The following is a 50,051-nucleotide window of genomic DNA, read 5'->3' on the forward strand; positions in this document are numbered from 1 at the left end:
TTTGATTGCTGGAGGGTGAAGGTACGCATGGGCCGGTGCACTGACTGGGTGAATGGATGTCAGGTGCGATTATATCGCCTCAGGCCTTGCGGTTGCAGGTCTGGGGATTAAATTAGACCGTGTGAAGTCACGGATTCAGGTATCTATCAGCACTGTGGCAGTTTTGGTTCAAGACTCCACACTTCAGACAAGCCGAATATCCTGGTTGGTTATGCTCAGTGGCCTGATCGGGAAACGTGGCAGAAAGATCGTCACGTAATCGATGAAAAATATCATAGGGCACGTAAACAAATGCTCGACTGCCTGGTTCAATCGAAAACTGTCTATGAATTGGAAGTCAGTGACGATTACTTGCGTGCCAATCTGTCCCGTAGTCCCAACCAGGACTGACTGACAGCCTTCCCCCGTTCAGCAAGACGCGCAACCTTCTCCATGCCATATCTCACATCAGGCTGCGCGTACGGCTACCCTCGTACCGTTGAACGCCGCATTGCCCGTCAACGCGTCAATGCGCCCGGAATCGGTGACGTCGTTCATGCTCACGCCGGGTTGTCCCTCGGCGATCGACATGGCGGTGTCCGGCCGGTTATGGCCCCAGCCCTGGGGCATGCTGATCACACCCTCGAACATATCGTCGTCGATTTCTACTGGCAGGTTGATGCTTCCGGAAGCCGACGTAACCGTGGCCAGTTGTCCGTCTTCAAGCCCGATTTTGAGGGCATCTGACGCGTTCATCTGCAAAGTGCACGGGTTCTTGCCTTTTACCAGCCGGTGGGAGTTCTGGGTCCAGGTATTGTGGCTGCGGGGCAGGCGGCGGCTGACCAGCGTGAACGGATAGTCGCTGGTCTCATCTGCCTGCAACAGGCCTGAGGCATCCAGGCGTTTCAGATCGTCCAGATACAGCTGCGGAGCCACCCGGATCTTGCCGTCTTCGGTCTGGATGCGCTGCGCCAGGCAGGGCTGCAGCGGTCCCAGATCCACGCCATGGGGGTAGGCTTTCAGGGTCTCGAGGCTCATGCCTTCCTTTCCGTAGGCGCCGTGTTTCAGGCCCAGATCCAGCATGGCCTCCGGCGTTACGCCATCGTCTTCCAGGCCGGTTAACTGCAGGGCCAGATCCCGCAGAATCTCCCAGTCGTGTTTCTGGTTTGGCGCTTTTTCGAACATCGGTTCCGAGAATTTCGCGGTATTGCGAACGGCGAAAGAGTTGAAGAACACATCGAAGTGCGGCACTTCCAGCCCGGTCGTGGCCGGCAGGATGATGTCGGCGTGCCGGGTGGTTTCGTTCAGGTAGATATCCACCGACACCATGAAATCCAGGGTATCGAAAGCGTCTTCCAGTCGGGCTCCGCCGGGCGCCGAAAGCACCGGATTACCGGCGATGGTGATCATCGCGCGAATCTGGCCCTCGCCCGGGGTCAGAATCTCATCGGCCAGGGTGGCCACGGGGAATTCGTTGTTGAAGTAGGGCAGCTTTCGTACCCGGGACTCGTAACGGCCATAGGAACTCGGCTTGCCCTTTTTGTCCCTGACAAGATCAAAGGCCGGCTGGGGGAACATGGCGCCACCGCGGCTATCGAAGTTGCCGGTGAGAATGTTCAATACATTGTTGAGCCACTGGCAGAGGCCGCCGAACGACTGCGTCGAGGCGCCCATGCGGCTGTAGCAAACGGCGCTCTTCGCAGCTGCCATCTCCCGGGCCAGCTCGCGGATGGCCTCCGCGGTCATACCACAGGCTGCCGCCACGTTTTCCGGGCTATAGGGTTTTACGGCCTCGGCCAGTTGCTCCAGCCCGTCGATCCGGTCTTCCAGATGACCAAGGGTAACCAATTGTTCCTCAAACAGGGTGTGAACCATGGCCAGCATGAACAGGGCATCGGTTTCCGGGCGGATAAACAGGTGCTGGTCGGCCTTTCTCGCAGTCTCGGTGCGCCGTGGATCAACCACCACCACCTTGCCGCCACGTTGCTGGATGGCCTTCAGGCGTTTGCCGACGCCGGGGGCGGTCATCAGGCTGCCGTTGGAAACAATCGGGTTGGCACCAATGATCAGCATGAAATCCGTATGGTCGATGTCCGGCACCGGAATCAGCATGCCGGCACCCAGCATGTAATTGGAGGCCACGTGGTGTGGTAACTGGTCCGCCGATGCGGAGCTGTAGCGGTTATTGGTGCCCAGCGCCTTGAAGAACCGCGGCAGCATGATGGCGTTGCCGAAGTTATGGGCGTTTGGATTACCCAGATAAACCCCGACCGCATCCTGCCCGTGTTCCTGCTGGATGCCGCGAAACCGCGAGGCGATTTCCTCGAAGGCAGCTTCCCAGCTGATCTCCTGCCAGCCGTCCGCGGTGCGCTTCATAGGTGCTTTCAGGCGGTCCTTGTCATTGTAGAAATCCTGCAGTGCAACGGCTTTCGGGCAGATATGGCCGTGGCTGAACGGGTCGTTGCTGTCGCCCTTGATGGACAGGATCTCGCTACCCCGATGCTGGATTTCGAGGCCACACATGGCTTCACAGATGTTACAGGTGCGGTAATGGGTCTGGGTGTCGGTCATGGCAAACACTCGGTCCGGATATTGTCGTTATTGGTACTGGCAGTGTGGCACAAGCCGGCGGAAAATCAGACGGTCATAATTCACATAAAACCGGTCAATCCCGCCAAATACTGTTTCTCTCGGTGCCTGAAAGACAGGCCGGAATTTCATCGTACAATAGCCCATGGCTAAAACCTTTTACCGTCGGGGCCCGGACCATCGAGCCGGAGCGCCGGTTACCTTTCTCGACGTCCGCCGTCGTTTCCAGTTCCGTTCCATCGAGCTTGGCCGCTGGGTCACCGAGCCGGAAAAACAGCGCAGTGCGTCGCTGTTCTACGATGCCCTGTGCGACCTGATGACCATTCTTGGCGGCACCGAGTCTCTGGTTTCCCTGCGTGGCACCCTGGCTCTTCAATATGGCATTGGCGGCCGACCGGGTGTGTCGGCCCACTACACGCCGGCCACGCGCAGCTTCTCACTGGCCAAAAATGCCGGGCCCGGCAGCATCGCCCACGAGTGGTTTCACGCCTTTGATCATTACATCGGCGAGAAACTTTTCGGCGAGGCCCACAGAGGCCAGTTTGCTTCGAAGCTCTGGCTTGGCCGTGACGACGCTGTGCGGCATCCGCTGAACGATCGACTGCAGGCCTGCTTCAAGGCGATTCTGCTGGACGAAAAAGGCGCAGAGCCCAGCGAGCTCTTCCGGTGCTCGGTGAGGGCGGACAAAGCGGCAGGGATTCAATATTTCAGCTTGCCTGAAGAGCTTTGCGCCCGGGCGTTTGAAGCGTTTGTGCAGGATGCAAACGTGAAGAACGCCTTTCTGGTGAGCGGAACCCGGGAATCTGAAGAGGCAAAACTGGGTCTGTACCCGGTGGGCGCGGAACGCGAACGCGTCAACAACGCTTTTTACGATTATTATACCGCTCTTGGCCGGGCGCTCCGGTCAGCAGAGGAGTAATGGCTTGTGACAGCACTTGAGCTGAAAATACCACCGGTGGTTCTTGTCGCTATTGTGGCGGTTGGGATGTGGGCTCTGTCCCGCATTGCACCTGACTTGGCAATCGCCATTCCAGCAGCAGGCTGGTTGGCGTCTGGCGTTGCACTGACGGGTATGGCGATCGCGGTTCTTGGTGTCTTGGCGTTCAGAAAGGTGGGCACAACGGTAGATCCCAGGGTTCCCGGGCAGTCGGAAAGTCTCGTGGTTTCTGGTGTCTATCGGTACAGCAGAAACCCGATGTACCTCGGATTCCTGCTGGTTCTCTGCGCCTGGGGGCTGTGGCTTGGCAATCTGCCGGCCCTGCTTTTTCTACCGGCATTTGTCCTCTACATGAACCATTTCCAGATTGTTCCGGAGGAGCGGTTCATGCGGGACAAATTCGGTGCCACCTATACGACCTACTGTGCCAAGGTTCGCCGCTGGATATGAGCAGCAATTCAGCGGCAGTGCGCGTGAGCAAACCAACTAAAGGAGCCGTTCCAGGCTAGAAGCCTTCCTTTCAACCTCCAGCCAGGCCTGTAGCTCGTGGAGCGGCTTCGGCGAGCAGATCCAGTAGCCCTGGAGCATTTCCGCTCCCAACTGGTTGAGAAGGCGGGCCGACTTTTCGGTTTCGACACCCTCGGCCACCACCTGATAGCCCAGGCCCTGGCCCATCCTGATGGCGGTTTCGACAATCATCCGCGCGCCCTCGCTGGATTCGATGTCCTGTAACAGAGCGCGGTCCAGTTTGATTTCGCTGGCCGGTAGTTTCTTGAGATAGGAAAGCGAGGAGTAGCCGGCGCCAAAGTCGTCAATCGACAGCTTCAGCCCGATAGCCGTTAATTCGTTCAGGGCGTTCAGGCCCCTGTGGGGATCGTCCATGGCAGCGGTTTCGGTCAGCTCAATGATGACCTGTTCCGGATTCAGCTGATTGCGCTTTGTCCGGGTTTCGAACAGCCCCACCAGTTCCGGAGAGCTCAGATCCCGGGCAGAGATATTCACAGAAACGGTCAGAGACGGATCGAGGGCATGGAGTTCCTTCAGATCGTTCAGAGCCTGGTCCACCACCCATCGGGTCAGATGTTTGATCACTCCGGTTTTCTCCGCCATCGGAACAAACTCAATCGGCGGCACCCAGCCCCGGTCCGGGTGATGCCAGCGGATCAGGGCTTCCACACCCACCACTTTACCTGTCGCCAGGCTGATTTTAGGCTGATAGTAGAGCTCGGTCTGATTGTGGTGCAGTGCCTCCCGGAGGTCGGACATCAACGTCAGCCGGCTTTCGTCATAGATGTCATCCTTGCGGGAATACAGGCCGGTTTGATACGGGCCATGAGGCGCCATTTCCATGCCGACATGGGCATTGCGGATCAGCAGAGCGGCTTTCTTGCCATGTTCCGGATAGCTGGCGGCACCAAACCGGGGATTGGGCTCTATGGCAATGTTATCCAGCAACACGGGTTCCGCCAGTTGTTTGAGTGCGTTATCCAGCGACTGGAAGTCGTCTGCCGTTTTACTGACGTTCACCAACAAACCAAAACTGTCGCCAGACAGCTGATATACCCGCTCATCGTTCCCACGCGCATCGACGGTGTGATGAACCATGGGCAGGCCTGAGGCCAAACGGGTCATATGCTCTGCCATGGCCTTGAGCAAACGTTCGCTACGGTCGAGGCCCAGGGTCCGGCTGATTTCCTTGAGCTGCGTTATCCGGGTAACGCCCACCATGAAGCGCCCGTTGGGGTTTTCCCGCAATTGCTCATCCACCATCCATTCGAACCGGTTCCGGTTTGGTAGCCCGGTCACCGGATCGTGGGTCAGTGCTTCATTCAACTGGGTCTGGGCTTCGTTGCGGGCCTTCTGTTGTTTGAGGATATCGGCCTGAGCCTGGATTTTCTGTTCCCGTTCCCGGTACAGGCGGTCGGCGAGGGCAAGCGTGAGAATGAAAGCCTCGAGCCCGGAGCCGATCTGCATGGCGTACTCGGTAAAGAAATTCTCTGGCAACAGGCCCAGGGCCCGCCCCGCCGTTGCCGAGACCCCTATCGTAAGAGGTGTCCAGGCGATCGTGAAGAACACCCCGGCCCTGACACCGGCAGCCCAGGCCACAGGGCCGGCCACCAGGAGCAGCGAGAAGAATGCGAACGCGGAAACGGCCGCCACCCGGATACCGGTGTCGTAATCCAGCAGCGGCGCAGACAGGAAAAACAGCATCTCAAACAAGAGCATCGCCTGCAGGGCCCGGTACAGCCTGGGGCTGTTAGAGCGCACCTGGAGGAACTCCATGCAGAACAGTATCGAGAACATCGCCAGGAATGGCATCGACAGCAGAAGCACATGCGTGTGAAGAAACGGTGCGCCCGGGTAGATGTGCTGAAGTGTATAGCCGCGCACAGCGGCGAAGAACAGGAAGTAGCCGGAAATGGCCAGGGCGTAGAACAGGTACAGCTTTTCTCGCAGGGTCAGGAACACGGCCAGGTTGATCAGGATGATCACTGCCAGACTGCCGTAGTAGAAAAAGTGCAGTTTCTGCTCGTTGGCAGCGGCTTCGTAAAAATCATTCTGCTGCCAGATCTGCAGCGGCACCACCATCGTGCCCTGGGTGGCGACCCGGATATAAAGCGTTTTCGAGGCGTCCGGGGCTACATGGAATCGATATAGCATGTTGGGATGGTCGACATCCCTGGGGTAGAAAGAGCGGGTGTCCCCGGTGGCGAATTCTCGGAGCAGGGTGCCGCCGGAGAGCTCGTGAAACACCACGTCATCAAGCTGGGAATAGCCCAGCTCTGCAATCAGAAGCTGGTCGCGGCCGGTCTGGTTTTGCACCTCAACCCGCAGCCAGTAGGCGGAATCGGTAATCCCGAAGGTGGCCTTACCCGATGGATTGGTCTGCCAGGCGCGATCGGGAAGGGCGCGAACATCGGCCAGTTCCGCTTCGGCGCTGGCGTCTTCCCAGTACTGGAAATGGCTTTCAATCGGTTTTTCTGAGGCAAGTGTGACCGGGGCGCTATTCGCATGCGCAAACTGCGACGTGAAAGTCGCCAGACTCAGTAAAAAGATACGCAGAGCAGTGCTGAGGATCACCAACAGTAGACCCCGTTATATCGCCATCAGGCTTTTTTATTTTCCTGATCATCAGCTTAACAGCCTTTCTTCACCGGAAAAGCCGAGAACCAATATTTAATGTAGCGAAATGTCTCATATCTGCAGATTCTCCGCCTTGCCCACCCGTCCTTTTGTGCTCCCCGTAGCCCTCAAGCACCTGTCTCGATAGCGGCCCATCTGCTACGTTGAAAGGAGACATTCATTCCCAAGGAGGCCTCTATGTTCGTCGCTGAAAAAGCAACCGGGCACCTGATCGAAGTTCTGGATACACAGGCGCTGTTTGATCCCCATAGCCAGCAGGTGCGAGGCAGCCTCCATTACGGAGAGGAGGCGCAGGATCCTGAATTGTTTAAAAAAGCCGAACTCGCATTTCCCTCCGGTGAAGCGCTTCCTGTGTGCTGGACAGACCCGGATTACCGTCGCCATAGCTGATATTTGCTTGCCCTTCCTGCCGTCACAACCGCGCCATATCAGAGTGGCGCGAGGCTTCCCTGCTTTCTGATCAGGTTTGAATTCCCCGCCTCGCTTCTGTAAGATTTTTATTAATTGAACGTTCAATTAATAAAAAGCAGGGCTGATTGGTGCTGCTTTTCAACACCGGAAACAAGACGAGTAACCGAAGCCGCCATGCCAAAAGTTGGGGTCAAAGACACACGCAAGCAGCAGCTGATTGAAGCCACCATGCATTCGATTGCCGAGCTGGGCATGCAGAACACCACCATTGTGAGCATCAGCAAACGGGCGGGCATGTCCTCCGGGATTATCAGCCATTATTTCGGCGGCAAGCAGGGTCTGATTGAGGCGGCCCTGCGTTATCTGCTCGATCAACTGGGCAAGGAACTGCGGGAGCGCATGGCCAAGACCGACCGCTCCCCGGAACAGCGGCTCAATTGCATCATCGAGTCGAACTTTTCCGAGTTTCAGCGCTCGGCGCTGGCGGCCAAGACCTGGCTGAGCTTCTGGGCCCGGTCGATGCATGAGCCGGGGCTCAAGCGGCTGCAGAAGATCAACAACGCCCGGCTGTACAGCAACCTGCGATATTCCTTCGCACAGGTGCTTGAACCGGCTGCGGCGACCGAGGCCGCCCGGCAAACCGCGGCAATGATCGATGGGTTCTGGTTGCGCAGTGCCCTGAGCCTGGACCCGGCAGAGAGTTTTGAAGCCGGTGAGCGGCTCTGCAAGAAATTTGTCCACGAGACACTGGCGCAGGCAACCGCCTGAGCCGGGATTGATTCGAACGGCCCACAAGGCCTGAAGACACCGAACTGAGGTTAATTACCGACTATGTCTGCATCTCTTCCTGTTGTTCAGAATTTCGTCCATGGCCGTTTCCTGGCCAACAGCACCGGCGAAACCTTCCCTGTGGTGAACCCGGCCACGGGTCAGGTTATCTACGAAGTGGAAGTGGCGGATGAATCCGTGCAGCAGGCCGCCATTGAAAGTGCCCGCGCCGGTTTTTCCGAGTGGTCTGCCATGACTGCCATCGAGCGCAGCCGGATTCTGCTTCGGGCGGTTGCGCTTCTGAGAGAGCGTAATGATGAATTGGCTGCCGCAGAGGTGCGCGATACTGGCAAGCCCTGGCAGGAAGCAGAAGCCGTGGATGTGGTCACCGGTGCCGATGCGGTTGAGTTCTTTGCCGGCCTGGCACCCTCCATCGAAGGTAACCAACAGGACCTGGGCGGTGATTTTTACTACACCCGCCGGGAGCCCCTGGGCATCTGTGCCGGCATTGGCGCCTGGAACTACCCGATCCAGATCGCCTGCTGGAAATCCGCGCCGGCCCTGGCCTGCGGTAACGCCATGATCTTCAAGCCATCCGAGGAAACCCCCATGGGTGCGGTGAAGCTGGCGGAAATCTTTACCGAAGCGGGCGTGCCGGCGGGCGTGTTCAACGTGGTGCAGGGCGCCGCCGAAGTTGGCCAGTGGCTGACCCACCACCCGGAGATTGCCAAGGTCTCCTTCACGGGAGAAGTGGCCACCGGCAAGAAGGTGATGGCAGCGGCATCCTCCACCCTGAAGGACGTCACCATGGAGCTGGGCGGGAAGTCACCGCTGATCATCTTTGACGATGCGGATCTCGAGAACGCCATTTCCGCCGCCATGGTCGGCAACTTCTACACCCAAGGTGAGATCTGCACCAACGGCACCCGGGTGTTTGTTCATGAAGATCTGTACCCGCGCTTTATCGAACGTCTGCTGGAACGCACCCGCAACAATATCAAGCCTGGCGACCCGATGAATCCGGACACCAATTTCGGCGCGCTCATCTCCGCAAAACACCGGGATCTGGTGCTCGATTACATCGCCAAAGGCCTGTCCGAGGGCGCTACTCTCAGCCACGGCGGTCGGGCCTTCGAGCCGGAGGATTCCAAAGGCGGCTATTTTGTGGAACCCACCATTTTCACCGACTGCACCGATGATATGACCATCGTAAAGGAAGAGATTTTCGGGCCGGTGATGTCGGTTCTCACTTTCCGCGATGAGGACGAGGTAATTGCCCGCGCGAATAACACGGATACGGGGCTGGCCGCTGGCGTATTCACCAACGATATCCGTCGGGCGCACCGGGTCATTCACCAGATTCAGGCCGGCATCTGCTGGATCAACAGCTACGGCGCCTCCCCGGCGGAAATGCCGGTGGGCGGCTACAAACTCTCCGGCATCGGCCGCGAGAACGGGCGCGAAACCATTGCGCACTACACCCAGATCAAATCGGTGTATGTGGGCATGGAAGATTTGGACGCACCCTTTTAGTCGCAGGCCACACAGGAGAACGCGTATGACAGAAAATCGATACGACTACATCATTGTGGGTGCGGGTTCCGCCGGTTGTGTACTGGCCAACCGCCTGACCGAGGACGCGCGCCACCGGGTGCTGCTGCTGGAAACCGGCGGCAGCGACAAGAGCATCTTCATCCAGATGCCCACCGCCCTTTCCATTCCCATGAACACCAAGAAATACGCCTGGCAGTTCGAGACCGAGCCGGAGCCCTTCCTGGACAACCGTCGCATGCACTGCCCACGGGGCAAGGTGCTGGGGGGGCTTCCTCCATCAATGGCATGGTCTATGTCCGTGGCCACGCCCGGGATTTTGACGAATGGGATTCCGAGGGCGCTACTGGCTGGCATTACCGCAACGTCCTGCCGTATTTCAGGAAGGCCGAAACCTGGGCCTTTGGCGGCAACGACTACCGGGGCGATAAGGGCCCGCTCGGTGTGAATAACGGCAATAACATGCAGAATCCGCTCTACAAGGCCTTTATCAGGGCGGGTTCCGATGCCGGTTACTTCGAGACCGATGATTACAACGGTACGCAGCAGGAAGGCTTCGGCGCCATGCACATGACCGTGAAGAACGGTCGTCGCTGGTCCACTGCGAACGCCTATCTGCGCCCGGCCATGGAGCGCGATAACCTGACTGTGGTCACCCATGCGTTGGTGCACAAGGTGTTGCTCGATGGCAAAACCGCCACCGGTGTCCGTTACGAGCAGGGCGGCAAGGTGCACGAGGCGAAAGCCGCCGAGGAAGTCATCCTGTCAGCGGGCTCTATCGGTTCGCCCCACCTGCTTCAGCTGTCCGGAATTGGCAAGCGTGAGGTACTGGAGAAGGCTGGTATCGAGGTAAAGCACGAGCTACCCGGCGTTGGTGAGAACCTGCAGGACCACCTGGAGTTCTACTTTCAGTATCGCTGCAAACAGCCGGTGTCGCTCAACGGCAAGCTAGACTGGTGGAACAAGCTGAAGATCGGTGTTCGCTGGATTCTCCGCAAGGATGGTCTGGGCGCCACCAATCACTTCGAGTCCTGTGGCTTCATCCGGTCCAAGGCCGGCGTCGAGTGGCCCGACCTGCAATATCACTTCTTACCGGCAGCCATGCGCTATGACGGTAAAGAAGCCTTCAACGGAGACGGATTCCAGCTGCACATTGGTCACAACAAGCCGAAAAGTCGGGGCTTTGTGCATGTGCAATCGGCCGACCCGAAACAGGCACCGACCATCCGCTTCAATTATCTGCAGCACGAGGCAGACCGGGAGGGCTTCCGGGACTGTGTGCGCCTGACCCGGGAAATCATCAACCAGCCGGCCATGGACGAGTACCGGGGAGCGGAGATCCAGCCCGGTGCCGAGGTCCAGACCGACGAGGAAATTGATGCGTTTGTCCGCCAGGCGGTGGAGAGCGCCTACCACCCGTCCTTCTCCTGCAAGATGGGCACCGACGAGCTGGCGGTGGTGGACCCGGAGACGCGGGTTCACGGTATCCGGAATCTCAGGGTGGTGGATTCGTCCATCTTCCCGACCATACCCAATGGCAACCTGAATTCGCCCACCATCATGTTGGCCGAGCGGGCAGCCGATCTGATCCGGGGCAGGGAGCCCCTGCAACCTTCTGACGCGCCTGTGGTGATGGACGACCAGTGGCAGACACGTCAGCGACCGGGACAGGCAAAGCGCGCGCTCGCATAGCGCGTCGTCATCCCACCCGGGCGTGCAACGCGCCCGGGGTTTTGCAAGCCCTCAGGATTTCCCTATCAGCGCGACGGTGTTCTGCCGTTTTCGGGCGCCCGATAGGCAAGTCCTGGGTTTGTGTCCGATTCGAACCAAGTAGAGGAGGAACACCCATGCTGTTTATCAAAAAGAAAGAAAGTAACCGGAGGACGTTATGACACTCTGGTTATCCGCAGGTCTGATCTTCACCTTCGCCGCCATTGTGCTGATCCTGTACAAATGGTGGGACATCCAGTGCATCGGCGTAACGCCGGTACGAACCTTCACCTTTATCGCCATTCTGTTCACCTCCGGTCTGGATGTGGGGCTGATCATGTTCCCGCTGACCGAGTTCGGTGGCTATGGCGATCTGTCGGCAAGCCCGGAGTACGGCTTTGCCAATCCGCTGGCTATCGAATTCGGGTTCTGGGCGTTCCTGATCTGGGGCTTCTATTTCCTGACCTGTTTTTACTTCGCGATCATTGAGCCGCGGGTGCAGTTCTTTGAGATTCCGTTGGAGAAGGTCGTAAACAACGTGGTGATCATCGGCACCTGTGCGTTTACCGCCTATCTGCTGCTGGTGAATCTGCCCTGGTACCTGCCCATGCTCGGTGATGGCGAATCGGTGGTACCAGCGTTCTACTTCATTGTATTTGCCTCGATTGCGCTGGCGGTCTATTCCAGCTCCAAGATCAAATATGTGCGCATCCTCAGTCTGGGCTCGAGCCTGTTGTTTATTGCCCTGATCGTGGGCATGTGGTTCCGGGCGTTCGTTATGGGTGCGGGCTCACCGGCAGATTTCTTCGGCACCGCCGGATTGATCGGCGAGTACTTCGCCAACATCCACCAGTTTGCCCTGCCGATCAATGACTACCACGAGTTCTACCTATTTTGGTGGTTTGCCTGAAGCATCATGATCGGCCAGTTCACCGCCCGTTTCGTGAGCGGTATCCGCACCTGGCAGCTGTTGATTGCCATGCTGGTGGTACCGTCCATCGCCATTGGTGTCTGGTTTACCGTGCTTTACCACTACCACGCGGAAGGCCTGCAGATTGCGGCGTTCACCAATATCGCCATGATTTCGGTGGGTGTTTTGATGGTGGTGAACTCGCTGGATTCATTGATCCGGCTCTATACCGACAACCTCAATCTCACTGCCCAGCGCCTCGGGCGGGTGAACTATGTGGTGTTCAATTTCCTGGCGATGGTTGGTCTGACCATGCTGTTCCAGCTGGATTTCTTGCGGATTCAGTGGGTTGGTGCCCTGGTGATTGCGCTGTATTTTGGCTGTTTCGTCTATATCCTGGCGAACAAGCGGGCAGAAGTGGCTGCCATTAAAGTGTCACCGAAAGAGAATATTCTGGACTTTGGAAAGATTGAACTGGCTGGTTAAGACCCCATAAACGGGGTGGCGGAAAAATTCCCTTCAAAAGCCAGAGATAGGTTTTTTCTATCCCTGGCTTGGGAATTATCAATTTTATCCGCATCGCCGATATCCGTACTGTGGGCGCCACAAATTCATTAACCTATGAATCCATCAACAAGGAGTTCTTTAATGGGCATCATTAACAGCGAGATCAAACCGTTCAACGCTACCGCCTTCAAAAACGGCGAGTTCGTTGAGATCAGCGAAGCAGACGTGAAAGGCAAGTGGGCGGTATTTTTCTTCTACCCGGCCGACTTCACTTTCGTGTGCCCGACTGAGCTGGGCGACGTGGCTGACAAGTACGAAGAGCTGCAGAAACTGGGCGTTGAAGTATTCTCCGTGTCTACCGACACGCACTTCACCCACAAGGCATGGCACAGCAGCTCCGAGACCATCGGTAAGATTAACTACTACATGGTTGGCGACCAGAACGGCACCATCACCAACAACTTTGGTGTGATGCGCGAAGGTCAGGGCCTGGCAGACCGCGCTACCTTCCTGATCGATCCGGACGGCGTTATCCAGGCCATGGAAATCACTGCTGAAGGTATCGGCCGTGACGCAGACGACCTGATGCGCAAAGTGAAAGCCGCTCAGTACGTTCGCAAGAACCCTGGCGAAGTATGCCCGGCCAAGTGGAAGGAAGGCGAAGAAACGCTGACTCCGTCACTGGACCTGGTTGGCAAGATCTAAGCTCTCCTGACGGAAAGCTTGGTTACAAAAAACCCCGGAAAATCCGGGGTTTTTTATGTCTGATGAAAAAGTGAGGTTCAAAGAGCCTCTAGGATGGTTTCGGCGCTGGTCTGGTCCAATCCCTGGGCGTCGATATTCAGCAGCTCGACCTTGCCGTCGTTCACGATCATGGCGTAGCGCTGGCTACGAATGCCCATGCCGTTCGCAGTCCGATCCTGGGTCAGATCCAGAGCCTTGGCGAACTCTGCCACGCCATCGGCCAGCATGACGATTTCTTCGGCGTTGTGGGCCTTGCCCCAGGCGTCCATTACAAACGCGTCGTTTACTGACGTGCAAACGATGCTGTCGATGCCCTTGGCCCGCAGTTTGTCGGCATTTACCACAAAACCGGGTAAATGGGCGGCTGAACAGGTGGGGGTAAACGCGCCGGGTACAGCAAACAGAACGGCTTTCTTGCCGGCAAAGAGTTCACTGGTACGGACTTTCTCAGGGCCTTTTTCGCCCATTACCTGAAGTTCGATGTCTGGCAGGGTATCACCCGGCTGAATTGGCATTGCTATGGTCTCCGCTGTTGTCCTTGTTGAAATAGTCGGCACCCCGGGCCTTGAGGCGATAGAACTCTTCAATTACGCCGGCCATCGCCTCGGCACAGTAGGGCCGCAGACCACTTAATACGAGCCGTTTGGTCACTTCGCCCACTGGTTTGTGATCGGCGGTCAGACGGTATTCCAGAAGAACGTTACCCCGTTTACCGGCTGCCTCCAGGGTGGCGTTGTGCAATTCCAGCCCGGGCGAGGGCAGATCCAGATTCTCCAGGGCCAGGCTCATGCTCTCGTACATCACCATGGGGCGATCAGGATTGAACATCACCCCGTTAGACTCCATCAAAGGTTTCAGGGTATGGGGGAAGTTCTTGCCGGAGGCCGCCACATAGGCACGGGTGATGGTCTCGATCAACTCCTCATCCCGGGTTGTCGCGCCGCTGCGGGCCACCTCGATATAGACTTTGCCGGCGTCGTCACAGACGTCAATGGTGTTTTCGGTTTCAACGAACTTGAGCGGCACATTCTCTCCAAGCAGGCTGCGGAACCGGAAGGTCATGTTCTCCGACAGCCCGAACCGGGCGAGCACAATGGCGAAAAGCAGGTCTCCTGGAACGCAGAAACGGCGGGCATCCGGGTCGTGGATGGGATTGAAATCCCCCGCGATTTCCTTGGCGAACTGGCTTGCCTGCAGGGCGGAAATTACGACGTGTCCGTCCTGGACGGAGTGGAAACGGTCTAGAAACATGCGTTGCCTATTCTGGATACCAGAGAATGATGTTGCGACGATATGACAACATCATACTGCGGCAGGCTTTCGGTGGATATGCGCTATTGGTCAAGCCCCGAGCAGCGGTGAATCTGGAGGTATAGCAAAGCCCTATCAAACAGTTTGGGTCAATTAATTTGAGCATTGAGTGGCGGGGCCGTATTGTTGCACCAACTCAACTTAACCACCGTATTTGATTCAAATACTTAGTTCCGAAATTTAAAGGAGAAGTCAGACTATGTTGGATGCCAATATCAAGGAACAGCTCAAGGCCTACATGGACAAGCTGCAGCAGCCGATTGAGCTGGTTGCGGCCTATGACGACAGCAAGAAGTCCCAGGAACTCCGGGAGCTGCTGGAAGAGCTGGAGCCGATGTCTTCCAAGATCAGTCTCCGCACTGAAGAATCCAATGACGTGCGTCGTCCGTCCTTCGCCATCAACCGAGTAGGCACCGATATTGGCGTTCGCTTTGCGGGCATCCCCATGGGCCACGAGTTTACTTCCCTGGTCCTGGCCCTGCTGCAGGTGGGTGGTCATCCCTCCAAGGCGTCCCAGGATGTGATCGAGCAGATCCAGTCTCTGGAAGGCCGGTTCGAGTTTGAAACCTACTTCTCGCTGTCCTGCCAGAACTGCCCGGACGTGGTTCAGGCCCTGAACCTGATGAGCGTGTTGAACCCGAACATCACGAACACCTCTATCGATGGGGCCCTGTTCCAGGATGAAGTGGAGCAGCGCGAAGTCATGGCGGTTCCCAGCGTTTACATGAACGGTGAGCCCTGGGGCCAGGGCCGTATGACCCTGGAAGAAATTGTTGCCAAGCTGGACACCAGCTCCAGCGAGAAAGACGCCGAGAAAATCAATCAGAAAGACGCCTTTGAGGTCCTGATCATTGGTGGCGGCCCGGCTGGCGCTTCTGCTGCTATCTACGCTGCGCGGAAGGGCATTTCCACCGGCATCGCGGCCGAGCGTTTCGGTGGCCAGGTAGCTGACACCATGGGCATTGAGAACCTGATTTCCGTACCCTACACCGAGGGTCCGAAACTGGTGGCGGCCATGGAGCAAAACGTCAAGGAATACGACGTGGAGATCATGAACATGCAGCGCGCGGAGAAGCTGATCCCGGCGTCACGCCCGGGCATGCTCCACCAGGTAAGGTTGGAAAACGGTGCCACACTCAAAGCGCGCAGCCTGGTGCTGTCCACCGGTGCCCGCTGGCGCCAGATGGGCGTTCCGGGAGAGGAAGAGTACCGCAACAAGGGTGTGGCCTACTGCCCGCACTGCGACGGCCCCCTGTTCAAGGGCAAGCGCGTGGCGGTAATCGGTGGAGGTAACTCCGGTGTCGAGGCAGCCATCGATCTGGCCGGTATCGTGGGCCATGTAACCCTGATCGAATTCGGTGCCGAGATGCGTGCTGATGAGGTGTTGCAGAAGAAACTGCGGAGTCTGAAGAACGTGGAGATCATCACGTCAGGACAGACCACCGAGATTACCGGGGAGAATGGCAAGGTCAACGGTCTGAATTACACCGACCGCAACTCCGGTGAGCAGCATCACATCTCCCTGGAAGGTGTGTTTGTACAGATCGGCCTGGTGCCCAACACCGAATGGCTGAAGGGTGACATCGAACTCAGCCAGCACGGCGAGATCATCGTTAACGACCGCAACGAAACCTCCATTCCGGGCGTTTTTGCAGCGGGCGACGCGACGACCGTGCCTTACAAGCAGATCGTGATCTCCATGGGCGAAGGTTCCAAAGCCGCCCTCAGCGCCTTTGACTTCCTGATCCGCAATTCTGTGGACGAGAGCGAAGACGAAGCGGCGTAATCCACTCAACGCCGCCTGATGAGAGAGAAAGGCACCGGAGCGATCCGGTGCCTTTTTTTTCAAATCCCCATATTTAACAAGGTTTTTCTGGCGTATAGAATACGACATTGCCATACTGCGGAACCTGTATGAAAAATAGTCATTTATTTGTCGTCATGGACTGATGCGCGAGTCATGAAACGCTACCTCTCTGGATTTCGGGTACTCCTGTTTGCCGCAGTCATACTGAGTACGCCTGCCGTGGCCGATCCGGTGATCCGGATCGCGGTTCCGGATATCACCAGCCTGCTGACCGAAAACCGGGATGGTGTTTACCAGAGAATCCTGCACAGGGCCCTGGAAGGCCTTGATGTGCCTGTGACCGAGCAGTTCTTTCCCTACAAACGGGCCATGATGGTATTCGAGCAGCATGGCGCAGACTGCATCTATTCCTTCACCGAGGTCCTGGAGCGTCGATTGGGCGACGATGCGGTTATTGCCAGTTTTCCACTCGGCAAATTCACCTATTACCTGTTCACCCCGCAGGACGCAGATCCCATCAGTTCCCTGTCGCAACTGGAGGGGAAAACCGTGGGTGCGGTTATTGGTCATGAGACCTATCTGGACGGAGTGCTGGAGGGCCACGACGTTAATGTGATCTGGTCGAAGAGCGATGCCCAGAACCTGGCCATGCTCGAGCACCAGAGATTCGGCGCCATGATTGCTGCGGTTCCGGATGTCCGGCCTTTCATGGACGAGCTCAGCTACGATCCGAAGACGCCCCTTCTTGAAAGTTACGATCGGCTTACCTGCCACAACACCGAAGCCAACCGGCAGTTCCTGACCAGGCTCTCGGCTCGGATGAAGAGCCTCAAAGAAGCCGGGCTCTACGAACAATTGGCCGGCCAGCTCTACGTTGAGTTTGAAGACCCCGCTCCGGCCGCTGAACATTCCCTTCTGAACTGAGACATTGGTTACGGATCTCCGCTTGTGTGTTACACGACAGGTCGGTAGCTTAGGCCCCTTAAAAGCCAACTCTGCCAGATCGTCCAGAGGGTTGTTCATTACATGAAGTCCTTTCCAGCCCGCTTCCTCATTGGTTTCCTGCTCCTGTTTACAGTTCCTTTGGCAGACGCCGGCACCCGGCCAAGCGTTGTTTTTCTTTCCCCGGACGACTCCCGGTTCTGGCAACTGGTGGCCGGTTTCATGGAGGCAGTAGCGGAGGATCTCGAGGTAGACCTGGAGGTTCAGTACGATCGGGAGAGTCATCGATTCAGCTATCTTCGCATGGCGAAGGACGTATTGGCCCGAGAAGAAAAGCCCGACTACCTGCTGTTCATGTGCAAGGAGCATGTTACCGAATCCATGCTCAGGCTCGCGGATGGGGCCGGTGTAAAGACGTTTACCTTCAATACCGATGTGCCTGACGCCGCTCGAGCCAGCATCGGTATGCCCCGAAGTGTCTTGTCGGGCTGGCTCGGCCATCTTTCGCCGGACAATATTGCCGCCGGCCGTTCTCTGGTAACGCTGCTGGGCAAACAGGCCGAACAATTGGGGCTGGCCTCCGGCCCCAGTATTCCCATGGTCGCCCTCTCGGGAACCCTTGATTCGTCTGCCACCAAGGACAGGAATGGAGGGCTGCTGGCGGCTGCGGTCCAGCAGCGCAGCGAGCTTATGCAACTGGTGTACGCCAACTGGAGCGGCACGCTGGCCCGTGAAAAAACGGAGGTCCTGCTGAAGCGCTATCCGAATACTGTCTCAATCTGGAGCGCGAGTGATGGTATGGCAATGGGTGCCATTGAAGCCGCTCGAAATGCCGGCCGGACGCCGGGCAAAGATCTGTTGGTGGGCGGCGTAGACTGGGAACCTGAGGCCCTGGAAAGTATCCGGCAGGGGGAGTTACTGGTCAGCCTCGGCCGACATTTCATGGGCGGTGGACTTGCCTTGCTCCTGCTGCATGATTATCACCATGGCCAGGATTTCGGAGATATGTCACCGGACTATGTTTTCCGCTACAAGCTGGAACCTGCAACCCGTGAAAATGTTGAGCGGGTGCAGCGCATTATGGACTCGAAGAATTGGAGCGCCATTGATTTTAGGCGCTTCAGCCGCATTGGTGAGACTGAGACCGGGAAAACAGTGCCCGATTCTGATGCCGTGCTGGATGCGATCAGTGGGGCGCTGGCAGGGCAGAGAGCAGACACCGTAGCGAGGAGAGAATAAGGTCTTCCTGGATTCGAGCAGGCTCTAGGGGCTCGATATATCCTGCACCAGACTGCCTTTCGGAGCTTCAGGCTCCTCTTCTTCGGCAAAGAGATGACTGTAGGCCGCCCGGACACCAGAGACGATAAACTCATGGGGCACGTCGTCGAACAGGCCGTGGTCGTTCACATATTCCATGTGCGCGTGGCCATCCTCGGTGTACTCCTGGAACATGGAATCGTGCACCCCATCGAATTCCAGCGGCTCCACCTTCATCAGCTCGCACAGTTGCCGATTGAACGCCGGCGTCGCCTTCACCCATTGGCCATTCAGGAACAGCTCGATATACCCGTGCATACGGAAAATGTCCGACCGCAGCCATTCGATCAGTTTCGGGCTTGAGAGATGGTTGCGTACATCGGCCAGGCCGAGGCGGCTGGGAACGCCAATCGAGCGAGCTGCCGCGCCCAGGAGAACCGCCTTTGGGATGCAGTAGGTTTCGCCGCTTTCCAGAGCGTAGCTGGCACTGAACGTGTTGGCATCGGTCCGGAATACGTAGGGGTTGTAGCTGATGCTGTCACGAACAGCGAGATAGAGCGCCTTGATCTGCTCCACCGGCTCATCAGGAACTCCCTCCAGCTCTGACTCGATCCAGGCCTGCAGCCGGGGATGGTCATAGTCAAAAAAAGCGGTGGGCTGGAGATAGCGTTCCATAGTCATCAGTCCGGTCTCGGGATCAGACTCTGATCGTGCTCAATTGGCAATGCACAGGCAATGGCGGTTTCCGCCAGAACGATTGGGGAAAGTGCTCAGAGCATGGGGTTTGCAGTCTAAAGGTCCCGCATTAATTCGTAGGTGCACATATTCACCGCTGAGGCCAGGTTCAGGGACTCGATCTGCCCCTGGCCTTGAATGCTGTACGACACCGCCTTCAATTGATTGAGGGCCTCCCGCGGCACGCCCCGGGCCTCGTTGCCGAACAGATAACAGTCGTGTTCCCTGAAGCCCCGGGATGCCATCGAACCGCCATTGAGGTCGAGGCAGGCCAGGCTCTGGTATCGGTCGGGAAGGCTTGTCAGAGCAACGTCGGTTTCAAGAGGGACGTGAAAGAGCGCCCCCATGCTGGCTCGCACTACCTTCGGGTTGAAGGGGTCGACACTGCCCGGGCTCAGCAGACACCGGAAACCGCCGAACCAGGCGAGGGTGCGCAGTATCGTACCGAGGTTGCCGGGGTCCTGAACCTCATGCAGGTAAATCGTTTTTTCGCCGGGCACCGGTTCCGCCGGGCGCTCCGGCATGGGCACCACCGCCAGAATCCCCTGGGGTGTTCGGGTGTCGGCGAGCTGTGCCATCTGGCGATCGCTGATGACATGGGTTCTGAACGGGCTCTGCCAGTGCTCATAGGCTCCGGTGACGTAAAGTTCCGAGGCCGTCAGAGCGGGTTGGCGGTCGGCGGCTTTCTGCAGCTCGAGAACCAGGTGTTCGCCCTCAACCAGATAGTGGCCAAACGACTGCCGGTATTTTTTCTGGTGCAGCTTTTTGATGTCGGCCAGATTCACGAGGGGAGTCTCCGGTGAGGTGGGCTTGGTCGGTTCTGAAAAATCACAGAATGCTGGCCGGATTGTACGTGTGGCCAGCGCGGTTGTCAGGGTTTTGCCGCGGCCCGGCGCGGCACGTACAATAAGCGCTTGGCTTTCCCGTTCTGAAGAGACCCCATGGCCCGATCCAAAAGCAGTAACCGCTGGCTCGAAGAGCACGTCAACGACCCCTTCGTGAAGCAGGCGCAGGTGGATGGCTACCGCTCCCGTGCCAGTTACAAGCTACTTGAGATCAACAAGAAGGATCGGCTGATCCACCCCAACATGGTGGTTGTGGATCTGGGCTCCGCCCCCGGTGGCTGGTCCCAGGTGGCGGCCAAACTGGTGGGCCACAAGGGCCGTGTCATCGCCTCCGATATCCTGCCCATGGATGCCATTGCCGGCGTCGATTTTATCCAGGGTGATTTCACCGAGAACGACGTGTTCGAATCGATCATGGCCACCCTGGGCGATGACCCGGTGGACGTGGTGATTTCCGACATGGCTCCGAACATCAGCGGCGTGACCGTGGCCGACCAGGCCGCCTCCATGTACCTGGTGGAACTGGCCCTGGACATGGCAAGCCAGGTACTCAAGCCCAAAGGCAGTTTCCTGGCCAAGGTGTTTCAGGGCGAAGGGTACGATGAGTACCTGAAATCGGTCCGCGCTGTCTTCGACAAGGTTGTGGTGCGAAAGCCGGATTCCTCCCGCTCCCGCTCCCGGGAAGTCTACATTCTCGGCAAGGGCTTCAAGGGCTGATTCAGCCTGCAGCCCTGTCGAATCCCTGCATGACGTTCACCGCATTCACGCCGATGGCGTCGACGTCGTAACCGCCTTCCATGGTAAATACCGTTGGTAGTCCAAGCCGGGCGAGACGTTGGCCCAGGGTCAGATAATCGCCGGAGGTCAGCTTGAAGAACGAAATCGGGTCTTCCTCGAAGGTATCAACACCCAGGGCGACCACCAGGGCGTCCGGCTGGAATGACTGGATCCGCTCGCAGGCGGTTTCCAGCCCCTGACTCCAGACGCTGTAGGGCGTGTTTGGCGGGTAGACGATATTCAGGTTGTAGCCCTCGCCGGCGCCCTCGCCAATCTCGTCTTCAAAGCCCAGAAAATGGGGAAACACCAGGTCCGGATCGCCATGCAGGCTGATGGTGAGCACATCGCTGCGTTCGTAGAAGATCGCCTGGGTGCCGTTGCCGTGGTGGAAGTCCACATCCAGCACCGCGACCTTGCCATAGCCCCGGTCACGAAAGGCCTGAGCCACGATGGCGGCGTTGTTGAAGAAACAGTACCCGCCGAACAGATCGGCATGGGCGTGATGTCCGGGTGGGCGGCACAGGGCAAAGGCCGCGCGCTCGCCTCCGGCCACCAGTTTCTGGGCGGTAAGGGCCACATTGGCGGATGCCCGGGCGGCTTCCCACGTACCATCCGGGATCGACGTCTCCGCCGCGAAGCTGTAATAGCCCAGCCGGCCGTCGATGTCCCTGGGCAGCCGATGGCGCATGCCGCGACCCGCCCAGACCGCCGGGATGGCTTCACCCGGTTTGCCGGCAGCCAGCCAGTCCTGCCAGCAGGTTTCCAGGAACGCCACGTAATCGGCGGTGTGTACCCGTTTGACGGGCTCCAGGCCATATTCTTCCGGTTCCAGAATCTCTCCCAGCGCCTGTTCTTTCACTCGTGCCAGGATGGTTTCGGCACGGGACGGCTTCTCGTGAGGCTCGATCAGCAGTCCGCCATCCAGTTCGGTTTTGACGTGTCGGCGGCTGTGCAATGGAGAGAATACGGTTTTCATGGTCTTGAGTGGTCCTTGCTGAATGACGTGAGCACTTTGGCACAGGGAGCTTGATGGCTCAAAGGCCCTGATTGTGGCAGGCTGAAACCTTTTGCGGGCAGAGGGGATTACCGATATGGCGACGAGCGACAGGCCGGTAAAGGATGATTGATCTGATCGCGGACATGACCCTCGCCGAGGTTCTGGGCCAGGTGTGCGGTCTTGTAGCCCTGGGTTTCTGCATTGCCGGCTTCGCGAACAAGAATGACGACCGGTTGATGGTGCTGCTGATCTCCGCCAACGTTGCGTTTGCCCTGATGTTCGCGTTCTTCGAGAGCTGGACCGCCTCGGCACTGACCGTTCTGGTGATTGTGCGCATTACTTTGGCGCGCAAGTACCAGGGCAACTGGCCTATTATGCTGGGCATGCTCGTGGTGAACCTGGTGGTAGCCTGGGCGACCTGGAAATCCATCACCGATGTATTCCCGCTCGCCGCCGCCGTTTTCGGCACCGTGGGCATGTTCATGCTCAGGGGAATTCCCCTGCGAATCGTGCTCGGGTTTGCTGCCCTGGCCTGGATGCTCAACAACATCGTTATCGGTTCCGTGGGTGGAACCCTGGCAGAAGGCATGGTGCTGGTCACCAACATCATCACCATCATCCGGCTCTATCGGCTGCAGAAGAAATACCCCGATTTCACGCCCGGGAGTTGAACGGCGTTGCGGGTCGGCGGTTTCGCATCTCGAGACTGACTGAAACAACCAGGGGCAGGGACCACTTTGGCCAATTCCCGACCAGCCCAGCCTGAGCTATCTTGATTGCAGGCCATTGATTATAAAAAGCGGACTGGAATCCGAGAGGACAGGCAATGAGTAACCAGCATTTCGATGTACTGATCATCGGCGCCGGCGTTTCCGGCATTGGCATGGCATGCCATCTTAAGCGTGAATGCCCCGGCAAGTCGTTTGCCATCCTCGAACGTCGGCAGTCCCTGGGTGGCACCTGGGATCTGTTCCGTTACCCGGGAATCCGTTCGGATTCGGACATGTTTACCTTCGGCTACAATTTCCGCCCCTGGACAGGCGGCAAAGTGCTGGCCGACGGCGCATCGATCAAGAATTATGTGGCGGAGACCGCCAGGGAGCATGATGTCGAACGCCACATCCGCTTCGGGCTGGCGGTGAAGACAGCGGACTGGTCAGGTGTCGACAAATGCTGGAAGCTCTCGGCCCTGAACGAAGCCACCGGCGAAACAGAACACTACACCGCCAGCTTCATGGTAGGCTGTACCGGCTACTACAATTATGATCAGGGCTACAAGCCGGACTTCCCGGGTGAAAATGATTTCCGCGGCCAGATCATACACCCGCAGCATTGGCCGGAAGATCTCGACTACGCGGGCAAGAAGGTGGTGATTATTGGCAGCGGCGCAACCGCCATTACCCTGGTGCCGACCATGGCAGAGCAGGCCGCTCATGTCACCATGCTTCAGCGCTCACCCACCTATCTGATGCCTCTGCCTTCAACCGACAAGGTGTCTCTTGCCCTGCAGAAAATTCTGCCCGAGAGAACCGCCTATCGGCTGACCCGGGCCCGGAATATTTCCATTTCCCGTTTCCTTTACTTGCGCTCCAGAAGGAGCCCGAAGTTCATGCGCCGGCTGTTCCTGGGCATTATCAAACGCAAGGTTGGGGACACCGCCGACATGCGGCACTTCACGCCGGATTACAATCCCTGGGACCAGCGCCTGTGCGTGGTAAAAGACGGGGACCTTTTCCAGGCCATGAAAGCGGGCAAGGCGTCCATTGCCACCGATCATATTGACCGCTTCACGGAAACCGGCATCCGCCTGAAATCGGGTGAGGAACTGGAAGCAGATATCATCATCCCGGCAACAGGTCTGGATATCCAGATGCTGGGTGGAATCCGGCCGACCGTGGACGGCCAGGAAGTCGTGATGAAAGACAAGATTATCTACAAGAACGTGATGGTGGAGGGCGTGCCCAACGCCGGCATGATCTTCGGTTACACCAACATTTCCTGGACCCTGAAGGTGGACATTGCCGCCGAGTACCTGTGCCGGCTGATGAACCTGATGGACAAGCGTGGCTATCGTACCGTGGTGGCCCGGGACACTGAGAACAGTCGCGGCGACGACACGGTGCTTGGCTCTCTGGATGCCGGCTACATTCGCCGGGCCGCCGATCGCCTGCCCCGCCAGGGCACTCACGGGCCCTGGAAGTCGTCCCAGAATTATCTCGAGGACGTCAAAATCCTGCGATTCGAGCCGATTGAGGATGGCTATCTGGAATTCGATGGAAAGCGGACCCACGCGAGCCACAAGGAATCCGGTGGTTTCCTGCGGCCCCTGCGCTCGGCCCTGTTCGGAACCTGATCACTCAAAAGCCGAACGTATGACATCCCGGTAGTTGCGAATGCGCTGCACGTAATGCACCGGCTCATAGCCTCGGGCGTATCCGTAGCGGGTGCTGGGGTAGTATCGCTTGTCGGCTTTCAGGGGTAGCACCTCGGTCATATCCTGCCAGGAGTCCGGATTCTTGTTCAGGTTCCGCGCCAGTTCCCGGGCATCCAGCAGGTGCCCACGGCCGATGTTGTAGCTTGCCAGCGCCAGGAAGGTGCGGTCCGGCTCAGGAATAGTCTCTGGCAGGCGGCGGTGACGGTCGGCCAGATAGCGGGCGCCACCATCAATAGCTGCATCGGGATCGAGCCGGTTGGTTACACCCAGAGATTCGGCGGTTCGTCGGGTAAGCATCATGATGCCGCGGACACCGGTGGGGGATTTCGCCGCTGGATCCCAGTGGGATTCCTGATAGGCCAGTGCGGCCAGCAGGTCTGCGGGCATGCCGGTTTTGGCCTCCGCTTCCCGGAATTGATCGATGAAATCGGGCAGGCGGTCTTCAATGCGTCGATTCAGGGCCCGCAGATCCACGAAATCAAAGTCGCCAATGTAGGCATAGTAGCGGTTCTCCATCAGCCCTATGGCCTCATCGCCTTCGACGCTATTCATCCACTCGTGGGCATCGGAGGCCAGATCTTCGGAAGCCTTGGGCATGTACCAGCCAAGATTCCGCCCCTGTGTGAGCGTCATCGCCACTTCCAGGTGGGGGAAATGCCGGCGCATGACCTGAACAATGTTGGAATCAGCGACGGTGCAGCCGACATCCCGTTCGGCAACATCCGAGAGAATGACCTCTGTCGTGCGATCTGCATCCTCCTCAAAAGCGATTCCCGGATGCTGTTCATTCAGCTTGTTCAGGGTTTCAACGTAGCTGGAGCCGGCGGTTACGACAATATCAGTGCCGGGAATGTCCTCAGGTTTGCGGGGCATGGGCCGAGCGTCGCGATGGCAGACGAGTTGTTCGGTAATCTCGGTGTGAGCCGGGCCTCTTACAAAGCGCTCATCGCGGGAGGCGAGGTGCGTCAGTCCCGCTGCGGCCAGATGGGTGTTGCCAGATTCCAACGCCGCCAGAACGTCGCTGGTGGAATCAAGCATGGTCCATTCTACCTGCCAGCCCCGACTCTCGGCGTAGGCGCTGATCAGTGCGTGCTCCGGACCGACGGGGTTCTCATGCCGATCCACGTAATAGGTTGTGGAGCCATTGCGGGTAGCCACTTTGAGTACGCCCGTTTCCGACGGTGGCTTGATATCCGTTGTCGTTGGTTGGCTGGTGCTGGTGTTGTCACTGCAGCCGGCAAGCAGGAGTGGCAGGATCACAAGACCCGCGGCGAACTTCCATCGGAACATAGCGAGGAATTTCCTGTCTTTTGAAATGACTTCTACGTATTAACACGTATCTTCTTAAAACCATACTCCTGAATTCGGGAATTGGATTCCCTTTGACCAACCGCATCCATGAGTAAATCACGTATCTAGCTGAGAGAGATTGTGTCAGGCTGGTCGACCGTTTTCTCATTATCACAGGCCACTGTTGAATGGCGTCCGGCAAAAGAAACAGGAAACACTCTCTCTGGCATCCGTCGTACTGGCCGGCCTGGGCTCTGGTCTGCTTGCTCTGGCTTTTGTCCTTTCTTCCGATGGGACTGAAGCAGCGTTTTGGAGGCTGGTTGGGCAAGCGCCTTTCCAGCAAGATGCGATCCCGTGCCAGGGTTGCGGACGCCAACCTGGCGGCCTGCATGCCCGAACTCGACCAAGCGACCCGCAGCCAGTTGGTGGAGGATGCGTTTGTGGCCTCGGCCCGGGGCGTTCTGGAAAGCGTTCATGCCTGGTGGCGGGATATGACCCCCTATTGTGAGAGCGCGTCGGTCCAGGGTACCGAGCACCTTGAAGAAGCGAAACGACGCGGCAAGGGAGTGCTGTTGATCGGCGGGCACTACAGTATTTTCGACTTTGCCCTGCCTCTGATTGCCTGCAAGCTTCAGAAGCCGGGTTACATGTACCGCCCTAACAACAATCCGGTGATTGACCGTATGATCGAACGTGGCCGGCGGCGGCATTTTGGTATTCGCCCCTTCACCAAACGTCAGATCAGACCCATGTTGTCATTCCTGAAAGAAGGGGGGCAGGTCTGGTTCGCCTGTGACCAGGATTTCGGCAAGAAGTCCGAGGTGTTCGTGCCCTTTTTTGGGGTCAGTGCCGGCTGTATTACGTCGCCAAGCTTCGTTGCCAGGGAGTCCGGCGCTGCGGTTATCTGCGTCAGTCACTTGCGAATGCCCGATGGCAGTTACCGGGTGGTGTTTTCTCCGATTCAGGAGTCCTTTGGCGAACATCCGGAACAGGACGCCAAAGTCTGGAACGGTTTTATTGAAGCCACTGTTCGTGAGCAACCCGATCAGTACCTCTGGCTGCACAAGCGATTCAAGAGCAGGCCAGAAGGTGCGGCAACGATATACTGAGGCGCGTTCATGCGTAACGCCTGCCTCTGTTCTATCCTGAAAACTTCAACAAACCCTCTGGAGGATACTATGCGCTGCACTCTCAGACTGGTTCTGGTGGCATCGGCTCTGCTGTTCGCCACGCTCACCCATGCCGCAGATGGACTGGTCGCGATCAAAAGCAGTCACGATGTAAAAGCCACGGCCGACAAACTCGAGTCTGTGCTCAAAGAGAAGGGCATGACGGTCATGGCTCGCGTTAATCATCAGCAGGGCGCGGAAAAAGCCGGTCTGGAATTGCGTCCGACCGAAGTGGTTATTTTCGGCAACCCCAAAGTCGGCACACCGCTGATGCAGTGCGCCCAGAGTGTCGCCATCGACCTGCCCCAAAAAGCCCTGATCTGGGAGGATGCCAACGGAGAGGTGTGGCTGGGTTACAACGACCCGCAATACCTCAAGAGCCGCCATGGCATTGAGGGGTGCGATGAGGTGCTCGGAAAAGTAAGCGGCGCACTGGGAAATTTTGCCAAAGCGGCAACCCGGTAGATAAAAACGCCATGCGGTTAACGGGCACAGCGGGCCTGGTTCACTGGTCGGGTCCGCGGATCTTTTCCAGGCCCCTGGCCAGTGTTGCCCGTGACAGCTCGCCCATGTGGGAATCGATGAGTTCGCCCTGGGCATTGTAGAAAAGCGTTGTTGGCAAGCCATTGCTGCCCACGGCGCGTGCCAGCTGGGCCTGATCGTCCCGGTAAAGGTTGTTCAGGTTCAGGCGGTTTTCCTCAAGAAAGGAACGGATGGTCTCGGGCTGTTCGCGCTGGTTGGCAAACACAAACGCGACATCCGGATAGATGTGTTGGGCTTCCTCCAGCACCGGCATTTCCCGGATGCAGGGTGGACACCAGGTTGCCCAGAGGTTCACCACCAGGGGTTGGCCTGGCGCTAATTGGTCCATGTGGACTGCTTCGCCATTGAGCGAATGCAGCGCAACGTCCGGCATGCCTCGGGCCTGCTGTTCGATCAGTGTGATGGTTCCTGCGGTGGCAGCCCAGAACAGGGCGCCCGTCAGCGCAGCAGTAGCCAGGGGTTTGCGCTGCGCTTCCCTGCGCCAGAGCAGAAAGCCGGTGAAGATGAGGGCGCCGACGACACCCCAGAGCACATCGAAACCGCCGTCCCGGATATCAATGATGCCCAGAAGATCATTCTGGTAATGCTCGAAGTAACTGATAACGAAACCGACCCGGGCACAGAGCATCGCTACCACGAAGATATCGGCCACCGATCCGGCTACGGGCACCCTATATTTGCGGCCCAGCACCCCTCCAACCAGCAGAGCCAGGCCGAAGGCGATGACCAGGAGCAGGTGGTCGATGGACAGGCTCAATGGGCCGATACTGACGCTCATTCTTTCAACTCCATGTTGGCTTCCGGTGATCAAAACACTCTGACTTGAGGATGTCCGCCAGGTTCCTTCGGATGCTTATTATAATCACCTATGGCTAATTGCCCGGGCCTCTGTTAATGTGCCCGCATCCTGCCTCTAGGGATTCCGCAGTTTAAGGCTTTAAGCCCGTGCGACCTTTCCATACGACCTGTCAGAGGACGTCACCCCGATAACGGCGCGTGACCGTAGTCGTCTTTTATTCCATGAATGTTCATGGCATCTGCCCGCATTCACCGAGAACGGTGGTCGTGGAGGCAGAATAATCAAGAGTTGATCCAATATGAGTTTTTCTTCACTCGGTTTGTCCGAGCAGCTGGTCCGTGCCACGTCTGACCAGGGTTATGAAACCCCGTCTCCCATTCAGGCCCAGGCCATTCCCGCCGTGCTTTCTGGCCGGGACGTTATGGCTGCTGCCCAGACCGGTACCGGCAAAACCGCCGGTTTTACCTTGCCCTTGCTGCAGCGTCTGGGTGAAAACCCGCGCACCGGCAAAGGCCCCCGCGCGCTGATCCTGACGCCCACCCGTGAACTGGCGGCACAGGTTCACGACAGCGTGAATCTTTACAGCAAATACGTTCCTACCAAGGCCGCGGTGGTTTTCGGTGGTGTGAAAATCAATCCGCAGATGATGAAGCTGCGCAAAGGCCTGGACGTGCTGGTGGCAACACCGGGCCGCCTGATGGACCTGTATCAGCAGAACGCTGTGCGCTTCAACGAAGTGGAAATCCTGGTGCTGGACGAAGCCGACCGCATGCTGGATATGGGCTTTATTCGCGACATCCGCAAGATTCTTGCGCTGCTGCCAGCCAAGCGCCAGAACCTGTTGTTCTCCGCCACCTTCTCGAACGAGATCCGGACTCTGGCCGAAGGTCTGCTGGATAACCCGGTTCAGGTTGAAGTGGCGGCTCGAAACACCTCTGCCGAAAACATCAAGCAGTCTGTCTACCCGGTGGATCAGAGCCAGAAAACCGCCCTGCTGAGCAAGCTGGTGCGTGACAACAGCTGGGACCAGGTGCTGGTGTTTACCCGCACCAAGCACGGTGCCAACCGCCTGACCCAGAAACTGGAGAAGGACGGTATTACCGCTGCTGCCATTCACGGCAACAAGTCGCAGGGTGCCCGCACCCGCGCGCTGGCGGACTTCAAGGCTGGCGAAGTGCGTGTGCTGGTGGCAACGGATATCGCTGCTCGTGGTCTGGACATCAAGCAGCTGCCCCAGGTGGTGAACTTCGAACTGCCCAACGTGCCGGAAGACTATGTGCATCGTATTGGTCGCACCGGCCGTGCCGGTGAGAGTGGTCATGCGCTGTCACTGGTCAGTGCCGATGAAGGCAAAATGCTGGCGGGCATCGAAAGGCTGATCAAAAAGCAGCTGCCGCGCACGGAAGTGGAAGGCTTTGAGCCGACCAACAACCTGCCGCTGAAGCCGAGAGCCAAGGCCGATCCCAGCCGCGCCCGTACCCGCAGTAGTAACGGTGGTGGTAATGGCCGGCCCGGAGGCAAGCCGAAAAGCTTTGGGGACAAGCCAGGTGGCCGCAGTGGTGGCCGGAGCCAGAATGGCGGTGGTCAGCGAAGCCGCTCAGCCCAGCGCCAGAGTGCCTGAGGCAGGTCAGGAAGGCGGGGCAGATGCTCCGCCTTCCTGTTTCTGGCGGACAAAAAAAGGCGGGGCCGGAGGGCCCCGCACAGGAGAGCGCACCTTTCGTCAGCCAACAGACCGTGGCGACTGACGGAGGCACGGGGATCAAAACTTGTAGGACAGGCCTACCATGTAGACTAGGGGATCAATTTCCACATCCACGGTCTGGTTTACAGCTTCAATTTTCGCCTCGGTGTCGATGTCTATCCACCAGACTGCCGCGTTAACACCGATGTTTTCGGTGATCATGTAATCCAGGCCAACTTCCGCAGCCAGGCCGAAGCTGTCATCGAGCTTGATATCGGTGCCTGCAAGAGCGCCGGCGGTTTGTTCATCAAAAAAGACGGTATAGTTCACACCCGCTCCAACATAGGGTTGCAGCTTGCTGCCGCTCGGCATCGGGAAATACTGAAGTGTGATGGTTGGTGGCAGCTGTTTTGTTTCGGCCAGCTTACCAAGACCAGCGAGGTCACCGTCACCTTTAATATCGTGGCTGAAGGGAGTTGCTGCGAGCACGCCCAAACCCAGTTGATCTGTAAGCATATAGCTCAGGGTCAGGCCTAGTTGGGTGTCGTTGTCTACGTCAACTCTTGCGTCGGAGCTGAGGTTGGTAATAGGGTCACTCGAAGCGTCTGGTGCAACTGTCACCACACCAACGCGGCCAATAAAATCACCAGCTTCGTACGCTTGAACAGCCGGCGCCGCAGCCATAACCGCTGCAGCCAGAACACCAAGTTTAAATGTGCGGGACATATCCATCTCCTTAACCTGAATCGTTGATGGCTTCAGATTAGTGGCAGCGGAGAAAGGAAACTTGATTTAGCGCAAGATTGGCCGGGCAGGGGGGCTGGTTTGATCGCAAGATTGACGTAGCTCAAGAAATCGGGCGGTGCCGCGATTACTGCGGAGAGTCAGGCGGAGGTCTTTTGCCTTCGGGCAGACTCTCGTCCGGTACGAACACATCCCGGATGCTCAGGGGGTTGCCATCGGCATTCTGGACTTCCACCGTGTGAATAGGGCGGCCGGTGGCACGGTCGCGCAGGTCCAGGGGTGTCTGGTCCGGGGCGGGATTCCACTTGTCGCCCCACTGGCGCAGGGCAATCACCACCGGGAACAGATCCCGGCCTTTCTCAGTCAAGCGGTATTCAAAGCGGGAGCCGTGTTCGCCCACATCCACCTTGCGCAACACCTCGTTATCCACCAGCCGGGCCAGACGATCGCAGAGGATATTCTTGGCAATGCCCAGTTCCTGCTGGAAGTCCACGAACCGGCGGGTGCCATACATGGCGTGTAGTACGATCAGCAGGGACCACCAGTCACCCACTTCATTGAGGGCACGGGCGACGGAGCAACTGGAGTCATCAAAACGTTTTCTGGCCATGGTGGGAGTGTACTGAATAGGGTTGCATTTTAAAACCAGATTCAATATGGTTGCTTAACGAAACCAAACTAGTAAGGTTGCACATTACCATGAGCATGAATCTTGGCCCGCTTTTCGAACCGTTTGAACTTCACAACCTCAAGCTGCGTAACCGGGTGGCGATGGCACCGATGACCCGCAACTTCTCGCCTGATGGTGTGCCGGGTGAGGATGTTGTGGCCTATTATCAGCGCCGCGCCGAAGCCGGCGTTGGTCTGATCATTACCGAAGGCACTACAGTAAATCACCCCGCCGCCAGTGGTTATCCCAATGTGCCGGCATTTCATGGTTCCGACGCCCTTCAAGGCTGGAAAAACGTTGTTGATGCCGTGCACGAAGCCGGTGGAGCCATTTTCCCGCAACTCTGGCACGTTGGCGCCGTACGCAAGGAAGGCACACCTCCGGATCCTTCGGTGCCCGGTTACAGCCCATCCGGTCTGTTTGGCCCTGGCAAGCCCAACGGCAAAGCCATGACCAAAGAGGATATTGAGGACGTGGTCACCGCCTTTGCCGATGCCGCCCAGGATGCCAAAGCCCTCGGTTTTGATGGTGTCGAGATCCACGGTGCCCATGGCTACCTGCTGGACCAGTTCCTGTGGGAAGGCACCAACCAGCGGGACGATGAATACGGCGGCTCTATGGAAAACCGCCTGCGCTTTGTGGTCGAAATCGTTGAGGCGGTGCGCCATCGCGTCGGGCCTGATTTCCCGATCATGCTGCGGTTCTCCCAGTGGAAGCAGCAGGATTACGAAGCCAAACTGGTGAACAGCCCTGAGGAACTCGAACGGTTCCTGAAGCCACTGGTGGAAGCCGGTGTGGACATTTTCCACGCCTCTACCCGCCGGTTCTGGGAGCCGGAGTTTGAAGGCTCGGATCTGAACCTCGCAGGCTGGACCCAGAAGCTTTCCGGCAAGCCGACCATGTCCGTGGGCAGTGTCGGGCTGACCGAAGATTTCATCAGCGGCACCTTTGCCAGCAAGCAGGAAGCGGTTGAGAAAGCCGGGATCGATGAGCTGGTGGAGCGGATGAATAACCACGAGTTCGAGCTGATTGCCGTTGGTCGGGCACTTCTGCAGGATCCCGAATGGCTGATCAAGGTGAAAGAAGGCCGGTTGAACGAAGTCGAATCCTTCGCCAAGAAGTCCCTCGCCAAACTGTATTGATTATCCCCTTCGATCGGACGATCGACCTGCCGCAGCGCCTCCCGGCCTGCGGCTTTTTTGTTTCCGGAAACCTGTCGTCTTCGTAATCGCGTCTGCTCAGAGACACGTTATGATGGGTGAAATTCACCCGAATATGAGGGATACGTATGTCGATGATTGGTTCGGTTAAAACGTTGTGCGTGGCTCTGGTGATGGCGGCCATGGTGGGCTGTGCGACTGTCGGCAAAGACTTCGCCACCCACAATGTGGACCAGATCCAGATTGGTGAAACCACGCGGGCCGATATCCAGGAGATGTTCGGCGAGCCGTGGCGCACCGGGATCGAAGACGGCAAACGCACCTGGACCTATGGCAAGTACAAGTGGTCTGCCTTCGGTGAAGCGGAAACCACCGACCTGGTGGTGCGGTTCAACCAGGACGGCACCGTGTCGTCCTACGTGTACAACACCACCGAATAACTCCCGAAGAAAACAGGCGCGGGGCTGCCTTCAGCCCCGCAAGCCTCCTACCAGCTTATCGATGCTTTCCTTGGCATCGCCGAACAGCATACGGGCGTTGTCCTTGAAGAACAGTGGATTCTCCACCCCGGAATAACCGGTGGCCATGCCCCGCTTGAGGATAACCACCTGGTGGGCCTTCCAGACCTCCAGCACCGGCATGCCGGCAATCGGACTGCCCGGGTCTTCGGCGGCGGCCGGGTTCACGGTGTCGTTGGCGCCGATGACCAGCACCACGTCGGTATCCGGGAAGTCATCGTTGATTTCGTCCATTTCCAGCACGATGTCATAAGGGACGTGGGCTTCCGCCAATAGCACGTTCATATGCCCTGGCAGACGGCCGGCCACCGGATGAATGCCGAAACGCACGTTTACGCCCCGTTCCCGAAGGATCTTGGTCATCTCGCTGACGCCGTTCTGGGCCTGGGCGACCGCCATGCCATAACCGGGCACAATGATCACCGACTGGGCGTTGCGCAACTCCTCGCAGACATCATCGGCACTGGATTCGTGCACCGTTTGATCGGCGTCCGCGGCCGCCGAACTGCTGCTGGTCTGGCCGAAGCCACCGAGAATCACGCTGATGAACGAGCGGTTCATGGCCTTGCACATGATGTAGCTGAGGATGGCACCGCTGCTGCCCACCAGGGCACCAACGACAATCAGCAGATCATTGCCCAACATGAAACCGATGGAAGCGGCGGCCCACCCGGAGTAACTGTTTAGCATGGATACCACCACCGGCATGTCGGCGCCGCCAATAGCCATGATCAGGTGAATGCCGAGGACCGAGGCAATGGCGGTCATCAGGATCAGGGCAACGATTCCCAGGGCCATGCTCTCGGTGCCCAGGAACCAGGCCCCGAGCAAGACGCAGACAATGATCGCTGTCAGGTTCATCAGATGCCGTCCGGGCAGGGTCAGCGCCTTGCTGTCGATTCGGCCGTCCAGTTTGCCGCAGGCCACCAGTGAACCAGTGAAGGTAATGGCACCTATAAAAATGCCGACAAACACCTCCACCAGTTTGATGGTGTGCTCGGTACCGGAGGTGGCAATCAACGGCTCGATATAACCGGAAAAACCTACCAATACCGCCGCCAGACCCACGAAACTGTGGAGCAGGGCGACCAGCTGAGGCATCTGGGTCATTTCCACCTTGTTGGCGATGGGAATGCCAATGCCGGCACCGAGCAACACGGCAATGATGATGGCGGTAATGCCTCCGTCTACGCTGGCCAGAGTGGCCCCCACCGCGATGATAATGCCGGCGACGCCGTAGAGATTACCGCGCCGTGCCGATTCCTGGTGGCTGAGGCCACCCAGGCTGAGAATAAACAAGATACTTGCGACCACGTAGGCCACGCTCACCAGTCCTGTGCTCATATCGGGCGCCTCCTACTTGCGGAACATTTTGAGCATGCGATGGGTGACCCGGAAGCCACCGCCCACGTTGATGCTGGCAATCAGCACCGCCACAAACGCCATGATGCCAACGGCAATATTCTCCGCCTGGGCCAGATGCAGAATGGCGCCGATAACGATGATGCCGCTGATGGCGTTGGTAACGCTCATCAGGGGGGTATGCAGGGAAGGGGTTACGTTCCAGATCACCTGCCAGCCAATAAAGCAGGCCAGTACGAACACAGTGAAGTGTTGCAGGAAGCTTTCCGGCGCGTGGGCGCCCACTCCGTAGAGCGCCAGGGCCGTCACCACCAGAAGAACGCCTTTGCCGATCAGGCTGCGACGGTCCGCGTCCTTCTTGGCGGCCGCTTTTGCTTCGGCTGAAGGCTCCTCGGTGCCCGGTGCGGGCTTGGGGCTGACCGGCGATTCCGGTTGTGGCGGCGGCCAGGTTATTTCGTCCTCGTGAACCACCGTCAGGCCACGGATGACTTCGTCTTCCATGTTCACCAGCGGCGTGCCGTCTTTCTCGGGTGTCAGCTCGGTGAGCAGATGCACCAGGTTGGTGGCGTACAGATCACTGGCCACCTTGGCCATCCGGCTGGGCAGGTCGGTGTAGCCGATCAGGGTAACGCCGTGTTGATGGGCGACTTTGCCCGGTTCGGTCAGTTCGCAGTTACCCCCTCGCTCTGAGGCCAGATCCACGATCACGCTGCCGGGCTTCATGGATTTTACCATGTCGGCGGTGATCAGTTTCGGTGCCGGTTTGCCGGGAATCAGGGCGGTGGTGATGATGATATCCACCTCTTCCGCCTGCTCTGCAAACAGCGCCATCTCCGCCTTGATGAACTCGTCACTCATCTGCTTGGCGTAACCACCGCTGCCGCTGCCTTCCTCGTCACCGAAATCCAGTTCCAGGAACTCGGCGCCCATGCTCTCGACCTGTTCCTTTACTTCCAGCCGGGTATCAAAGGCCCGCACGATAGCGCCCATGCTGTTGGCCGCGCCAATGGCTGCCAGGCCAGCCACCCCGGCACCGATGACCATGATTTTCGCGGGTGGCACCTTGCCAGCAGCGGTAACCTGCCCGGTAAAGAAACGCCCGAAGTGGTTCGCCGCCTCGATCACCGCCCGATAGCCGGCGATGTTGGCCATGGCGCTGAGTGCGTCCATCTTCTGGGCGCGGCTGATGCGGGGCAGGCTGTCGATGGCGAAAGACGTGATCTTTCTGGCGGCCAGCTTTTCCAGCAATTCCGGGTTCTGGGCTGGCCAGATGTAGCTGACCAGAAACGCGCCCTCCTTCATCAGATCCGCTTCGTGTTTGCCCAGTGCCGGATTTTCCATGGGCGCGCGGACCTTGAGGATAAAGTCGGCTTCTTTCCACAGTGAGCTGGTATCGGCTGCGATGGCTGCGCCCACTTTTTCATAGGCGGCATCGGAGTAGTTCGCCGCCTCGCCGGCGCCGCCTTCCACGATCACGTCATAACCAAGTCCGATTAACTTGTGAACAGAAGGTGGCGTGGCGGCCACTCGCCGCTCGTCCTCAAAGATTTCCTTGGGGATACCGATTTTCATTATTGGTTTGCCTCCGGATTTCCCGATTGATCACTTGTTCTGGTTATCTACATACTAGTGCAGGTTGCCAGATCTGCCCGGAAAGCGGATTTATCGGAGGTATATCAGCCCTGCCTCAGGGCGAGGCGTTCGACTTCCGTTTGCGACAGGTGATCAAGCATCGCACCCCGGAACTGCCGGTTGATGAAATGTTCGGTTTCGGTCTGGATGGTTTCGCGCTGGGCGGGTTTCTCGATGTAATCCATGGCCCGGAACAGGATGTAGCGGATGGTCATGCGGGAGACTTCATGAATGGTCTCGGACGGCACGGCGCTCACCAGTTGCCGCTCGATAATGTCTTCGGCCATTTCCCGGGCGCTGGCTTCAAGCTGTGATTCAAGGGCCCGTCGCAGTATCGGGGAGGGGCCGTGGAGTTCCCGCACGGCCACCGTAGTTGCCGCCGGATTGGCCAGGAAGTAGTGGTACACAAACGCCACCGTATCCCGCGACGCCTGTTCGGAAGAATCCGCCATCTGCCGCAGATCCCGGACCCCGGCTTTCATCTCCTCGGCAATGTAACCCAGTACCTGCAGGCCGAATTCATCCAGGCTCTTGAAGTGTCGGTAAAAGGTATTCGGATTCAGCCCCGCCTCCCGGGCAAGCTCCCGCAGTCCCAGCGACGTCAGGCTCCGGGTTTCGGTAATCAGCCGAAGCGCAGCCTGGATGAGTTTCAGCTTTCCGCCGGTTAATCCGTTCATCTTTTCCTCTGCTTTGGAGGTTGGCCGCGTTGGCAGGTATTCCGAAAACCGCTGCAAGTACGTCCATGTACGCTTGCTCTCCGCCATCCCTGGCTCCGAGCATTTTCGGAATACCTGCCAACACGGCCCCCGAACAATGGAAGTGGGCTGCCAGACTTGAGGCGACTGTATGAGGGCGGGCCACTGTGAGTCTGACGGTCGTTTGTGGGAAGGGCTTCCAAAACTGTCTCTCGCCATGGATGGCGAGAGCCAAGCGTCACAGGGATGTGCCGCAAGGAGCGCGTTTTGGAAGCCCTTCCCACAAATGACCAGCCCCCCCCAGCCAGAGCCCGCCGCAGAGGCCAATGATCAGTCACCTGAGGCCAATCACCGAACCAGGAGTATACGGTTGTATACCAAGCTGTGTATACATGTGTCTACCGGCCATGATGACCCGCCGGATAACAACAGACAAGGTCTAGTGTCCCGTTTAGCTGGGGCACTGGGGCCAACGCAGGAGTGCAGCAATGACACAGAACACACAGATCGCCATCATCGGCACGGGCTTCTCCGGCCTGGGCATGGCCATCAAACTCAAGGAAGCCGGCTACAACGACTTCGTGATCCTGGAGCAGAGTGACGACATCGGTGGCACCTGGCACCAGAACCACTACCCGGGGTGTGCCTGTGACGTGCAGTCTGCACTCTACTCCTTCTCCTTCGAGCAGAACCCGAACTGGAGCCGGATGTATGCCCAGCAGCACGAGATCAAGGCGTATCTGAAACATTGCGCCGAGAAATACGGGCTGATGAAGCACATCCGGCTGAACACCCACGTGGCGGGAGCGCGATTTGATGAGACCCACCAACGGTGGGTTGTTGAAACCTGTGATAGTCCGACGCTTTGGGCGTACATGCAGGAAAGAGGCGTGAAGCCGGGAGACCGGTTGGATCGAACCGATAAGGGGCTGCCGGAATTCACTACCTTGAGGGCCGATATCCTCGTTTCCGGAATGGGGGGATTGAGCACGCCGGCGTATCCGGAGATCAAGGGGATCGAATCCTTCACGGGCAAGCGTTTCCACTCCCAGGACTGGGATCACGACTACGATTTGCGCGGCAAGCGGGTGGCGGTGATCGGGACCGGTGCCTCGGCCATCCAGTTTGTTCCGGAGGTGGCGAAGCAGGCGGCAAAGGTAGACCTGTACCAGCGCACACCACCGTGGATCATGCCCAAGCCGGACCGTGCCATCCGGCCAGTGGAGAAGCGGCTTTTCCGGATGTTCCCGCAAACACTCAATGCCTTCCGTCAGAGTATTTACTGGTCCCTGGAGGCGCGGGTGCTGGGCTTTGTGGGTAACCCCCGTATTCTGAAGCTTGGTGAACTGCAGGCCCGCCGGCATATTCGCAACCAGATTCCGGACAAGGCGCTTCGCAAAAAAGTTACCCCGGATTTCCATTTTGGCTGCAAGCGGGTACTGATCTCCAACAACTACTATCCGGCGCTGGCGCAGGATCATGTGGACGTGGTGACCGAGGGTATCCGTGAGGTGCAGGGCAACACCGTGATCGACGGCCAGGGTAATGAGCGGCAGGTGGATTGCATCATCTACGGCACCGGCTTCCGGGCCCAGGACCCGATTCCCGCGGGCATGATCTTTGGGCGAAACGGCCAGGACCTGCTGGACGCCTGGAAGGACGGCGCAGAGGCCTACAAAGGCACCACCGTCAGTGGCTTTCCGAACTTTTTCATGCTGATGGGACCGAACACCGGTCTCGGTCACAGCTCCATGGTGTATATGATCGAAAGTCAGATCCAGTACGTGCTGGATGCCCTGCAACAGATGCGCCGGCAGCAGTGGACCAGCATGGAAGTGAAGCCGGACGCCCAGAGCCGCTACAACGCGTCCATTCACGCGAAGCTGGGTGACTCGGTATGGCAGACCGGTTGCAAGAGCTGGTACGTCAACGAAAACGGCAGGAACACGACCCTATGGCCGGGTTTTACCTGGCAGTTCCGGAACCAGACGCGGCGCTTCGACGCAGAGTGGTACCTGTGTAAAGGCGCCAGTGACAGCGTTGCCGGAGTTGATTCTGCCATGGCCATCTAGCATCGGAGCAGCGGGGGCATTTCAGCCGGGTTTTAACGGTGGATAAGTTGCGTTTTGGCCCGGATGGCCAATACTTGAAGCAACGGTCTTGCCGGTATCGGCCAAGGATGTCCCCAAATGAAGCTGTTTCACTGCGGCCGATGCGCCAACCTGCTTTATTTCGAAAACAGCTGCTGTACCAGTTGCGGAGCAAGCCTTGGCTTCGCGCCGGATGTGATGGATCTGGTGGCGATTGATCCGAAGGGTAACGATACCTGGGAAGAGGTCACCGCCAGCGATCAATACCGTCTATGTGGTAACTACCAGAACCAGGGCGCTTGCAACTGGCTGGTGCCTGCCTCTGATTCACACGCTTTCTGCGTTGCCTGCCGTCTTAATCGCACCATTCCCGACCTGAGCACCTTCCGGAACCACGATCTGTGGGTGCGGCTGGAGAAAGAGAAACGTCGCCTGGTCTATTCACTGCTGCGCCTGAAGCTGCCTTGCGAGCCCCGGCAGGAAGACCAATATGGCCTGAACTTCGATTTTCTTGCCGACCAGCCGGCAATGTTTGACGAGCGGTCGAAGGTAAAAACCGGCCACGCCAATGGCGTGATCACCATGAACATTGCCGAGGCCGACCCGGTGGAACGGGAGCGGATGCGCAGCCAGATGGCCGAGCCCTATCGCACTGTTTTGGGGCATTTCCGTCACGAATCCGGTCATTATTTCTGGGACCTCCTGGTGCGGTCCGGGCCATGGCTTGGGTCGGTTCGGGAGATGTTTGGTGACGACACCAGGGACTACAGGCAGGCCATGGACCAGCATTATCAGTACGGCCCGCCCGGTGACTGGCAGAGCTGGTACATCAGCGCCTATGCCAGCAGCCATGCCTGGGAAGACTGGGCCGAGACCTGGGCACATTACCTGCATATGGTGGATACATTAGAGACTGCCTGGCAGTTCGGGATGCGGGTGAATGCCCGCCAGCGCCCGGTAATGAACAGCGAACCAGACCCTGCGTTTGATCCCTACCAGGCCGACGATTTCGATGCACTGATCAAGCACTGGTTACCCCTGACGCTTGCGCTCAACAGCCTTAACCGAAGCATGGGGCATGAGGATGCCTACCCCTTCGTGCTTGCGGCTCCGGTGGTGGAGAAGCTCCGCCTGGTACACCGAATAGCTCACGGTGGTTAACGAAAGGACCCCAAATGAAAAAGAACAAATCGATAGACTGGAAAAACTACGATCCCAACGACTTCTTCGATGAGCTGATTGCCGCCAAGGGCAAGCCCCGGCCGGCGGCCACGGCGATTACCGACTACCTGGGCAACCTTGGTTCCGAGGAAATCCAGGCGCGCCAGCAGGCTGCCGAACTGGCGATACTGGAGATGGGGATCAGCTTTACCATTTACAGTGAGGGTGAGAACATCGACCGGGCCTGGCCCTTCGACATCATTCCGAGGGTGATCTCGCTCCGGGAGTGGGAAACCATCGAGCAGGGCCTGGCGCAGCGCCTGACGGCGCTCAACATGTTCATCAACGACATCTATAACGACCAGAACATCGTCAAGGACAAGGTGATTCCCAAGTACGTGTTCGCCAACTCCAAGAACTTCCGCGAGCAGTGCCGCGGATTCACGCCGCCACTGGGAGTATGGGCGCACATCTGCGGATCGGATCTGGTGCGTGACAAGGACGGCAAGGTGTATGTTCTCGAGGACAACCTGCGGGTGCCCTCGGGTGTTTCCTACATGTTGGAGAACCGTCAGCTGACCAAACGGGTGTTCCCGGAGCTGTTCGACAAAACCAGCATTCTGCCGGTCGATGACTACACCAACCAGCTGTTCGACATGCTGGCGTCGATTTCGCCCCGGCCTCAGGACCACCCGAAAATTGCGGTGCTTACGCCAGGTATTTTCAACTCCGCCTATTTTGAACATTCCTTCCTGGCTCAGCGCATGGGCGCCGAGCTGGTAGAAGGGGCCGACCTGGTGGTTGGCGAAGATGATTGTGTCTACATGCGTACTGTCGAGGGCCTGGAGCGCGTGGATGTGATTTATCGCCGCATTGACGACGATTTCCTGGACCCGGAGGTATTCCGTTCCGATTCCACTCTGGGCGTGCCCGGTCTGATGCGAGCCTGGCGCAATGGCAAGGTTGGCCTCGCCAATGCACCGGGTGCCGGCGTGGCCGACGACAAGGTGATCTACGCCTTCGTGCCGGACATGATCCGTTACTACCTGGATGAGGAGCCGATCATCCCGAACGTGCCCACCTACATGTGTGTGAACAAGCAGGATCAGGAGTATGTCCTTGAGCATCTCGACGAGTTGGTGGTCAAGCCCGCGAACGAGTCCGGGGGCTATGGCATGCTGGTGGGGCCCCATTCCACCAAGAAGCAGCGCACCGAGTTCGCGCGCCTGATCAAGAAGAACCCGCGCAACTACATCGCCCAACCCACATTGAGTCTCTCTGTGGCCCCAACTTTGTGCGACGAGGGCCTGGCGCCCCGACACCTGGATCTTCGGCCTTTTGTGCTGCAGGGCGTGAGAACCTACGTTACGGCTGGCGGGCTTACGCGGGTGGCGATGCGAAAAGGCTCCCTGGTGGTGAATTCGTCCCAGGGCGGTGGAAGCAAGGATACCTGGATCGTGGACGAGGAGAATTGATGTGCTGTCACGTGTAGCGGAACGACTGTACTGGATGGCCAGATACCTTGAGCGGGCCGAGAACAACGCCCGGATGATCATGGCCTTTAATTCCCTGGCGTTGGACATGCCCCGGGAAACCCAGCTTTCCTGGAAGGGACTGGTGGCCGTGACGGGCATGGGGGCGCTGTTTGACCAGCATCATCAGAAGGCCGATGAGCGCAACTGTGTGAAGTTTCTGATGGCGGATGGCTACAACCCGAGCTCCATTGCCTCCTGCATCAAGGCCGCCCGGGAGAACGTGCGCACCACCCGGGACCAGATTCCAACCGACGCCTGGGAGGTGATCAACGAGCTGTACCGGTACATCCTGGAGAACATAGATCAGGGGGTTGGTAAGCGGGCGAGGTACGAATTCCTCAACGAAATCGTGGGTCGCTGCCAGATGCTCAATGGTTTGCTGGCCGGTTGCATGAGTCACGATGAGGGGTATGACTTCATCCGAGTAGGCCGCAACCTGGAGCGGGCGGACATGGCCACCCGGCAGATTGAAGTGGGCGCCCTGCAGTTCCTCGACGGCTGGGATGGCACCGAAACCTATGGCGGGCTGCTGTGGACCAGTGTCCTGCGTTATCAGAGTGCCTTCCAGATGTACCGTCACAATGTGCGGCGGAAGGTCAGCGGGCCACTGGTCATTCGTTTCCTGTTGCAGAATGAGCCGTTCCCGCGATCGGTGCTGCACAGCCTCAGCGAAGTCGCGGGCGCTCTCGACCGTCTGCCAAGGAACGAGATTCCGCTCCGCACCGCGTTGCAGGCGGTACGTCACACCCGGGATGGGGACGTGGATGCACTGATCCGCAAGGAGGACGTGATCCTGTTCCTGGAAAAACTGCAGTTAGAAATCGGTGAGCTTCACGACGATATTGCAGAGACGTGGTTTCCTGTCTACGAGACAGCCTGAAACTCCCAATTTTATTCGCCTGTGAGATAGGTTCCATGTCGATTCACGTTGCCCTGAGCCATACCACCCACTATCGCTATGAGCGCCCGATCAGCCTGGGCCCGCAAATAGTTCGATTGCGTCCGTGTCCGCACGGGCGGACGCGCATCCTCAGCTACTCGCTGAAGGTGGAACCAGAGGGTTATTTCCTGAACTGGCAACAGGACCCCCAGGCCAATTATCTGGCCCGCCTGGTGTTTCCGGAGAAAACCGAAGAACTGAAGATCACTGTGGATCTGGTTGCCGAGATGGCCGTGATCAACCCGTTCGATTTCTTTCTGGAACCCCGGGCAGAGACCATTCCGTTTGAATACGAGGAGTGGCAGACGGCAGAGCTGGCGCCTTATTTACAGAAACTACCGGAAACACCGGAATTCCGTAAGTGGATGGCCACCATAGACCGCAAGGAAACTCCCAGCGTGGATTTCCTGGTGGGTGTGAACCAGAGCCTTGCTGACCGTATTGATTACCTGATCCGGATGGAGCCGGGTGTCCAGACCCCGGAGGAAACCCTGAAAAAGGGCTCCGGCTCCTGTCGGGATTCGACCTGGTTGCTGGTGCAGACGCTCCGGCATCTGGGGCTGGCGGCGCGCTTTGTGTCCGGCTACCTGATTCAGCTCAAGGCAGACCAGAAAGCACTGGATGGCCCTTCGGGCGCTGAGGAAGACTTCACCGATTTGCACGCCTGGTGCGAAGTCTTCCTGCCGGGCGCCGGTTGGGTGGGGCTGGATCCGACGTCCGGCCTGTTTGCCGGAGAAGGGCATATCCCGCTGGCCTGCAGCCCGGATCCGTCCTCGGCGGCGCCAATTACCGGCATGGTTGAGGAGTGCGGGGTCGAGTTCGAGCACCAGATGAGCGTTCAGCGCATCTGGGAAGCACCTCGGGTGACCAAACCCTATACCGAGGCCCAGTGGCAACGCATCGTTGGGCTGGGCCATGACGTGGACCAGCGTCTGACAGAACTGGATGTGCGTCTGACCCAGGGCGGTGAACCCACCTTCGTGGCGAATCACGACCGGGACGAGCCGGAGTGGAACACCGAAGCGATGGGCCCCACCAAGCGCAAGAAGGCCATTGAGCTCTATCACCGGATGCGGGACCGGTATGGTGCTGGCGGGCTGGTGCACTTCGGCCAGGGCAAGTGGTATCCGGGAGAGCCGCTGCCCCGTTGGTCCCTGAACTGTTTCTGGCGCAAGGATGGCGAGCCGATATGGCGCGATGAGCGCTGGCTGGCGGATGAACGCATCGAAGGCAACGCAAGCCCGGAAGATGCTCACAGGTTTTTGTCGGCGTTGGCGAAGGAGCTTGGTGTTGATGGAAAACAGCTGTTCCCAGGGTTCGAGGATGCCTTTTATTACTTGTGGCGGGAACGCCGGCTGCCGGTCAACGTCGATCCTTTCGACGCCAAACTCGAGAATGCCCTGGAGCGGAAGCAGCTCCAGCAGATTTTCAGCCGGGGTCTGGATGAGCCTGTGGGCTACGTGCTCCCCCTGCGTGTCTCCGAAAAGGGACACGAATGGGAAACCGGCCCCTGGTTCCTGCGCAGCCAGCGCTGTTATCTGATTCCGGGCGGCTCACCCATGGGCCATCGCCTGCCTCTGGACAGCCAGCCCTGGGTGGAAGAAGCGGATTACCCCTGGATACACGAGCAGGATCCCTTTGCGCCCCGCGGCCCTTTGCCCGGCAGCGAAGAGATCCGGCAATGGAACAGTGGCCAGGCCGGCCAGTCGTCTCCGGAGCGGGAGCCTCCCGCAAAAGGAAAGTCAGCACCCGAGATTGTCCGAACGGCCCTGTGTGTGGAGCCCCGGGAAGGCATTCTTCGCATCTTCATGCCGCCGTTGGAGGAGCTGGAGCCCTACCTTGCCCTGGTGTCAGCGATCGAGAAAACGGCCGCGGAGCTACAGCAGCCGGTCCTGTTGGAGGGGTACGAGCCGCCTTCGGACCCGCGGTTGAGTCATTTCCGGATCACGCCGGACCCCGGGGTGATCGAAGTGAATGTGCAGCCGGTGCGAACCTGGGATGAGCTGGTTGAACAGACCGAGACTCTGTACGCGGACGCCTACGAGTGCCGGCTGACCTCCGAGAAGTTCATGATGGACGGACGTCACACCGGCACCGGTGGTGGCAACCATTTTGTGCTGGGTTCGCAAAAGGCAGAGGATTCCCCGTTCCTGCGGCGCCCGGATCTGCTGCGCAGCCTGATCAGCTACTGGCATAACCATCCCAGCCTGTCCTATCTGTTTTCCGGCCTGTTTATTGGTCCCAGTTCCCAGGCGCCGCGGATTGATGAGGCGCGCAACGACCATGTGTTCGAAATGGAACTGGCGTTCCGGGAGATGGAGCGGTTATGCCCTGTGGGCAAAAAAGTCGCGCCCTGGGTGGTGGACCGCTTGCTCCGGGACCTGCTTACGGACGTCACCGGCAATACCCACAGGGCCGAGTTCTGTATCGACAAGCTCTATTCCCCGGACGGCCCGGGCGGGCGTCATGGTCTGCTCGAATTGCGGGCCTTCGAGATGCCACCCCATGCCCGCATGAGCCTGACCCAGCAATTGCTGCTGCGGGCGTTGGTGGCCCGATTCTGGGAACAGCCCTACAAACCCAGCGGGCTGGTTCGCTGGGGAACCGAGCTGCACGACCGGTTCCTGCTACCTCACTATGTCTGGCAGGACTTCGAGGACGTCATCGACGATATGAAGGCCCAGGGTTACCCGCTCGAGAGCGAGTGGTTCGCGCCCCATTTCGAGTTCCGGTTCCCCCGGATCGGCGATTACAAGGTCAAGGGCATAACCCTTGAGCTGCGTTCGGCTCTGGAGCCCTGGCATGTGACCGGGGAACACGGCGCGATCGGCGGCACCGCCCGCTACGTGGATTCTTCCCTGGAGCGTTTGCAGGTGAAGGTACGCGGCGCTGCCCCGGATCGTTACCAGATCACCTGCAATCAGGTGCCGTTGCCGCTTCAGCCAACAGGGATGGTGGGTGAATCGGTCGCCGGCGTCCGGTACCGGGCCTGGCAGCCATCCCAGTGCATGCACCCGACCATTGGTGTGGATGGGCCTTTGGTGTTTGATATCGTGGACACCTGGAATGAACGCAGCCTGGGCGGCTGTGAATATCACGTGACCCATCCCGGTGGCCGGAATTTCGAGACTTTGCCGGTGAACTCGTTCGAAGCGGAAGGCCGCCGCATGGCGCGCTTCTTCCGGATGGGACACAGCTCGGGGCAACAGCCCCTGCGGCCGGTTCCGGAGCATCGGGAGTTTCCGTTTACCCTGGATCTGCGATATCACAAATAAGATGCCTGGACATGTGGTTTGATGCTGGCTCCGGAGAGTAGAAAGCGGCTATGCTTCCAGCTCACTGACTAACGGAGCCTGAATTCAAGGTGGCGAAGCAGCAAGCAGTTACTGACATCCTCCGCCAGTACCATCCGGTGCCGGACCGGTTTGATGAGCTTGGCACCGGGGGTTCCGGGCCCAAGTCGCACTGGCGTCCGTTGTTGCAGCAGCTGAACCTTGAGTCTGTCGCTGGTCTCAACCTCAGGGCTCAGGCGGTTTCCAATGCCATCGCCGAAGATGGCGTAACCTACAACGTCTATGAAGACCCCCGCGGCGATACCCGACCCTGGGAGGTGGATCTGCTGCCGCTGGTGTTGGGCGCCGATGAATGGCAATGGCTCTCGAAAGCCGTCGCCCAGCGTGCAGAGCTCCTGGACAGCGTTCTGGCCGATCTATACGGCGAGCAGTCGCTGTTAAAAGAAGGTCTTATGCCTCCGGCCCTGGTCTACGGGCAGGCGGGTTTCCAGTGGCCCTGCCAGGGGATTCAGCCTGCCGGGGGCCGGTTCCTGCACCTGTATGCCGTGGATCTGGCGCGCGCACCAGACGGCGGTTGGTGGGTAATGGCAGACCGTACCCAGGCGCCCTCCGGCGCCGGTTACGCCCTTCAGAACCGGCTGGTGATTTCCCGGGCGTTCCCGGCGCCATTCCACAACCTGCCGGTAACCAACCTTTCGGAATTCTTCCAGGGTTTCCAGAACAGCCTGGCGGGCATGTCGCCAGCCGGAACCGAGTCACCGCTTTGCGTTCTGCTGACCCCGGGCCGTTTCAACGAAACCTATTTCGAACATGTGTTCCTGGCCCGTTACCTGGGTTTGCCGCTGGTCGAGGGCCAGGATCTGACCGTGCGAGATGACACGGTGTACCTGAAAACGCTTCAGGGCCTGCGGCGGGTACACGCCATTTATCGCCGGCTGGACGATGGCTTCTGTGATCCGCTGGAGCTTCGCGCCGATTCCGTGCTGGGGATTCCCGGGCTTCTGGGAGCGGTGCGGGCAGGCAAGGTGCTGATGGCAAATGCCCTGGGTTCCGGGGTGCTTGAGAGTGCGGCGTTATTCGGGTTTTTGCCGGAGATTTCGAAGAAATTACTGGGCTCGCCTCTGGCTATGCCGTCGGTGGCGTCCTGGTGGTGTGGTGAGAAACCGGCTCTGGATTATGTCATTGAGCACCTGGACGAGCTGGTCATTAAACCGGCCTTCGCGAGCATGCGAATGGAGCCGGTGTTCGGTTACCAGGTGAAAGGTGCAGAGCGGGACGCCCTGATCAAGAAGATGCATGCCCATCCCCATGCCTTTGTCGGCCAGGAGCTCGTCCATCTTTCCCAGGCGCCGGTCTGGAAGGGGGATCCGGAGCAGCCGCTGGCCACCCGGTCCATCGGCCTGCGGCTGTTTGCGGCGGCCACGCCTTCCGGCTGGCGGGTCATGCCCGGTGGGCTGACCCGGGTCGCCATGGATGCGGGTGTGGAAGTCATCTCCATGCAACGGGGAGGGCTGTCGAAGGACACCTGGGTACAGGCTCGCTACACGGCTCCCTCCAAGTCACTGATCAAGAGACGGCTGCAGGTGTCTGACCTGCTCGACGGCGAGCGGGACACGCCCTCCCGGGTGGGGGAAAACCTGTTCTGGATGGGCCGGCACTCGGAGCGGGCGGAGGGAACTGCCCGTTTATTGCGGGCGGCGTTCAACCGTCTGTCGGGCCACGACCAGGCCAGCGAAGAAGCCCTGCTCGGGCTGCAACAGGCAGCCGAACAATTCGGGACCCTTCCGGAGCCTGAAGAAGATGCGGTCCCCGAGCCGCTTCCCGACGCCTTGTTGAGAGCGGTGAGTGACCTGCAATTTCCGGGTTCAATCGCGTCGATTCTTGATGCCCTGCTGTTCAACGCCAGCCAGGTCCGGGACCGTCTGTCTTCCGACAACTGGCACACGCTCAATCGGGTGGGCAAGCCCCTGAGCCCGGCGCCAACCACGCCAGACCGGTCGATTCGGGCACTGAACCTGGTGTTGCTGGACTGCATCTCCCTGGCGGGCTTTGCGATGGATGACATTACGCGGGATGCCAGTTGGGTTTTCCTCGTGATCGGCCGGCGCCTGGAGCGACTGGCCAATCTCTGTACGCTGATTTGCGTGCCCCTGTTCAGCGACCGGTTCAGCCGCCATGCCATGCTAGAGTGGCTGCTGGAAGTGGCCAACTCGGAAGTCACCTACCGCACCCGATACCGTCGGACACCAGAGCTTCTGGGGGTACTCCATACCCTGGTGATAGACGCAAGCAATCCTCATTCGGTGATGTTCCAGCTGCGCCAGCTCCAGAAGGACCTGCCGGAGATGGGTCGTAAAACCGGTCAGCTGTTTCCGCCGGATCTGAACGAATCGCTGCAGCGGCTGCGAGCGCTTGATTTGCATCCGTTTGAGCGCAAACGCCCGGATAAAGCCTGTGAAGCCCTGGCGGAGCTATTGTGTGACATCCGGTCGGAGGCCTATCGTGTGTCTGATGAAATCCAGCGGCAGTGTTTTATTCACACCCGGTATTCCGACCGGTCTGTGAACCCGGATTGAGGCACCTGTCATGACATTTGTCCGTTACCATGTGCGTCATGAGACCCTCTACCAGTACGATCAGGTGGTGGGGGAGTCCCACCATTTGCTGAGACTGACACCGCGGGCCCTGCCCTGGCAGCGGAATCTGGAACATCATCTGGCGATTGCACCGGAACCCCCGGTGCGAAGCTCGTTCCTGGACAGTTTCGGCAATCGGATTACCAAGATTGATTTTACCGCGGAACATGAGTACTTACGGATCATCAGCGAATTCTGGGTGGAGCTTCGTGAGCGTCCGAAACCCTCGGCAGCCGCGGCAAAAGTTCCCTGGGAAACCGTCCGCGATAGCCTGCGGTACCGTGCCGACAGGAAGTTCCCGGCGGACCATCTTCAGGCCACGGCGTTCCGGTTTGTCTCCACCAATGTGCCCATTGATTCCCAGTACGCCGCCTATGCCCGGGAGGCGTTCCTTCCGGGGCGCGCGCTGGTAGAGGCGGCCGATGCCCTGATGCGGATGATTCATCGCGATTTCAGTTTCGATGCAACGGCGACGGAAACCTTCACTCCGGTCGAACAGGCGTTCAAGGCCCGTCGAGGGGTTTGCCAGGATTTCTCCCACATCATGATTGCCTGTCTTCGCTCGTTGGGCCTGGCCGCACGTTACATGAGCGGGTATATCCTGACCCATCCGCCCGAGGGCAAGGAGCGCCTTGTTGGAGCCGATGCTACCCATGCGTGGGTGGCTGTGTTCGTGCCGGATTTCGGCTGGCTGGAGCTGGATCCTACCAATGCCCTGAGGCCGGACCTGGAACACATTACCCTCGGCTGGGGCAGGGACTTTTCCGATATCACCCCGATGCGGGGCGTCCTGCTGGGGGGTGGTGGACATGAACCGGAGATTGCCGTGACCGTGGTGCCCGAGGAGGAGTTCGCCTCCCTGTACGGCGACGGCGAAACCTATCTGGAAGAACTATCGACTTAACCGAATCCACCCGTCCGGTTGTGGTTGAGCTTATCCATACGTTCACTTCCTTACGGCGGAGTGCCGCGTAGCAAGCTATGCTTGCGGGCTTTCGATGGCACCCGGACGACACGGAATGATTGAAACGTTTTTCTCGACTTACATCAGCAGCACCATTCGCTTCCTGTTCCTGCTGGCGCCTTTTTTCGTAGTGACCATGTTCCTGGCGCTGACCAGGGGCCTTCCAGCAACCGAGAAAACATCGATCATCCGCCGTGCCTGCGTTTCGGCCTTTCTGATGGGCGTGATTCTGTTCTTTGCCGGCCCGCTGTTGTTCAGCGCCATCGGCATTACCCTGAATTCGTTCCGGATCGGTGCCGGTTGCCTGCTGTTTCTGACCGCCATCAGCCTGGTGACCAGTGGTACCCGGAATCACGCCACCGGGCTGCCTGATGAGGACCGTGATGACATTGCCGTTGTGCCACTGGCTATTCCGGTGATGATTGGCCCGGCCACCATTGGTGCAATCATGGTGTATGGCGCCGAGCTTAACCGGGTATCCGAAGTGGCAGGCGGACTCCTGGGATTGGTATCCAGCCTGCTGATCCTCGCGGTGCTGCTGCACCTGTCCGGCTACCTGGAGAAGGTGCTGGGCAAGACCGGCCTGAACATCATGTCCAAGATCAGCGGTCTGATCCTCTCTGCTATGGCGGCTGAAATCGTGTTGACGGGCATTGCGGGTTTCATTGCCTCCACCTAGGAGTCTGCGCGGCAGAAGCTACATTCTGGCACAATAGATCAAAATTCTTCAGCAACAGGATGACTGATGGGAACCACTTTCCGCCCGTATTCGCCTGGCCAGGAACTGCTTCTTCCCCCGAGCCTGAACGAGTGG

41 protein-coding genes and 1 pseudogene are annotated in these 50,051 nt (G+C 58.5%); 28 read left to right on the forward strand and 14 right to left on the reverse strand.

The window, feature by feature from the left end; all coding sequences use genetic code 11:
* Nucleotides 1-447: 447 nt before the first annotated feature.
* Nucleotides 448-2,550 carry a molybdopterin-dependent oxidoreductase gene (locus AC13E3_RS01860; RefSeq protein ID WP_405417627.1) on the reverse strand — a complete coding sequence of 701 codons (2,103 nt, stop codon included), beginning with the start codon at nucleotides 2,548-2,550 and terminating at the stop codon, nucleotides 448-450.
* A gap of 163 nt (nucleotides 2,551-2,713) precedes the next feature.
* On the opposite strand from AC13E3_RS01860, the gene AC13E3_RS01865 reads away from it, so the two are divergent.
* On the forward strand, nucleotides 2,714-3,487 hold the full coding sequence (locus AC13E3_RS01865; protein WP_405417624.1) for a CLCA_X family protein: 774 nt from the start codon (nucleotides 2,714-2,716) through the stop codon (nucleotides 3,485-3,487).
* Nucleotides 3,488-3,493: 6 nt separating this feature from the next.
* Nucleotides 3,494-3,955 carry a methyltransferase family protein gene (locus tag AC13E3_RS01870; RefSeq protein ID WP_405417621.1) on the forward strand — a complete coding sequence of 154 codons (462 nt, stop codon included), beginning with the start codon at nucleotides 3,494-3,496 and terminating at the stop codon, nucleotides 3,953-3,955.
* A gap of 36 nt (nucleotides 3,956-3,991) precedes the next feature.
* Here AC13E3_RS01870 and AC13E3_RS01875 read toward each other — a convergent pair whose 3' ends face one another.
* Nucleotides 3,992-6,586: an EAL domain-containing protein gene (locus AC13E3_RS01875; protein ID WP_405417618.1), complete on the reverse strand. Its 2,595-nt coding sequence runs from the start codon at nucleotides 6,584-6,586 to the stop codon at nucleotides 3,992-3,994.
* 240 nt (nucleotides 6,587-6,826) lie between these two features.
* Between AC13E3_RS01875 and AC13E3_RS01880 the strand changes: the two genes are divergently transcribed.
* The 7 genes and pseudogenes from AC13E3_RS01880 (at nucleotide 6,827) to ahpC (ending at nucleotide 13,211) form a co-directional block, all read left to right on the forward strand.
* Nucleotides 6,827-7,039 (forward strand): hypothetical protein, encoded by a 213-nt coding sequence (locus AC13E3_RS01880; protein WP_053113332.1) that lies wholly within the window; start codon nucleotides 6,827-6,829, stop codon nucleotides 7,037-7,039.
* A gap of 195 nt (nucleotides 7,040-7,234) precedes the next feature.
* Entirely contained in the window at nucleotides 7,235-7,828 is a 594-nt protein-coding gene (gene betI / locus AC13E3_RS01885; RefSeq protein ID WP_104270952.1) for a transcriptional regulator BetI, read from the forward strand.
* A gap of 63 nt (nucleotides 7,829-7,891) precedes the next feature.
* On the forward strand, nucleotides 7,892-9,361 hold the full coding sequence (gene betB, locus AC13E3_RS01890; protein ID WP_104270951.1) for a betaine-aldehyde dehydrogenase: 1,470 nt from the start codon (nucleotides 7,892-7,894) through the stop codon (nucleotides 9,359-9,361).
* Nucleotides 9,362-9,386: 25 nt separating this feature from the next.
* A pseudogene (betA, locus tag AC13E3_RS01895) lies at nucleotides 9,387-11,071 on the forward strand (choline dehydrogenase).
* 196 nt (nucleotides 11,072-11,267) lie between these two features.
* The gene (locus AC13E3_RS01900; protein ID WP_405417611.1) at nucleotides 11,268-11,999 is read left to right on the forward strand and encodes a hypothetical protein; all 732 of its coding nucleotides are present in this window, start codon (nucleotides 11,268-11,270) and stop codon (nucleotides 11,997-11,999) included.
* Nucleotides 12,000-12,005: 6 nt separating this feature from the next.
* Nucleotides 12,006-12,485, forward strand: coding sequence for a hypothetical protein (locus AC13E3_RS01905; protein ID WP_405417608.1), 480 nt, complete (start codon nucleotides 12,006-12,008; stop codon nucleotides 12,483-12,485).
* Between the two features lie 162 nt (nucleotides 12,486-12,647).
* The gene (gene ahpC, locus AC13E3_RS01910) at nucleotides 12,648-13,211 is read left to right on the forward strand and encodes an alkyl hydroperoxide reductase subunit C (RefSeq protein WP_008172630.1); all 564 of its coding nucleotides are present in this window, start codon (nucleotides 12,648-12,650) and stop codon (nucleotides 13,209-13,211) included.
* Between the two features lie 77 nt (nucleotides 13,212-13,288).
* Here the strand turns inward: ahpC and AC13E3_RS01915 are convergent, their stop codons facing one another.
* Both AC13E3_RS01915 and AC13E3_RS01920 read right to left on the reverse strand, forming a co-directional pair.
* A complete protein-coding gene (locus tag AC13E3_RS01915; protein WP_008172631.1) occupies nucleotides 13,289-13,765 on the reverse strand; it encodes a peroxiredoxin in 477 nt (158 codons plus the stop codon).
* Nucleotides 13,746-14,501, reverse strand: a complete 756-nt coding sequence (locus tag AC13E3_RS01920; protein WP_008172632.1) for a DUF3581 domain-containing protein — start codon at nucleotides 14,499-14,501, stop codon at nucleotides 13,746-13,748. Before AC13E3_RS01920 ends, AC13E3_RS01915 begins: the two co-directional genes overlap by 20 nt.
* Nucleotides 14,502-14,760: 259 nt before the next feature.
* On the opposite strand from AC13E3_RS01920, the gene ahpF reads away from it, so the two are divergent.
* The 3 genes from ahpF (at nucleotide 14,761) to AC13E3_RS01935 (ending at nucleotide 18,549) form a co-directional block, all read left to right on the forward strand.
* Nucleotides 14,761-16,347, forward strand: a complete 1,587-nt coding sequence (gene ahpF, locus AC13E3_RS01925; protein ID WP_053113328.1) for an alkyl hydroperoxide reductase subunit F — start codon at nucleotides 14,761-14,763, stop codon at nucleotides 16,345-16,347.
* 174 nt (nucleotides 16,348-16,521) lie between these two features.
* Nucleotides 16,522-17,292: a hypothetical protein gene (locus AC13E3_RS01930; protein WP_405417604.1), complete on the forward strand. Its 771-nt coding sequence runs from the start codon at nucleotides 16,522-16,524 to the stop codon at nucleotides 17,290-17,292.
* A 102-nt stretch (nucleotides 17,293-17,394) separates the two neighbouring features.
* On the forward strand, nucleotides 17,395-18,549 hold the full coding sequence (locus AC13E3_RS01935; protein ID WP_405417603.1) for an ABC transporter substrate-binding protein: 1,155 nt from the start codon (nucleotides 17,395-17,397) through the stop codon (nucleotides 18,547-18,549).
* A 24-nt stretch (nucleotides 18,550-18,573) separates the two neighbouring features.
* Here the strand turns inward: AC13E3_RS01935 and AC13E3_RS01940 are convergent, their stop codons facing one another.
* Nucleotides 18,574-19,242 (reverse strand): transglutaminase-like domain-containing protein, encoded by a 669-nt coding sequence (locus tag AC13E3_RS01940; protein WP_008172637.1) that lies wholly within the window; start codon nucleotides 19,240-19,242, stop codon nucleotides 18,574-18,576.
* A 116-nt stretch (nucleotides 19,243-19,358) separates the two neighbouring features.
* Nucleotides 19,359-20,087: a TrmH family RNA methyltransferase gene (locus tag AC13E3_RS01945; RefSeq protein WP_092030706.1), complete on the reverse strand. Its 729-nt coding sequence runs from the start codon at nucleotides 20,085-20,087 to the stop codon at nucleotides 19,359-19,361.
* Nucleotides 20,088-20,243: 156 nt separating this feature from the next.
* Here AC13E3_RS01945 and rlmE point away from each other — a divergent pair, with 156 nt between their 5' ends.
* Nucleotides 20,244-20,864 carry a 23S rRNA (uridine(2552)-2'-O)-methyltransferase RlmE gene (rlmE, locus tag AC13E3_RS01950; protein ID WP_053113324.1) on the forward strand — a complete coding sequence of 207 codons (621 nt, stop codon included), beginning with the start codon at nucleotides 20,244-20,246 and terminating at the stop codon, nucleotides 20,862-20,864.
* 1 nt (nucleotide 20,865) lies between these two features.
* Here rlmE and AC13E3_RS01955 read toward each other — a convergent pair whose 3' ends face one another.
* Nucleotides 20,866-21,900, reverse strand: coding sequence for a histone deacetylase family protein (locus AC13E3_RS01955; RefSeq protein WP_405417598.1), 1,035 nt, complete (start codon nucleotides 21,898-21,900; stop codon nucleotides 20,866-20,868).
* Between the two features lie 143 nt (nucleotides 21,901-22,043).
* Between AC13E3_RS01955 and AC13E3_RS01960 the strand changes: the two genes are divergently transcribed.
* Both AC13E3_RS01960 and AC13E3_RS01965 read left to right on the forward strand, forming a co-directional pair.
* Nucleotides 22,044-22,592, forward strand: coding sequence for a YgjV family protein (locus AC13E3_RS01960; RefSeq protein WP_108018289.1), 549 nt, complete (start codon nucleotides 22,044-22,046; stop codon nucleotides 22,590-22,592).
* Nucleotides 22,593-22,747: 155 nt separating this feature from the next.
* Nucleotides 22,748-24,274 carry a flavin-containing monooxygenase gene (locus AC13E3_RS01965; RefSeq protein WP_405417595.1) on the forward strand — a complete coding sequence of 509 codons (1,527 nt, stop codon included), beginning with the start codon at nucleotides 22,748-22,750 and terminating at the stop codon, nucleotides 24,272-24,274.
* On the opposite strand, the gene mltF is transcribed toward AC13E3_RS01965, so the two are convergent.
* Entirely contained in the window at nucleotides 24,275-25,645 is a 1,371-nt protein-coding gene (gene mltF / locus AC13E3_RS01970) for a membrane-bound lytic murein transglycosylase MltF (RefSeq protein ID WP_405417593.1), read from the reverse strand.
* Nucleotides 25,646-25,833: 188 nt separating this feature from the next.
* Here mltF and AC13E3_RS01975 point away from each other — a divergent pair, with 188 nt between their 5' ends.
* Together AC13E3_RS01975 and AC13E3_RS01980 are read left to right on the forward strand one after the other, a co-directional pair.
* Nucleotides 25,834-26,754 carry a lysophospholipid acyltransferase family protein gene (locus tag AC13E3_RS01975; RefSeq protein WP_405417590.1) on the forward strand — a complete coding sequence of 307 codons (921 nt, stop codon included), beginning with the start codon at nucleotides 25,834-25,836 and terminating at the stop codon, nucleotides 26,752-26,754.
* 69 nt (nucleotides 26,755-26,823) lie between these two features.
* Nucleotides 26,824-27,279 carry a DUF302 domain-containing protein gene (locus tag AC13E3_RS01980; RefSeq protein WP_092030715.1) on the forward strand — a complete coding sequence of 152 codons (456 nt, stop codon included), beginning with the start codon at nucleotides 26,824-26,826 and terminating at the stop codon, nucleotides 27,277-27,279.
* A 40-nt stretch (nucleotides 27,280-27,319) separates the two neighbouring features.
* Here AC13E3_RS01980 and AC13E3_RS01985 read toward each other — a convergent pair whose 3' ends face one another.
* Nucleotides 27,320-28,135: a prolipoprotein diacylglyceryl transferase family protein gene (locus AC13E3_RS01985; protein ID WP_405417587.1), complete on the reverse strand. Its 816-nt coding sequence runs from the start codon at nucleotides 28,133-28,135 to the stop codon at nucleotides 27,320-27,322.
* A 319-nt stretch (nucleotides 28,136-28,454) separates the two neighbouring features.
* Between AC13E3_RS01985 and AC13E3_RS01990 the strand changes: the two genes are divergently transcribed.
* Complete coding sequence (locus AC13E3_RS01990) at nucleotides 28,455-29,777, forward strand: DEAD/DEAH box helicase (protein WP_104270941.1); 1,323 nt, start codon at nucleotides 28,455-28,457, stop codon at nucleotides 29,775-29,777.
* 138 nt (nucleotides 29,778-29,915) lie between these two features.
* On the opposite strand, the gene AC13E3_RS01995 is transcribed toward AC13E3_RS01990, so the two are convergent.
* Together AC13E3_RS01995 and AC13E3_RS02000 are read right to left on the reverse strand one after the other, a co-directional pair.
* Nucleotides 29,916-30,563: an OmpW/AlkL family protein gene (locus AC13E3_RS01995; protein ID WP_104270940.1), complete on the reverse strand. Its 648-nt coding sequence runs from the start codon at nucleotides 30,561-30,563 to the stop codon at nucleotides 29,916-29,918.
* Between the two features lie 145 nt (nucleotides 30,564-30,708).
* On the reverse strand, nucleotides 30,709-31,191 hold the full coding sequence (locus AC13E3_RS02000; RefSeq protein WP_008172663.1) for a winged helix-turn-helix transcriptional regulator: 483 nt from the start codon (nucleotides 31,189-31,191) through the stop codon (nucleotides 30,709-30,711).
* An 89-nt stretch (nucleotides 31,192-31,280) separates the two neighbouring features.
* On the opposite strand from AC13E3_RS02000, the gene AC13E3_RS02005 reads away from it, so the two are divergent.
* Nucleotides 31,281-32,393: an NADH:flavin oxidoreductase gene (locus AC13E3_RS02005; RefSeq protein WP_008172665.1), complete on the forward strand. Its 1,113-nt coding sequence runs from the start codon at nucleotides 31,281-31,283 to the stop codon at nucleotides 32,391-32,393.
* A gap of 152 nt (nucleotides 32,394-32,545) precedes the next feature.
* Nucleotides 32,546-32,851, forward strand: coding sequence for an outer membrane protein assembly factor BamE domain-containing protein (bamE, locus tag AC13E3_RS02010; RefSeq protein WP_053113314.1), 306 nt, complete (start codon nucleotides 32,546-32,548; stop codon nucleotides 32,849-32,851).
* 30 nt (nucleotides 32,852-32,881) lie between these two features.
* Here the strand turns inward: bamE and pntB are convergent, their stop codons facing one another.
* The 3 genes from pntB to AC13E3_RS02025 all read right to left on the reverse strand — a co-directional run bounded on the left by pntB (nucleotide 32,882) and on the right by AC13E3_RS02025 (nucleotide 36,600).
* Nucleotides 32,882-34,273 carry a Re/Si-specific NAD(P)(+) transhydrogenase subunit beta gene (pntB, locus tag AC13E3_RS02015; protein ID WP_053113313.1) on the reverse strand — a complete coding sequence of 464 codons (1,392 nt, stop codon included), beginning with the start codon at nucleotides 34,271-34,273 and terminating at the stop codon, nucleotides 32,882-32,884.
* Between the two features lie 12 nt (nucleotides 34,274-34,285).
* A complete protein-coding gene (locus tag AC13E3_RS02020; protein ID WP_008172671.1) occupies nucleotides 34,286-35,863 on the reverse strand; it encodes a Re/Si-specific NAD(P)(+) transhydrogenase subunit alpha in 1,578 nt (525 codons plus the stop codon).
* Nucleotides 35,864-35,967: 104 nt separating this feature from the next.
* Entirely contained in the window at nucleotides 35,968-36,600 is a 633-nt protein-coding gene (locus AC13E3_RS02025; RefSeq protein WP_039881970.1) for a TetR family transcriptional regulator, read from the reverse strand.
* A 506-nt stretch (nucleotides 36,601-37,106) separates the two neighbouring features.
* Between AC13E3_RS02025 and AC13E3_RS02030 the strand changes: the two genes are divergently transcribed.
* From AC13E3_RS02030 to AC13E3_RS02065, 8 genes are all read left to right on the forward strand, one after another.
* Nucleotides 37,107-38,690: a flavin-containing monooxygenase gene (locus tag AC13E3_RS02030; protein ID WP_405417580.1), complete on the forward strand. Its 1,584-nt coding sequence runs from the start codon at nucleotides 37,107-37,109 to the stop codon at nucleotides 38,688-38,690.
* A gap of 117 nt (nucleotides 38,691-38,807) precedes the next feature.
* Nucleotides 38,808-39,869, forward strand: a complete 1,062-nt coding sequence (locus tag AC13E3_RS02035) for a zinc-binding metallopeptidase family protein (RefSeq protein WP_405417577.1) — start codon at nucleotides 38,808-38,810, stop codon at nucleotides 39,867-39,869.
* A gap of 14 nt (nucleotides 39,870-39,883) precedes the next feature.
* Nucleotides 39,884-41,344: a circularly permuted type 2 ATP-grasp protein gene (locus AC13E3_RS02040; protein WP_008172675.1), complete on the forward strand. Its 1,461-nt coding sequence runs from the start codon at nucleotides 39,884-39,886 to the stop codon at nucleotides 41,342-41,344.
* Nucleotide 41,345: 1 nt separating this feature from the next.
* Nucleotides 41,346-42,284 carry an alpha-E domain-containing protein gene (locus AC13E3_RS02045; protein ID WP_008172676.1) on the forward strand — a complete coding sequence of 313 codons (939 nt, stop codon included), beginning with the start codon at nucleotides 41,346-41,348 and terminating at the stop codon, nucleotides 42,282-42,284.
* A 35-nt stretch (nucleotides 42,285-42,319) separates the two neighbouring features.
* Nucleotides 42,320-45,619, forward strand: coding sequence for a transglutaminase family protein (locus AC13E3_RS02050; protein WP_405417574.1), 3,300 nt, complete (start codon nucleotides 42,320-42,322; stop codon nucleotides 45,617-45,619).
* Between the two features lie 89 nt (nucleotides 45,620-45,708).
* Complete coding sequence (locus AC13E3_RS02055) at nucleotides 45,709-48,213, forward strand: circularly permuted type 2 ATP-grasp protein (RefSeq protein ID WP_008172679.1); 2,505 nt, start codon at nucleotides 45,709-45,711, stop codon at nucleotides 48,211-48,213.
* Nucleotides 48,214-48,223: 10 nt separating this feature from the next.
* The gene (locus tag AC13E3_RS02060; protein WP_053113307.1) at nucleotides 48,224-49,177 is read left to right on the forward strand and encodes a transglutaminase family protein; all 954 of its coding nucleotides are present in this window, start codon (nucleotides 48,224-48,226) and stop codon (nucleotides 49,175-49,177) included.
* 115 nt (nucleotides 49,178-49,292) lie between these two features.
* Nucleotides 49,293-49,916 carry a MarC family protein gene (locus tag AC13E3_RS02065; protein ID WP_008172684.1) on the forward strand — a complete coding sequence of 208 codons (624 nt, stop codon included), beginning with the start codon at nucleotides 49,293-49,295 and terminating at the stop codon, nucleotides 49,914-49,916.
* Nucleotides 49,917-50,051 lie beyond the last annotated feature (135 nt).

This window comes from Marinobacter sp. L-80 (assembly GCF_056859395.1).

Excerpts from the sequence above, each read along its gene's own strand:
- AC13E3_RS02000 (WP_008172663.1), bottom strand. The coding sequence starts at position 31,191 with ATGGCCAGAAAACGTTTTGATGACTCCAGTTGCTCCGTCGCCCGTGCC.
- AC13E3_RS01860 (WP_405417627.1), bottom strand. The coding sequence starts at position 2,550 with ATGACCGACACCCAGACCCATTACCGCACCTGTAACATCTGTGAAGCC.
- AC13E3_RS02005 (WP_008172665.1), top strand. The coding sequence starts at position 31,281 with ATGAGCATGAATCTTGGCCCGCTTTTCGAACCGTTTGAACTTCACAAC.
- AC13E3_RS02050 (WP_405417574.1), top strand. The coding sequence starts at position 42,320 with ATGTCGATTCACGTTGCCCTGAGCCATACCACCCACTATCGCTATGAG.
- AC13E3_RS01980 (WP_092030715.1), top strand. The coding sequence starts at position 26,824 with ATGCGCTGCACTCTCAGACTGGTTCTGGTGGCATCGGCTCTGCTGTTC.
- AC13E3_RS01990 (WP_104270941.1), top strand. The coding sequence starts at position 28,455 with ATGAGTTTTTCTTCACTCGGTTTGTCCGAGCAGCTGGTCCGTGCCACG.
- AC13E3_RS01975 (WP_405417590.1), top strand. The coding sequence starts at position 25,834 with ATGGCGTCCGGCAAAAGAAACAGGAAACACTCTCTCTGGCATCCGTCG.
- AC13E3_RS01915 (WP_008172631.1), bottom strand. The coding sequence starts at position 13,765 with ATGCCAATTCAGCCGGGTGATACCCTGCCAGACATCGAACTTCAGGTA.
- bamE (WP_053113314.1), top strand. The coding sequence starts at position 32,546 with ATGATTGGTTCGGTTAAAACGTTGTGCGTGGCTCTGGTGATGGCGGCC.
- AC13E3_RS01865 (WP_405417624.1), top strand. The coding sequence starts at position 2,714 with ATGGCTAAAACCTTTTACCGTCGGGGCCCGGACCATCGAGCCGGAGCG.
- AC13E3_RS01995 (WP_104270940.1), bottom strand. The coding sequence starts at position 30,563 with ATGTCCCGCACATTTAAACTTGGTGTTCTGGCTGCAGCGGTTATGGCT.
- AC13E3_RS01965 (WP_405417595.1), top strand. The coding sequence starts at position 22,748 with ATGAGTAACCAGCATTTCGATGTACTGATCATCGGCGCCGGCGTTTCC.
- AC13E3_RS01935 (WP_405417603.1), top strand. The coding sequence starts at position 17,395 with ATGAAGTCCTTTCCAGCCCGCTTCCTCATTGGTTTCCTGCTCCTGTTT.
- AC13E3_RS01905 (WP_405417608.1), top strand. The coding sequence starts at position 12,006 with ATGATCGGCCAGTTCACCGCCCGTTTCGTGAGCGGTATCCGCACCTGG.
- rlmE (WP_053113324.1), top strand. The coding sequence starts at position 20,244 with ATGGCCCGATCCAAAAGCAGTAACCGCTGGCTCGAAGAGCACGTCAAC.
- AC13E3_RS01920 (WP_008172632.1), bottom strand. The coding sequence starts at position 14,501 with ATGTTTCTAGACCGTTTCCACTCCGTCCAGGACGGACACGTCGTAATT.
- AC13E3_RS02020 (WP_008172671.1), bottom strand. The coding sequence starts at position 35,863 with ATGAAAATCGGTATCCCCAAGGAAATCTTTGAGGACGAGCGGCGAGTG.
- mltF (WP_405417593.1), bottom strand. The coding sequence starts at position 25,645 with ATGTTCCGATGGAAGTTCGCCGCGGGTCTTGTGATCCTGCCACTCCTG.
- AC13E3_RS02040 (WP_008172675.1), top strand. The coding sequence starts at position 39,884 with ATGAAAAAGAACAAATCGATAGACTGGAAAAACTACGATCCCAACGAC.
- ahpF (WP_053113328.1), top strand. The coding sequence starts at position 14,761 with ATGTTGGATGCCAATATCAAGGAACAGCTCAAGGCCTACATGGACAAG.
- AC13E3_RS01930 (WP_405417604.1), top strand. The coding sequence starts at position 16,522 with ATGAAACGCTACCTCTCTGGATTTCGGGTACTCCTGTTTGCCGCAGTC.
- ahpC (WP_008172630.1), top strand. The coding sequence starts at position 12,648 with ATGGGCATCATTAACAGCGAGATCAAACCGTTCAACGCTACCGCCTTC.
- AC13E3_RS01940 (WP_008172637.1), bottom strand. The coding sequence starts at position 19,242 with ATGGAACGCTATCTCCAGCCCACCGCTTTTTTTGACTATGACCATCCC.
- AC13E3_RS02065 (WP_008172684.1), top strand. The coding sequence starts at position 49,293 with ATGATTGAAACGTTTTTCTCGACTTACATCAGCAGCACCATTCGCTTC.
- AC13E3_RS01955 (WP_405417598.1), bottom strand. The coding sequence starts at position 21,900 with ATGAAAACCGTATTCTCTCCATTGCACAGCCGCCGACACGTCAAAACC.
- AC13E3_RS02025 (WP_039881970.1), bottom strand. The coding sequence starts at position 36,600 with ATGAACGGATTAACCGGCGGAAAGCTGAAACTCATCCAGGCTGCGCTT.
- AC13E3_RS01985 (WP_405417587.1), bottom strand. The coding sequence starts at position 28,135 with ATGAGCGTCAGTATCGGCCCATTGAGCCTGTCCATCGACCACCTGCTC.
- AC13E3_RS01960 (WP_108018289.1), top strand. The coding sequence starts at position 22,044 with ATGATTGATCTGATCGCGGACATGACCCTCGCCGAGGTTCTGGGCCAG.
- AC13E3_RS02060 (WP_053113307.1), top strand. The coding sequence starts at position 48,224 with ATGACATTTGTCCGTTACCATGTGCGTCATGAGACCCTCTACCAGTAC.
- AC13E3_RS02030 (WP_405417580.1), top strand. The coding sequence starts at position 37,107 with ATGACACAGAACACACAGATCGCCATCATCGGCACGGGCTTCTCCGGC.
- AC13E3_RS01900 (WP_405417611.1), top strand. The coding sequence starts at position 11,268 with ATGACACTCTGGTTATCCGCAGGTCTGATCTTCACCTTCGCCGCCATT.
- betI (WP_104270952.1), top strand. The coding sequence starts at position 7,235 with ATGCCAAAAGTTGGGGTCAAAGACACACGCAAGCAGCAGCTGATTGAA.
- AC13E3_RS02035 (WP_405417577.1), top strand. The coding sequence starts at position 38,808 with ATGAAGCTGTTTCACTGCGGCCGATGCGCCAACCTGCTTTATTTCGAA.
- AC13E3_RS01880 (WP_053113332.1), top strand. The coding sequence starts at position 6,827 with ATGTTCGTCGCTGAAAAAGCAACCGGGCACCTGATCGAAGTTCTGGAT.
- pntB (WP_053113313.1), bottom strand. The coding sequence starts at position 34,273 with ATGAGCACAGGACTGGTGAGCGTGGCCTACGTGGTCGCAAGTATCTTG.
- betB (WP_104270951.1), top strand. The coding sequence starts at position 7,892 with ATGTCTGCATCTCTTCCTGTTGTTCAGAATTTCGTCCATGGCCGTTTC.